This window comes from Arthrobacter gandavensis (genome assembly GCF_039528575.1).
Lineage (GTDB): Bacteria > Actinomycetota > Actinomycetes > Actinomycetales > Micrococcaceae > Arthrobacter_B > Arthrobacter_B citreus_B.
On record NZ_BAAALV010000002.1, the window covers coordinates 1287218 to 1336399 of the forward strand.

The following is a 49182-nucleotide window of genomic DNA, read 5'->3' on the forward strand; positions in this document are numbered from 1 at the left end:
TTCATGTGTGCCGGGCGGGGGTGCCCGGCTAAGTCTTGTTCTGTTTGAAGACCAGTCGGGCCTTCTGCTTCGCTAGGAAGCCCGGCGTGCCCTTGCGGCACGGCGCTTCAGCGCACGGCGCTCGTCTTCGCTCATGCCGCCCCAGACACCGGCGTCCTGACCGGTTTCGATAGCCCACTGAAGGCAGGTATCGATGACCGGGCACCGGCGGCAAACGCTCTTGGCCTCTTCAATCTGAAGAAGAGCCGGGCCGGTGTTCCCTACGGGGAAGAACAGCTCCGGATCCTTGTCCAGACATGCTGCGCGGCTCCGCCAATCCATGCTAATCACTATCTCCTCTGAAAAGTTGACTCCGCTTGTTTGTGAAAACATTCACGAGCAACCACAAACTAAAGGGGCCGGTTTCGGCCCCTGATCCCCTCTACTAGGGTGTCACGCGATGGAAACGCAAACAAGGGTTAACAAGCTGTTAATCTGCCGGAAATGATGAGTGATGCGTCACAAAGGCCCGTGGCCTCGGTCCTCTAGGATCCCTAACCGGTCGCTGCTCCTCGACTATGTCCGGTATGGTGCCAGTGTGTCAAGACCCCAAAATTCCCCGGCCCATGCACCGCGCCCGGGAGCAGTCGCACTCATTTCAGCTGTTCTGGTCTTTGAGGCACTTGCCCTTTTGGGCGTTGCGGGCTGGTACGTCTACAACCTCATCAACTCCACTCCCACCTCCATGGGCGGGGCAGTTTTCAGTCTTTTCCTGATCGTCCTCGTGGCTGTCTGGCTGCTGGTTGTGGGGCATTTCTTCTTCCGCGGCATGCGCTGGACGCGGGCCGCAGCCTTGGTGTGGCAGCTGTTCATGATCGTGATCGCGGTGCCCACCCTGCAGGGCGGCGTGGTGCTGGTGGGCCTGCTATTGCTGCTGCCGGCCGCCGCCGTGATCCTCCTGCTGTTCACCAAGCCCGTTATCGCCTGGACCTCCCAGACCAGCGGAGACGCGAAGACTTTCTAGTCCGGGCAGGCTCGGCCAGCCAGGTGAACCCTGGTCCCGCCAGCCAGCGGCAGGCACCATCGGTCAGCCAGCGGGAAGCTGTTCCCCGCCGGGGGCCGCGAACTGCACTTCCACCGCCGTACCGCCGGTAAAGAGGTACCCGCGTCCCGGCCTCGGCCTGCCCTCCGGCTCCAGCCGGACCCCAAAGAATTCGCTGTCCGACACCTGGGAAGGTGCCAGCAGCACACCGTTTCCCGGTATCCGGCTCCTGTGTGCCGACGGGAGCCGTGTGGGCAAGTTGTAAGCGGGAACGGCGGAGAGAACTACGCTGGCTCCCCGCGCCGCCAACTGGATTATGAGCTGGTGGTCTTCTGCGGGAAGCTGGTCCGCGTCATCGGCCAGGACCAGCCAGCCGTTCAGGCTGCCGGCCGGCGGGGGAGGACCGGTGTTGGTGTCAGGGGCTTTATTTCCAGCGCCGATCCGGCAGAGCTTAGGGGATGCAGCTGCCGCATCTGCTTCCCCGGAGGGAAGCCGGGCGGCCGCAGCGAAGGTCTTCAGGAGGGTTGTCTTCCCCGACCGTGGCGGCCCCAGGACCACAAAAACCGACCCCGGCGGCACCTGTGCCTCCACGGTTTTGAGTTCGTCCCCGCCCAGGCCCACCGGGAAGCTGCAGGGCCCGGATGCAGCTTCAAGATGGCTTCGCAGTACGGAAGGCGGGAGCCCGTCGATCCGGCGCGGACGGGGAGTTCCTTCCGGAAGGGGTGCCGGCCCAGCCGGCCAGCCGCGCTGATAGCACTGTGCAACGGTGTTTGATCCGTCCACTGCTCCCGGCGTAATGGGGCCTTGGACAAAGGCACGGCCGGGCACCGGCTGCAGGTCGGGCAGGCGAGGCCAGGAAAGCAATGCGTCTTCCGACAATCCGGCGGGAAACCACAGCCTGTTGGGCAGAAGCTGGAAGAACCGCGCGGTGGTCAGTTCACGGTTGCCGGAGACAAGCAGGCAGATATCCCCGGCAGCGCCGTCCCGGGCCAGCGTGTGCAGTAAATCCTCGGCGTTCGAGGATCGGAGCGAACGGAATGATTCCTGCCATCTTCCCCATCCGGAGACCAGGAGCGTGATGCCTGGATCGCTTTGCGGGGCCGCGAGTCGTTCAAGGAGAATTCCGGCCAGTATGGACAGGACCCGGGAAGCGCGTGCAGGATCTTGGGGCGGAACATAGGCTCCCGTCTGCGGGAGTCCGGTTGCCCACGCAAGCGAACCGTCGCCGTCGAGCACGTAAAGGTGCCGGCTGGGCAGGTGAGCCACGTGCTGGCGGCCAAGTACGGACGCGGCGGACACGGATCCAGCCTCGGCACGGCCCAGCAAAGCGAGATGTGAATGTGCCTTCGGTTCCCAGTCCAGCCACACCTGGGCTTGTTCTTCAGGCTGGTCTGCCAGCCCGATTCGAAGGCACCCCGTGGGCGGGACGGATATGGGGTGAAGGTCCGCGGGCAGGGGCGGCATAACTGGTGATTGGGCCTTCTCGGGGAATCCAGCAGACAGTGCGGCACCCTTGACCGCGTTTACGATCCGCTCCAGGCCTGGACCGAGAGGTGGTTTGGCTACCTGTGCAGGCGTGGACAGAAACTCCTCGAGGGTCTGCACCAGCGGGAGCTGCTGCGGGTCCGCCGTCGTGGAGGAAGCCTGAAATGTCAGGGGAGCCGCACCGGGCAGGCGAAGGACGGCCATTCCCGGGGAAGAAGCAGGAATGGCAGCCGCATCGTCACAGCCAACAACGTCCCGGGAATCCGTGGCGGACTGCACCCGCAGACAAATGCCCGCTGAGACGTTGGCTCTGATATCGGCAGTTACGGCACCCTGCGGCCGTTGGGTGGCCATCACCAGATGAAGTCCCAGAGACCGGCCAAGGGCCGCGATTTTCATCAGTTCCTGGATTGCGTTCGGCACCGCGTCCGCCAGCATCCGGAATTCATCGACTACGACGACGAGCCGGGGGAGTGCCGCCCCCGGTGCTGTCCTCTTGTTGAATTCATCCAGGTCCTCGGCAAGGACGCCGGCCAGCAGGCGCTCCCTGCGCCGGAGCTCAGCCCGGAGGGAGGTGAGGGCCCGTGAGACATTCTCCTGGGACAGGTCGGTCAGGAAGCCTGCCGTGTGGGGGAGATCCGCCAGGGACGCAAGCCCAGACCCGCCCTTGAAGTCAATCAGCAGGAAATGGAGGCCCGAGGGCGGAACATGGCAGGCCAGTGAGGACACGAAGGTGCGCAGCAGCTCGGACTTGCCGGAACCGGTGGTCCCGGCGATGAGGACGTGGGGTCCATCCTCCACCAGGTCGATCCCCACGAGGCGCCCGCCGGCATGACCAATGACTGCGCGATAGGGGTTGTTTTGGTCCCAGGCCTTTAGCATGTCAGCCGGTTCTACTGCCGTCCCAAGTTCGCCGGCAAGGGGTGTCTCCGCCGCAGGGAGCGCCAATCGGAGCGCTGCACGGTGAAAGGCCAGCGCTCCGAGCAGGTCCGGCAGGAACTGCTGTGACTGTCCCGCTACTGTCAGCATCCCTCCGTCCGCGCCCAGCGAAATATCGGCATCGCCAGGGTGGAGCGAGTCCGGCGGGGAAGTTTCGTTGCCGCTGAGCGTGTCCCTGCAGGCGATCAGGCAGGTGAGCCCGCGGGTTTCTTTCGGAAGGCCGTCCCGGATTCGCCGCCCGGTCTCCCACACCCCGGGTGGCGCAATCACCAGAAGGGGGGTGCCGGAACGTGCGCTCGCAAGACCCGCCAGAGCCGCCGCGGCTGCCTCCTCCTGTCTGGCAGGTAGGAGCTGTACGCCAGGCAGGAACCGGGCATCGCAGATGAGTTCGTCCGCACGGGTGCCGAGCAGCACAACTGCGGGCCCATCCGGTGTACGGATGCTTCCCAGCTGGAGCAGCAGGGAACGGCAGAGCCCCTGCACGTCTCCGGGATGACCCGTGAGGCAGACCGTACTGCCGGCCTGTGCCTCGAGGAGCACCGGGACGGCCGCGAGCATGGGCGGACGCCAGCCCTCATCCGGTTTTTGCAGTACCAGGTCTCCCGGACGGGACCCGGTGCCGAGCCGCAGGGCCACGAAAGGGCTGCGATCGCCGCTTTCTGCCATGGTGTTCGGTGAAGGCTCCCGCCGGAAGGATCCGCTGGGTACGGAAAACCGCAGTGATGAACCTGGCAGGGCAGGACCGAACAGTCCCGAACCGACCAGTGCCGAAAGGCAGCGCCTGCCCAAAGTGGGGTGCAGGGCATGACGCCGACGGCGGTCTGCCTCCATTGCTTTCCCTTCGGCACATCGGAAGGCGGTAAGGCGGCGTCGGTAGGATAGGAGTCCGGCGCCGGCAGTGAGCGCGCCAATGCCCGAGAAGGCCAGGAAGAACCACATCCCGGTGGATACTGCCAGTGCGATTCCGAGCCCTAGCGGGAGAAATGCTGCTGCCAGTGTGCCTGTGCCCGGCCGCTGCGGCGGAGTGCCCTGCACCTTAACGGGGCTATCCAGCGCGGAGGATATTTCCGCCGATCCGTTCGAGGGTGCAGGGTCCGTTCCCGGCGCGTGCAGCTGGAACATGGTGTTGCCGGCCCGCACCCGGGACGAGGTGGACAGCCGGGCCCTGCGGATGCGCCTGCCATCCACCCACAGGCCATTACTGGAGTTATGGTCGAAGATCACCACGCCCGTGGCGCTAACCTCCAGCCGGGCGTGGACGCGGGACATGGCGGGGTCGGACACCAGAATGCCGGCACCCTTCGGACCGGCGCATTGTTCCTCACCCGGGCGTCCCAGCCAGTAACTGCCAGGCTTCAGTTCCACGATGCGTCCGGCGTCGGGTCCCGTGTGGGTCACGAGGACCAACCCGGGGAGGGTGTGTCTGCTCCGTCCTGAGCGGCGGACACACCCTGAGACCAGAACCGATCCGGGCCGAAGGTCCGTCAGCCCGGGCTCCAGTTGTGCAATGTGCTGCTCTCCAAAGAACGCGTCCGGGCCCGCGTCGCGGAGGTGCGCAGCCAAATCCGCACCAATGGTGCCGATTGTGGGGTTGATCACGAGTGGATCAGGCAGTTGGCCAGTGGCCGCTGCGCCCCAGCGGGTCGTGGCGCGGGCCACCGCGACATGAATCAAGAGACGTCCACCTCCTTCCGGTCCCCGGCTGGCTGGGAAGGACCAGGTTAGTTCCCGGTTCGCGTATGCAGGGGCCGCAGGCAAACAACCTGTGGATATCCAGGCCACGCACGGACATCAGTGGAGCGGAGGAAGATGAACGAAAGAGTAGACTTCCCACCGGAAGGAGAAACGGCCCGGAATGACATCCGCTGCAGCTGTTTCTTCAGCCGGTTATTGACAACCTCTGCGTGTGTTCGAGAGGCAAGGGCATTCCCGGAAGACGCGGGAGCTCCGCCCACCCGGGCGCACTCTGCTTCCGTGCCCGATCCATATACACAGCGGGGCCGGCCAGCCGCCGGGCCCGCCCCGAGTGTGTGTGGATAAAAAATGTCCGATAACCTTGATCGTCGGGCGTATGCCGAAGGGCTGCGCCGAAACCTACAGGGAGTGACAAGTGAACGTTGACCTCGTCGTCGTCGGGTCAGGCTTCTTCGGCCTTACTGTTGCCGAACGCGCCGCCAAGGAACTGGGACTGAAGGTCGCAGTACTGGACCGACGTCATCACATTGGCGGAAACGCCTACAGCGAGAACGAGGCCCAGACGGGAATCGAGGTCCACCGCTACGGCGCCCACCTCTTCCACACCTCCAACGAGCGGGTCTGGAACTACGTGAACGAGTTCACCCAGTTCACCAAGTACGTCCACAAGGTCTACACCAGCCACAAGGGCGAGGTGTACCCGATGCCGATCAACCTCGGCACAATCAACCAGTTCTTCCGGTCCTCCATGGGGCCGGCCGAAGCCAAGGCACTGATTCAGGAACAGGCCGGAGAGCTGGCCGGTACTGATCCCCAGAACCTGAATGACAAGGGTATCCAGCTGATTGGCCGTCCGCTGTACGAAGCCTTCATCAAGTACTACACAGGCAAGCAGTGGCAGACGGACCCGAAGAACCTGCCGGCAGAAATCATCTCCCGCCTACCGGTCCGCTACACCTACGACAACCGGTACTTCAACGACAAGTACGAGGGCCTGCCCGTGGACGGCTACACGGCGTGGATCGAGCGTATGGCCGATCACCCCAACATCCAGGTGCACCTCAAGACTGACTTCTTCGACGACGGACACGAGTTCTCCCGCGCCACCACGCTTGGCCAGGTTCCGGTTGTCTACACCGGCCCGGTTGACCGTTACTTCGACTATGCCGAAGGCGATCTCTCCTGGCGCACGATCGACCTTGAGGAAGAAGTCCTGCCGATCGAGGACTTCCAGGGAACCTCGGTCATGAACTACCCGGACGAGGACGTTCCCTACACCCGCATCCATGAGTTCCGCCACTTCCACCCCGAGCGTGACTACACCAAGGACGCGACCGTCATCATGCGTGAGTTCTCGCGCTTCGCGGAAAAGGGCGACGAACCGTACTACCCCGTCAATACCGCCGAAGACCGCGCCAAGCTGCTTGCCTACCGCGACCTGGCGAAGGGGGAGAAGGATGTCCTGTTCGGCGGACGCCTTGGCACTTACAAGTACCTGGACATGCACATGGCCATCGGGTCGGCTTTGTCGATGTTTGACAATAAGATCAAGCCCCACTTCACCGGGGGAGCCAAGCTTGAAAGCGGAGGAGTGGACGCGTGAGCAAAGCGGATACAGTGATTGACCTGAACGCGGCACCTGCCGGCGAGACGGCGGACTCGGACAATGCCTGGCATACCGTCCAGCGCGTCATCTTCCCGGACCAGAGCCAGATGGACACCGTCCTGCTCTATGTCGATACCGGGACGGCGATGGGAGCGGCGTTCAACACGATGGACGGCTCCATGGCCAGCTCGTCGAAGAACGCACAGGTGACTGCGACTTCATCAGTCGCAGCTCCCCAGGGCGAAGTCCACGTTGAAGACTTCACCTCACGCACCTCCGGAACGGCCCGCCCCGGACAGAGGCTTTCTTTCGGTACTTACTTCAATGCCTTTGCGGCAAGCTACTGGCGCCGGTGGACAAACGTTGAGAACGTGCGACTCCGGGTTGCCACGGAGGGCGACGGAGTGGTCAGCGTCTACCGCTCGAACGCGCGCGGTTCGCTGCAGCATGTGGAGACCCGGCGGGTAGCCGGAGACGACGTCTCGACCTTCGAACTCCCGCTCAAGCCCTTCGGTGATGGGGGCTGGTACTGGTTCGACCTTATTGCCGGTTCCAAGCCGATGACGCTGCAGAGCGCAGAGTGGCAGGCTCCCGGCCCCGCCAAGGCCCCGGGATCTGTGACTCTCGAAATCACCACCCTCAACAAGAACGATTTCTGCCTCAACAATCTTCGGATCCTTGCTGACAACCCCGATGCGCTGGGATACCTCCAGGAGGTCCTGATCGTTGACCAGGGCACCAAGAAGGTGAAGGACGCGCCGGGCTTCGCGGAAATCGAGGCGCGGTTCAACGGCAAGCTGCGCATTATCCACCAGGGCAACCTTGGCGGTTCCGGTGGCTTTGCCCGCGGCATGTACGAGGCCGTCGAAAACGACAGCGACTACGCTCTGCTCCTTGACGACGACGTCGTCGTCGAGCCGGAGAGCATCGTCCGCATGGTCACGTTCGCTGACCACTGCAACAAACCGACCATCGTCGGCGGGCATATGTTCGACCTGTACAACCGGACGGTTCTCCATACGTTCGGCGAGACGGTCAACCCGTACCGGTTCCAGCCGGACCACCCCATCAAGGAACAGGTGCTGGGCCATGATTTCGCCCGCACCAACCTGCGCACGACCACCTGGATGCACAGGCGGGTCGACGTGGACTACAACGGCTGGTGGATGTGCCTGATCCCCACGAAGGTCATCCGAGACATCGGATTGTCCCTCCCCGTCTTCATCAAGTGGGACGATGCCGAGTACGGGCTTCGCGCGAAAGCGGCCGGCTACAACACAGTGTCGCTGCCGGGTTCCGCAGTCTGGCACATCACCTGGGCCGACAAGGACGACGCCGTTGACTGGCAGGCGTACTTCCACAGCCGGAACCGGATTATCACTGCCCTGCTGCACAGCCCCTATCCGCATGGTGGGCGTGTGGTCAGGGAAGGCAGCTTCATTGATGTGAAGCACCTGATCTCCATGCAGTACTTCACTGCCCAGACTCGGGTTATGGCACTCCAGGACCTCCTGGCTGGTCCGGATCAGCTGCACGGCATCCTGGCGGGCAAGCTTCCCGAGATCCAGTCAATGCGCCACGAATACTCCGAGGCACGGTTTGAGCCGGATCCGGACGCGTTCCCGACCCCCGGGGTAAGCAAGCCTCCGCGGCGCGGCCGGGGCTTCCAGGCTCCGTCGTACTTCACGCTTGTTCCGTGGGCTGCCAAGACCCTCGTTCGCCAGCTGACGAAGCCTGTCTCGGAGACGAGCATGGAACGTCCCGAGGCGCGCGTCGCCCACGTAGACAACAAGTGGTGGCGCATGTCGCAGTACGACAGTGCGGTTGTCACTAACGCCGACGGTACGGCTGCGTCCTGGTACCACCGGGATCCGCAGAAGCTGCGGGAGCTGCTGGCCGAAGGAATGCGCCTCAACGCCATTGTGCTCCGGGACTGGCAGAAGCTCAGCGAAGAATATCGGCAGGCTCTGCCCAGGATCACCTCATTGGAGTCCTGGAAAGAGACTTTCGAAAAGTATTCGGAAGAGAGTAAATAGGCTTGTCCACAAGCGGAGAACTGGAAACTCCGGGCAGGGGAGCAGGACTGGCGGATATTGTCCGGTCCCGCTTTCTGCTCAAACTGCTGGTTTCCAAAGAACTTAAGGTCCGTTACAGGGGGTCAGTCCTCGGGCTGCTGTGGTCCTATGTAAAACCCGGCGTGCAGTTCATTGTTTTTTACGTCGCGCTCGGCGTCTTTCTCGGCCAGGAGCAGAGCCCCCGTAACCCGAACGGACTGCCGAACTACGCCATATACCTGTTCTCAGGCATAGTGCTGATCAACTTCTTCACCGAAGCCCTCGGCAACGCATCCAGGTCGATCGTCGGAAACGGCGGGCTGATCAAGAAAATCTATCTTCCCCGGCAGCTTTTTCCGGTGGCGTCGGTCTGGGTTTCGGGAGTCCACTTCGTCCCGCAAATCCTGATCCTCCTAGTGGCCTGCCTGTTCAACGGCTGGAGGCCCAACGCACTTCAGCTGGCGGCAGCCGTCGGCGGGTTCTTGATAGTGGCCTTGCTGGCGACAGGCCTGGGACTGCTGTTCGGAGCGATCAACGTTTATTTCCGTGACGCTGAGAACCTGGTTGACATGCTGCTCATGATCGCAACGTGGGCCTCGCCGGTGCTTTACTCATGGGTGATGGTCCGCAACCAGCTGGGGGAGACAGGGTTCAACCTGTATCAACTGAACCCCATCACGGTTGGAGTCGAAACCTTCCACTATGCATTCTGGCTTCCGACTACGGACGGCGCAGAGGCTATCCCGCCGCATCTGCTGTCTCTGTGGCTGCCCGTTGGGCTGGCGATTTCAGCAGCGGTGCTGATTATCGGCCAGCTCGTTTTCCGCCGCCTTGAAGGCCGTTTCGCGCAGGAGCTCTGAACCGTGGCAAACGCCATCGAAGTACGCAACGTCAACAAGCAGTTCGTCCTGCGGCATACCCGCTCGATGAAAGAAGCCTTCGTCTGGCTCATTAAAGGACGTAAAGGTGATCTCTCCGAGAAGTTCCATGCACTCAAGGGCGTGTCGCTGGACATAGAGCAGGGCGAGACCGTCGCTCTGCTCGGTCTCAACGGTTCTGGCAAGTCCACTCTCCTCAAGCACATCTCCGGGGTCATGCGTCCGGACACCGGAACGGTGGGAACCAGGGGCAGGGTTGCGGGCCTGATTGAGGTGGGAGCGGGATTCCACCATGACCTGAGCGGCAGGGACAACGTCTACCTCAACGGTGCCATCCTTGGAATGACGGAGCAGGAAATCGACGAAAAATTCGACTCTATCGTCGAGTTTTCCGAGATCGGCCAATTCATCGACACTGAGGTGAAGTTCTATTCATCCGGCATGTATCTCCGGCTGGCGTTCTCGGTGGCTGTCCATACCGATCCTGAAGTCTTCCTTGTCGACGAGATTCTCGCCGTAGGCGATGAGCCTTTCCAGAAAAAGTGCATCGACAAAATCAAGGAACTTGCCGGAGAAGGCAAAACACTGGTTGTGGTCAGCCACGACCTGGACCTGGTGTCGCGGATATGTGAGCGGGGCGTGCTCCTGGAACACGGACAGATTGTGATGGACGCTCCTGTACGCGAAGTGGTGGACAGAATGCGCCGGTGACAGGGCAGGCACATAACCGGTGATTCAGTCGCAGCGAACTGCTGACGGTGCCCGGGAACCAATCCGATAGAATACAGATGCGCCTGGAAATAGGTGCAGTGGGGAGTTGAATTGTCTAGCAGCGTAGCTGAAAATGCTGACGTATCAGAGAACGCAGTATTAGGTGAGAACACCAAGGTTTGGCATCTCGCGCAGATTCGTGAAGGTGCAGTAATTGGTTCCGGCGGGATCATTGGCCGGGGCGTCTATGTCGGTTCAGGTGTTCAAATCGGCCAGAACTGCAAGATCCAGAACTATGCCCTGGTTTACGAGCCGGCTGCCCTTGGCAACGGTGTCTTCATCGGTCCCGGCGTGATTCTTACGAACGATACATACCCCCGAGCCATTAACCCGGACGGCAGCCTCAAGAGCGCCGACAACTGGGAAGCCGTGGGAGTAACCATCAAGGATGGCGCCTCCATTGGAGCGCGCGCCGTTTGCGTGGCTCCCGTGACAATTGGAAAATGGGCCACCGTGGCAGCCGGAGCCGTAGTGGTCAAGGACGTACCCGACTTTGCCCTGGTGGCTGGCGTCCCCGCCCGCCGGCTCGGATGGGTCGGCAAAGCAGGTGTTCCCCTGGTGCAGGACGGGGAGCACTGGAAATGCCCTGAAACGGGCGAGACATATATCCAAGAGAACGAGACTCTTCGAGAGGCACACGCATGAACCAGGATTTCATTCCCCCAGCCAAGCCGATTGTCGGCATGGAAGAGCGGGCGGCTGTCGATGCAGTCCTTGCTTCCGGCCAGCTGGCACAAGGGGCAGAAGTTGCGGCGTTCGAGAAGGAGTTCTCTGAGGTCCTCCTCGATGGACGGTCAGCTGTTGCCGTAAACTCCGGCACCTCGGGCCTGCACCTGGGACTGCTGGCAGCCGGTATCGGCCGTGGGGACGAAGTGATCGTCCCCTCCTTCACCTTTGCGGCGACCGCCAACTCGGTTGCCCTCACCGGTGCCACTCCTGTCTTCGCTGACATCGAGCCGGAACACTATGGTCTCGATCCGAAGTCCGTCGAAGCCCACATCACGGACAAGACCAAGGGCATCATGCCCGTTCACCTTTACGGGCACCCCTTCAACGTTCCTGCAATTTCCGCTATCGCCGAAGAAAAGGGCCTCCTGCTGTTCGAGGATGCAGCGCAGGCACACGGCGCGGCAGTCAACGGTCGCCGAGTTGGAACCTTCGGCACGTTCGCAACCTTCAGCCTTTACCCGACGAAGAACATGACTTCCGGCGAAGGCGGCATGGTCAGCACCAACGACCCCGAGGTGGAGCGCCGGCTGCGCCTGCTGCGCAACCAGGGGATGGAGCGCCAGTATGAAAACGAGCTGGTTGGCTTCAACTGCCGCATGACGAACATCCACGCGGCCATCGGCCGTGTCCAGCTGACAAAGGTAATGGGCTGGACCAAGCAGCGCCAGGCCAATGCAGCGTTCCTGGACGCGAACCTCGAAGGTGTTGTTACTCCCAAGGTCGCCGAGGGGTACGAGCACGTTTACCACCAGTACACGATCCGGGTAACAGAAGACCGCGACGGCTTCGCCCGCGCCCTGCGTGAGGAATACAACGTTGGCTCCGGGGTGTACTACCCGGTGCCTAACCACGAGCTTGCTCCGTACCGCGTAGCTGAGCACCTGCCCGAGACGGCTTCGGCTGCCAAGGAAGTCCTTTCGCTCCCGGTGCATCCGTCACTGAGCGCGAACGACCTCGAGCGCATTGTCGAAGCGGTTAACAAAATTGCCAAGGCAGGTGCGTAATGGCGAATCTCCGTGCGGGCCTTATTGGCCTGGGAATGATGGGCCGGCACCATGCACGTGTGATCCGCGAAGTCGACGGCGTGGATCTCGTGGCAGTGGCGGACTCGTTCGGCGATCCGCACGGCGTTGCCGACGGACTGAAAGTCTGCGCCGACGTTGACGAACTCATTGCACAGGGCGTCGATATGGCCGTTGTGGCCGTACCAACCGTCCTGCATGAGGAAATCGCCCTCAAGCTTGCGGATGCAGGGGTACATGCCCTGATCGAGAAGCCGATCGCGAACGACTCGGCAGCCGGTACCCGGATTGCCGATGCCTTCGAGGCCAAGGGACTCGTAGGCGCCGTCGGCCACATTGAACGGTTCAACCCGGCGCTGCAGAATCTGCGGGAACGGCTGGAAGCGGGGGAGCTGGGCGACGTCTACCAGATTTCCACCCGCCGACAGGGTCCGTTCCCGGCACGCATCGCGGACGTCGGCGTGGTTAAGGATCTGGCTACGCACGACATTGACCTGACTGCATGGCTGTCCCAGTCCGGGTACAAGGATGTTTTTGCGCGTACGACGTCCCGCAGCGGCCGCCAGCATGAAGACATGGTTTCTGCCATCGGACACCTCGCTGACGGCATCATCACGAATCACACGGTCAACTGGCTTTCACCGTTCAAGGAACGCACGACGGTGGTGCTGGGAGAACGCGGCGCCTTCGTTGCAGACACCATTTCCGCGGACCTCACCTTTATTGAGAACGGCACTTTCCAGACCGAGTGGGAGTCCATGGCGGCGTTCCGCGGCGTGGCAGAAGGATCGAGCACCCGGTTCGCGCTGGCCAAGCGTGAGCCGCTCAAAATGGAGCATGAAGCCTTCCGGGACGCTGTGCTCGGGAAGTCGCAGCGGATCGTGACGCTGGCGGAGGGCCTGGCCACGCTCCGTGTCGCCGAAGCAGTCCTCACCTCTGCCGCCACCGGCAAGGTCGTTCAGCTCTAGCTGCACCATCCGAGAAGTCACACCGGGTTCCTGGAACCTGGTGTGACTTTTTGTCTTAAGCATGGCTAGCGGCGGCCCGGTTCGAAAGAATGCTGCCATGGAGAGCCGAGCAGGTACCCCCACGGGGACAGTACGCCATCGGCAGACCAGGATGGACGCGGCAGCTGCGGGTATCTGGTGTTTCGGCGCCGCAGTCGTCTATTCCTGGGCTTTCTTTCTGAGCTATCAGGAAACAGCACCTGATCTGCCCACCCGCCAGGAGTTCGCAGCGCGGTTCAGCCGATTCGACTTTGTGCACTTTGATGAGATCGCCCGGCTCGGATACCTGCCGCCGCGTGAGGAGGTATCAACAGCCGCGCCGCTCTACGCGTTCTTCCCCGCGGTGCCTCTGCTGCTCCGGCTAGGCCTTGTGTTCTCCCTCTCCACGGTCACCACCGGGCTGGTGGTTTCCTTCGCTTCCGGCCTGATCGCGTGCCTCTGGCTGCGCCGTATCGCAGAGCGATACCAGCCGGGACTGGGCCTAAAGGCGGTGGCGGCCCTGGTCACCGCGCCACCTGCAGTGTTCCTTTACGTCCCGTATACCGAATCCCTGTTTCTCGCTCTGGGCCTTGGCGCGTGGTATTTCGGTATGTCCGGGCGGTGGGGAAAAGCCGGTCTACTGTGTGCTGCGGCCTGCACCGTGCGCATTTCCGGTGCCTTCCTGCTCGCGGGCCTTGTGACCATGTGGATGATGCAGGCGATCACGCGTAAAAGGGCCGGTGATGCCATGAGCGGCCGGAGCTGGTGGGTCTTCGCGATGCCCATAGCAGTGCTGGCCGGATGGATGGGCTACCTGGCCATTATCACCGGCGACCCCTTGGCGTATCAGACCGCGCAGCAGTACTGGCTTCGCCGCCTGGTGTGGCCCTGGGAAGCGTTCATGACCACACTGAAGGCGTATCCGCCAACCTGGGGGACAGGCTTCATGGGCGTCATCGAAATCATCGCCCTGGGATCCGGGGCCGTGGTCCTTGCCGTCCTTCTTATCCGGCATCTCTACCCGGAGAGCGTGTACATGGCGCTGAACGTCGTCACCCTGGGAGCCGGGTCCTTTTACGGCTCGGTCCCGCGCTCAGCGCTGCTGTGGTTTCCCATGTGGATCGGCATAGCGTACCTGATGGGACGATTCCGCATAGTGTTCGGTATCTACGTGCTGTTTTCGCTCTGCCTGATGGTGTGGTGGGCCAACCTGTTCCTTAGCGGACAGTGGGCCGGCTAGCAGGCCTGGCCTTCCTGGTCCGCCGGCGGATGTAGTACAGCACGGTCATTACCAGCGCAATGCCCCACCCAACGGCCATTGCAGCCAGGCCAAGGACCAGGCCCGGGGGAGTGAAGCTGATTTCCACGTCGGTGGCTCCGGCGGGAACGTCCACAGTAATGAGCCCCGCAGGGCCCTGCTGCAAGTCCTGCTCCACACCGTCAACGGTTACTGTGTATCCGGGCCAGGCAAGGCGGGCAAACGCGAGTGTCCCCGACTCAGACGCGGACACACGGACCGTCTCCGAATCGCCGTCCTGCTCCGAGGACTCGACAGTTATGCCGGGCGATGCCCACGAGACGGTTCCGGGGAAACCGATTGGGTCTTCGCGGGTGATGACCGTCCGGTGCTCGTCGGACTCAGCGACGCTCCAACCCTCGGGGAGCTCGGTTTCGGTAAGGTCCCGGACGGATTTCTGCACGACGATGGTTTCGAGGCGGAGAGCGTCCGCCAGCGGCTCATCGATTTCCTCCGAGGCGGGGTCCCAGATCACATCGTAGAGCCAGGGGCACGTCTCACCGCGGTAGTTCATACACAGGGCATTGGCGTACGTGACGAAGCTGATGCCGCTGTAACGGTTCAGGCTGTCTTCCACTCCGGCATTGAGGATCTGGTTCCCGTACAGCAGGGATCCGTCAACGAATGCTTCCGGGTCAAGGCCGGCCGTGGAAAAGACCTGCAGGGTATTGCCGGTGTAGCTCTTGGCGGACTCCTCCAGGACCTCAGCGTCTACCGGAGAGCCGATACCGGCCACAGGGTTGCTCGCAACGAACGCATAGCTCTGGAATGCCAGAACGCAGGCGGTGCCAAAGACCATGGCTGCAGCCAGCCCGGGGAATCCTGCGCGCTTCCAGAGGAACAGGGCCAGCACCAGAAGCAGGGCTACAAGGATAGAAGCGGCTGCCTGGCTCTGTACGCCTGCCGGATAGATGGCCCAGGCACGGTAGAGGCCGAACACGATGATTGTTCCGGACAGTACCAGCCGTGCCTTCAGTTTGGTGGAGCTGAGGCCTGCGGACAGGACCACCATGAACAGGACCAGGAAGCCAAGGTAGGTGTACTCGATCAGGCGGATGGGCCAGCGGAAAAGCAGAACGTTCGACGGCGCAAAGGTCAGGAGGAAGTAGATGCCAGTGACGATGTACAAGCTCGAGAGCTGCCGGCTGCGCCTGGCAATGGACTTGAAGTTGAGCCACGGGAGCAGGGGCAGGATGAACCAGGCGAGGTACGCCGACGGAACAACGTCAATGTTGCTCCAGAAATTCGAGGTCGGCGGACGGAAATTCGGCATGCTCATGGCAGTCAGGTCGCCGATTCCGGGAACGAGGAACATATCGTTCGCGATCGTTGAATCGGTCCGCACAGTAACTTCGGATGAAAGCGGCAGCGGGAAGAACACGAGCACGGCCGTGAGGCCAACTGCAAGTGCCAGGAAGAACAGCGGGACGATTCTTGACTTGTGCCGGGTCAGCAGGGCTTCGATGCCGACGGCGGCACAGACGACGATGACGCCAAGGGCTCCATAGGGATTGCCTGCCGTCATGGTGAGGAAACCCAGGACGAAGGGCAGCAGCGGGCTTCGGTTTCCCCGAAGCCAGCGACGCAGCCCCCACCAGAAGAGCGTGGTCCAGGCGAACGCCATAAGGCCGCCCGGCCAGCGTGCAGCCTCGTAGAAAAGCGTGAACCCGCTGAAGGGGATGGCCACGCCTGCAGCCGCAGCGAGCCAGCGGTTCGCGCCATAACTCCGGGTCAGGAGTGTGGCGCCCAGCGCCAGCAGGGCCATGAACTCGACCACTACGACGGCGCTGGCAAGCGCGAGGTCGTTCATGCCGGCTACCAGCATGAAGTTCAGCAGGTTCAGGGGGTTCCAGATGCCGTAGCCGACTTCGGCAATATAGTTGCCGCCTGCCCAGCCGCCGGGATCCATCATCTCGAAGTTGCCGTTGAGCAGATTCTCGCCCAGGCTCCGCCACACAGGAAGGAAGGACTGCATGGTGTCATCCCAGTAGAAGAACGTGCTGTTGAAGAACCGGGGAATGAAGCACAGCAGTACCGTGATGACCGGCGCCAGCATAACGACCTGCCAGTCTCTGATCCGGGAGGTCGCCGCGGTCTTCACGGGGGCGGTCTGGACGGAGTGAGACATGGTTTCCTCGGGCTGTGTGTATGCGGTCGGCAGGATGGAAGGGCTTTGCGCCGTGACTAGCCTGATTTATGCAGGATGAAGTTGTCCAATCCTGAGGTCGGTTCCAGGACCACGTCCCAGCCGAGCTCATCCAGTTCGGACAACCATTCGGCCTGCCCTGCCTCGACCACCATGTAGCTAACGCCGTACTTGTCTGCGACGCGGTCAATGCTGATAGGGGTCATGCTGTTGTAGAACCCCGCATTGGCCGGGATGCACTGCTTGGTGCCGCCCAGATCGGTAAGCCGTTCCTGCCACTGCTGCCAGGGCTCGCCGCCGTAGGGCACGTTCTTGCAGTCGGCAATCACCCCGCGGTAGGTCGCGGCCCGGACATAGGTTGCCAGCGGGGGAGCGAGCAGGCTCTCACCGGAGGGAACCACTGCTTCTACGGCTTCGCCCCATTCGCGAACGTCTGCATTCGGAATGTACGTGGGGTCGAGCGGGCGGGCGGTGAGGCCTCCGGTGGTGATGGCGCTGGCCAGGAAGAGGACGATGATCCCGGCAGCGCTGATCTGTGACACCCGTCCGCTTGGACCTTGCATGCGTGAACGAACAATGACCGCGGCGAGGGCGCCTAGGGCAAACACGATCATAAAAGGAACGATGAGGCTGCGTTCCAGTTGCCATTGCTTCCCGTCAAGGTAGACGAGGCTGAGGATAACCGTTAGCAGGGCCAAGGGGAGGTGCCCCCTTCCCAAGCGGAAGAACGGAAGCAGCATGCCCATAACGGCGAAGGGGAGCACGAGGGCACCGAGCCGGTAGACGTTCACCCCTTGCGCGAGTTCCCCGAAAACCGGAACGGAAAGCATGTTCGCCGTCATGCCCAGGGCCAGCCCTGCCATCGGCAGGAGCACCACGGCACCCCAGAGCATCCGGTCGCCGCGCGCCTGATACATGAAGGTGCACAGTGCCAGGCCGATCACTGCGAAGGACGCAAGTAAGGTGTTGATGCTCCAGGATTGTGCCGCGCAGTGGTACGGGATTACCTGGTTGCAGATTTCAATGAAGTCATCACTGTTGGCAGCCACCGGACGGGCAACCAAGGCTGCTACGACTATGCCGACGGTGGCGGCGAAAGTCACGGCGGTAGCTTTCGAGAGTTTCCTTTGCCGGACGAACTGGACGACGGCGATTGCAGCCAGCAACACTGCGACCACTGCGCCCTGCTGTACATGCACCACGGCAGTCAGGACGGCAGCTGCCAGCATCCAGCGGCTCCGCCCGCTGAGGGCAGAAGCTATGAAGAGGAAGACCAGGTTGGCAGAGACCACTGCGGGAATGGCCAGCGAGATCATGGACGAACCGGTGCCGACTATTGCCCAGGGCGTCAGGGAGGCTACGACGGTGGTCGCCAGCCCGAAGGCCCAGGGGGCGCCGGGCGCCCAGACGCGGCTGATGAACGCTGCAGCCAGCCCAAACGCGAAAAGACCGGCGAACCAGAACAGCAGGTAGACGAGCGAAAGAATGCCAAGCGAGGATCCGACGAAAGTCAGTGTGTCGAAGAACCAGTGCGGCTGCGGCGCCGACTGCATGAACCAGTCGCCTGCGTACCGGGACTCATCGGCCCAGTGCAGGCCAACCTGGGAAAGCACGTAGTGGTCGCCGGTACCCGCGCTGTACCCGGCTGGGAGCCCCGAGGAGGGGCCCTGGTCGCCGAAGTTCGTCAGCACGCCGAGTACGGCTGCAGTGACCAGGCCCTGGACGTATACGCCAGGGGAGGACCTTGGTTTACGTGGCCTCAGCAGCGGCTGGGCGGCGGAGGGATCCTCGACTGTTGGGACAGTGGAGAGCCCAGGCCCAGCGGCATTATTCACTCTTGGCCTCGGGACGTTTGACCTTCACCATGAGGAAAGCGACGCCGACGCACAGCAGGTCGGCCACCGTGAACAGCAGGCGCGAAAGAAGTGCCAGGGCTGTTGCCGCGCCTACGGTTGTCATCGAGGCGAGGGCGAGGCCAACTATGGCCTCGCGCGCTCCAATGCCGGCGGGCAGCAGGAAGGCCATGACACCAGTGGTCATGCCCAGTGCCAGTGCTCCGGTAAGGAAGAAGAGGTTGACGACGCCGAGGCCCGCTTCCTGGCTGGCAAGCAGCCACAGGTGCAGGCCGAAGAACGCGTACATTCCCACGCCGAGGACGAAGGACAGGATCATTGTCGACGCGCGGATCGGCGTCGGCAGCGGCTGGCGGCGGAACACCTTCAGGACGAGGTTCACCAGGTACGTGACGACGCGGGGATGCATCGCCAGCAGGACAACCGGCAGCAGCACATACAGCCACTGGAGCTCGGGTTCCTTCTCCGCCAGGGCAGGAAGCGCAAGGGCACCAACCACCAGGGAAGCACCTACCGTGATGCCGGTGCTGATCAAGGAAGCAACGAATACCTGGGCACGGCCAAGTCCGTGCTTGCGGCCAAGTTCCATCTGCAGGACAAACGCCCAGACGGAACCGGGTACATACTTCCCCAACTGCCCGATCAGGTAGATGTTGTTCAGGGCGCTGCGCTGCTTGACGGCAACGTGATCGCTGTCGAGGATGCCTATCAGCACCACGCGCCACATGAGCATGCCGAGCAGTACCCCCGGTACCAGAAGCAGGAGCGAGCCGCCGATCTGCCACCAGGTCATGGAGAATACGGTGCTCTTAACCTCCGGCCACTGCGTGAAGACGGCGTAGGCCGCAGCAGCGAAAACGAGCACCAGCAGCGCCCGCCGTGCAAAGTCGGTGATCTTCTGCCGCTTTGTAGGAGGCTCGGGCATCGATGCTTCCGGCACCGGACCTTGCAGGCTCACCGTGCCGCCGTCCCTGGCTGGGGTACGGAGGCGAAGTCCCGGCGCTGCCCGCGAAGCCTCCCGAGCCCCAGCCCCATCTTGAGGACATCCTTAGGCCGGACGCTGGTCTGCTTCTCTCCCTGCACCACCGTGAGAGTGACAGGTACTTCCACGATCGGAAGCTTCTGCATCTCTGCCGCAAGTACGATCTGCGTGCTGAACAGGAAGCCGGGATCGTCGAACTTTTTGTGCATTTTCCGGATCCAGTCCCCATCGACATTGATGGTCCCCTGGGAATCACCTACCCGGGAGCCCAGGATGAGCTTGCGGGCAAACTTGAAGCCGGCTGTGCTCAATCCCCGGACAGCGCCCCGGCCTGCCTGGGAGGCGGGGTGGTCCTTGGAACCGATGACGACTGTGGGGAGTTCCGGAAGGGAAGCTGCCGCCTCAAGGTCGGTGAAACCGAAGGGGAGGTCGTCAGCGGTCAGCAGCACGCGGCGGCCGGTACTCGCAGCGATCCCGTGGCGCAGGGCGTTGCCCATGCCTTTTTCGCTCTGCAGCACCCGGAAGCGGACGTTTGGGGTGTCCACTGCGTTTTCAAGGGCTGTCTTGTAGCTGTCGTCCGTGGAACCGTTTTCCACCACGATGATCTCGGTGAGTCCGTCTTTGAGGTAGCTCCGCCACTGCTGAAGTGCTGGCGCCAGCACCGGGCCGCTGTTATAGACCGGAATGACGACAGTCAGGTCCGGTGTCGTTTGCTCGAAAGTCAAGAATTCCCTCAATGTGTTCAGTGCTGTGATGCGTTGCCTGCCGGCAGGCGTTCACACGACCGTCTCGTCTGAATTTTCGTGGCGCGGGGCTGGCCCGCCGCTAGTTGCCGGCCAAAAGCAGGCCGTCCCAACCGGTACCCAGAATTTGTACGTCCGCCCACCAGCCGGTTCCAGTGACTCGGTAATTATACAGACTACCCCGTCGATCCACGCCCAAAACGCTGGCCGTGCCGGCGCCCGTGACATCGTGCCCGGCCCTGAGCGTTGCAAAATCCTGCCAGCCCGTACCGACAGTCGCCGGCGCGGCCTGCGCGAAGCTGCCGGAGGCCGTCCTTCGGTAGTACGCCATATTGCCGGACGGGTTCACTGCCAGAATGTCACTAATTCCATCCCCGTTCCAATCGAGGCTGACGAGCTTGAATCCGTTCCAGCCTTCACCGATGACTGTTCCTCCCTGCAGATAGGAGACCCCATCCGGATTGGTGTACCGGCGCAGCTTGCCAGTCGTATCCCGTGCCAGAAGGCCCGGGAGCCCGGACTGGGAAACCACAGGATCAGGGTAGACGGTCATCGTCTCCCACCCCGCCGTGCCGATGTTGCGGGCACCGCCGAACCCGCCTTGTGCGAGGCCGTGGTAGACATCGACTGTCCCCTTGCTCCACTGCACCACGATGTCCATGGTCCCGTCGCGGTTCCAGTCCATGGCATGGATCGACTTCACGCCGTGGAAGCCGACGCCGATTTTGGCCGGGCCCTGCAGGGCCCCGCCCAGCATGGCCCGGTAGACCAGGAGGTCTCCGTTCGGGTTCACCGCCACGATGTCAGAGGCTGAGGAAATTGAGGGCCCTGGCGGAGTCCCAAGCGCCTGGGTGTTGGCCAGGAGATAGGGTCCCCAGCCGCTTCCTGAGGTGATGGGCGAATACCAGTAGCCTGTTCCGCTGGCACCGTAATAGCGCAGGTCGCCGTTGGAGAATTCGGCAAGGATACCGATGCTTCCCGGACCGGCGAATCCGCTGATGCTTCTGAGTCCAACTGCATCCTGCCAGCCGGTGCCGATGGTCACGGGAGCGGCGGCCGCCCCGCTGGCTGTTCTCGCCCTGCTGACCAGGTCTCCGTTGGCCAGCCGCTGGATGACTTCCTGAACGCCGTCGCCGTTGAAGTCCATAAGGGTGGTCAGCGTGCCGTTGAACCCTGACCCGAGTGCCGCTGGCGGAGACGCCATGACGCCGCCGCTGGTGTTGGGGTAGAACCAGCCCCTGCCGCGTGAATCCGAGGCCACGATGCCGGGGAATCTCGACGAACTGCCCCAGGAACCTACGGAGATGCGCAGCTGGGACCACCCCTGGCCTACGGTGACGGGTCCGGCGAAGCCGCCGCCCGCCAGGCCGTAGTAGACATTGAGGTTGCCTGCGGGGGTCTGCGCCAGGATGTCCTGCACGCCGTCGGCGTTCCAGTCCGTGGAATGGACCGAGAGCATTCCGGACCATTGGGTGCCAATGGCCAGCGGCGGGTGGAGCCGAGCACCGCCGGCAGCCCTGTAGTTGAGCAGCGTGCCGTCCGGACCTACAGCCACGACGTCGGCGGCCGATGCAATGGACGGGGTCTGGGGCTGGCGGACGGCAAAGTCATACAGGGCTGCGTCGCTGCCGTTCCACACGTTCGAGTCGCCGACGAACGGACCGGTGCTGCTGTACTGCCAGACGTTGTAAGTGTTCCAGCCAGCCGGCATTTGCCCCGGGCCCGCGGTGCTGTAGTTGGCGATGTGCAGGGGATGGTCGTGGAAAGCCGCACTGTTGCCGGTACAGGTGCGCCACCAGTCGGTTGTCGTATAGATCATGGGCAGCCGCCCCGTGCGTGCCTTGATGGTCCTTGAGAAATCCGCGATCCAGGCAACCATCTGGGAAGCGGACATGTTGTAACAGGTGTTCCCAAGGGAGGAGTAGGGGTTGTACTCGATGTCCAGCAGCGGCGGCAGTGTGCGCCCGTCTGCAGACCAGCCTCCGCCGTTGTTCACGAAGTAGTTTGCCTGCTCCGCACCGGAGGAGACGTTCGGGATCGCGAAGTGGTACGCGCCCCGGTACATTCCGACAGTGTGGGATCCGTTGTACTGCTGCGGGTAATAGGGATTGATGTAGGACGTGGCCTCAGTCGCTTTGACGTAGGCGAATCGGGCGCCCTGGTTCCAGGCACCGAGCCAGTCGACGTTGAACTGGTGGCTGCTGACGTCGATGCCCTGAATCCCGGCCGGTCGCCAGGTTGACGCCAGCGTCACCACCGATGCCAGCGAGATGCCAGCGGTTTCGTACGCAGTCCGGGAGTCGTGCACCGCTCCGCGTGCCGAGGGTACGCCGGGATTTTCCGCGGCGGCTGCGGCGGGACCTGCGGGTGCTTCCCCGGCGGAAACCATTTCTTCGGCTTTGGCCTCAAGGACCTGTTCTTCGAGGGTAGGTACCTGGGGATTCCCTGTTTCCTCAAGCCGTTCCAGGCCCTGCCCCAGCTTCGCGCCCAGTGGGCCGATGAGTTCTGCGAGCCAGTCCTTCTCCGCGGAGCCGGTCTCCGGAATACTGTCGGCGGGAGTTGCCGGAGGGAGAGGGGTATCTGAACCGGACAGACCCTCTGCGCCCTCTCCAGGGCCTTCCTGGGGCAGCGGCGAGGGGGTGGGCGTCGGCACGTCGCCGGTTGCCGGGGCGGTATTTTCGTCGACCCGAAGTGACGGTGCCGAATCTTCCGTTACAGCAACCGCCGGGAGGGAACCTGCCGGGAGGGCGACGCTGAGGGCAATCCCGGAAAGGGTCAGCAGGAAGTTTGTGCGAGTCATTGGGTCTCCGGTGGTGCGCATGGTGAAGGAGTGAGAGCTGAGACCACACTAGCGAACGAGGGCCCCTTTCTTCCGGAGGCGGCTAACGGGATGCGAACGGGTCGGCGGAAACGGGTGGCCCGCATTGGGTGCAGGACGATGATGGCCCGCCAGACACGCGCGGGACCAGAGAAGCCTTCCTGTCTCAGGGTCGGGTGCCCAAATGGGTCTTCAGCGCATCCGGCATGGGGCGGGGAAAGAATCCGGCGGCCTTGATTTTGCGGAGGTCCAATGTGCTGTTCAGCGGCCGGGGTGCGGCGCCGGGTTTGGAGGCGAAGTAGTCTTCAGTGCTCACACCCGTCACGCCGGCAGGATCCGCGCCGGTCAAGGAAAACACATCTGCGGCAATCTCCGCCCAGGAAGCCTGGGGGCCGTCGTTGGTGAGGTTGTAGGTGCCGTAAGGCGCCCCGGAACCCAGCAGATGGCGTATGGCGCCCGCAATGTCCGAAGCAAACGAAAGGCGTCCACGTTGGTCCTCAACCACTGCCGGCGAGGCGCCCCTTGCCGCCAGGGCTGCCATGGTGTCTACAAAGTTGCTGCCTCCACCTACTACCCAGCTGGTTCGCACAATGTAGTGCTGCGGGACCACGGAGACGACGGCGTCGCCCGCGGCTTTGGTCTGGCCGTACACACCAAGTGGAGAGAAGGGCTCATCCTCCGTGTGCACTCCTTGCGTGCCGTCGAAGACGTAGTCGCTCGAAACATGGACCAGTGTCAGGCGGTTCTGCGATGCGACCCGGGCCAGCCGGGCCACGGCACGTACATTGATTTCCCAGGCACGACGGCGGCCTTCCGGCGTCTCCGCTGCGTCCACGGCAGTGAAGGCGGCGGCGTTGATGATGGCGGAGTAATTCCTCCAGTTCCGTTCATAGGCGGCAGGATTAACCAGGTCGAACTCGGCCCGGCCGGCGAACTCCACGCAGGCGTCGCCGTCGTACGCTTTGCGCAGCGCCTTACCCAGCTGGCCGTCGGCACCCAGCACGAGGACACGCCGCGGTTTCATCGGCGCCACGTCCGCCAGACGGGGATGTGCCTTGTCCTTCTCCGACAGCTCAGCCTGTTCCAGAGGGATCGGCCAGTCGATAGCGGCGGTCTCATCCGCAAGGTTCAGGAAGGTGTACTGGTCCTGCGCGTCTGCGCTCCAGTGGTCGTTCACCAGGTAGGTGTAAGCAGTGTTGTCTTCCAGCGTCTGGAAGGCGTTGCCCACCCCGCGGGGAATGAAGATCGCCTGGCCGGGATCCAGCTCGGCAGTAAACACGGTACCGAAACTTGGACCTTCGCGGAGGTCCACCCACGCGCCGAAGATCCGTCCGGTGGCAATTGAAATGTACTTGTCCCAGGGCTCGGCGTGGATGCCCCGCGTGGTTCCGGTCTTTTCATTAAAGGAGATGTTGTTCTGGACCGGGCCAAAGTCCGGGAGCCCCAGCTGGAGCATCTTTTCCCGCTGCCAGTTTTCCTTGAACCAGCCGCGGTTGTCCCCGTGGACGGGAAGGTCAAAGAGTACGACGCCGGGGATGGGGGTTTGGTGGGCGGTGAGCGTCTTCGAGAATTCAACCATCGCCGTTACTGGCCCTGGACCTTGTATCTGGCTTCGGTCCCGGCCTTTTGGGGCCGCCACCAGGCTTCGTTTTCGCGGTACCAGGCGATCGTGGCTTCAATGCCGGATTCAAAGTCCGAGAACCGCGGTTCCCAACCCAGCTCGGTGCGCAGCCGGGTGGAATCGATGGCGTAGCGCAGGTCGTGGCCGGGCCGGTCGATGACCTGGTCGTAAGCATCGGCAGGCTGGTCCATATGCTTGAGGATCAATTCAACAACTTCCTTGTTGTTCTTCTCGCCGTCGGCGCCGATCAGGTATGTCTCGCCGATTTCGCCCTTCTCGATAATCGTGAGGACGGCCGATGAGTGGTCGTTGGCATGGATCCAGTCGCGGACGTTTTCACCGGCGCCGTAGAGCTTGGGGCGGATGCCGTCGATTACGTTGGTGATCTGCCGCGGAATGAACTTCTCCACGTGCTGGTACGGTCCGTAGTTGTTGGAGCAGTTGCTGATGGTTGCCTGCAGTCCGAAGGAACGCACCCAGGCGCGCACCAGCAGGTCCGAGCCGGCTTTGGTGGAGGAATACGGGCTGGAGGGGTTGTACGGCGTCTTCTCCGTGAACCTCTCCGTGTCATCGAGTTCAAGGTCGCCGTAGACCTCGTCCGTGGAGACGTGATGGAAGCGCTTGCCATGCTTCCGGGCAGCTTCGATCAGCGTGTAGGTGCCGATGATGTTGGTATCCAGGAACGGACGCGGATCGTGGAGGGAGTTGTCATTGTGGGATTCCGCTGCGTAGTGGACCACTACGTCCGTCTCGCGGACGAGGCGGTCCACGAGTGCGGCGTCGCTGATGTCACCCTGAACGAAGGCAAAGCGGTCCTCAGGAAGGCCCTCGAGAGAGGCGAGGTTGCCGGCGTAGGTGAGCTTGTCGAGCACGCTGACATGGGCATTAGTTGTATCGAGCGCGTACCGGACGAAGTTTGAACCGATGAAGCCGGCCCCTCCGGTGATAAGAATTCGTTCCATAATTACCGTTGCCCCCGTCTATGTAAGTGTGCAGTATGCACCCATGCGCGGAATCATACTTGCCGGGGGGACCGGATCCAGGCTGCATCCAATTACTCAGGGCATCAGCAAACAGCTTGTGCCCGTGTATGACAAGCCAATGGTCTATTATCCGCTGACTACCCTGATCCTGGCTGGAATCCGGGACATCCTCATCATCACCACTCCGCACGACCACGATCAGTTCGTGCGGCTCCTGGGCGACGGGTCCCGCTTTGGCATCAACCTGACGTACACGGAACAGCCGGACCCTGACGGGCTGGCGCAGGCCTTTATTCTTGGGGCCAACCACATTGGAGACGACAGCGTTGCCCTGGTCCTAGGGGACAACATCTTCTACGGGCCCGGAATGGGCGCCCAGCTGGGCCGCTTCAGCGAGGTGTCCGGCGGGTCGATCTTCGGTTACTGGGTTGCGGACCCAACGTCCTACGGCGTCGTTGAATTCGATTCACTGGGACGGGTGATTTCCCTTGAAGAGAAGCCGGCAAAACCGAAAAGCAGCTACGCAGTTCCTGGACTGTATTTCTACGAGAACGACGTCATCGATATAGCCAAGAACCTGCAGCCCTCGCCGCGCGGAGAACTTGAAATCACCGACGTGAACCGCGTTTATCTCGAAGAAAACCGGCTGCATGTAGAGATCCTTCCCCGCGGCACGGCATGGCTGGATACCGGTACCTTTGACTCCCTGAACGATGCGTCCAACTTTGTCCGCACCGTTGAGAGCAGGCAGGGACTGAAAATCGGATCTCCGGAGGAGACCGCCTGGCGGCAGGGATTCCTCTCGGACCAGGAGCTGCGCGACCGTGCTGAACGCCTCGTCAAGAGCGGCTACGGACAGTACCTCCTCGGGCTGCTGGACGCTGCGGCCTAGGCTTTCTCCCTACCGCAAGCAGCCGAGTGGCGGGTTATCCACATTAGGTGCCCTTCACTCTCGTCAGCCGCGGGATATTCCCTTATCCTCGCCGGCATGGCCTCACTGGCCTGCAGGAACAGTCTCAGTCTCGATGCCGCGGCAGGAAGGCCGGGGCAGGATCCGGGGGAGCATGAATGGATGCGGTGCGAATTGTCGAAGACGAGGTGCGCGAGCTCATCCGTGTCCGCGGACTGGACCCGGTACGCCAGGTAGGTGAAGTCCGGCGCCTGGTCGACGCCGCTGTCCAGGACTATGACGACCGTTCCCTGCTCGGCTCACTTCCTGCCCTGGGCCATCTTGAGCGGGCGGCCAAGCAGGTCTTTGACTCAGTCGCCGGCTACGGAGCCCTCCAGCCATTGCTTGATGACCAGAGTGTGGAAGAGATTTGGATCAACTCGCCGGGGGAAGTGTACGTAGCCCGCGATGGCCGGTCGGAGCTGACCGCGCTCAACCTGACAGCGGAGCAGATCCGGGACCTGGTGGAGCGGATGCTGAAGTCTTCGGGACGTCGCCTGGACCTGTCTTCACCCTTCGTCGACGCCGCGCTTCCGGACGGATCGCGGCTGCACGTGGTCATTCCGGACGTGACGAGGCGGCACTGGGCGGTGAATATCAGGAAGTTCATAGTCCGGGCCAGCCGGCTGGAGCACCTCGTGGAACTCGGGACGTTGACGCCCCAGGCAGCGAGATTCCTGTCAGCAGCGGTAGCCGGAGGCCTCAACATCCTGGTCTCCGGGGCCACGCAGGCCGGCAAAACAACACTGCTGAACTGCCTGGCAGCCTCGATAGGTGCGCGGGAGAGGGTAGTCACGGTAGAGGAGATCTTCGAGCTGCAGCTGCCGCTGCGGGATGTTGTTGGCCTGCAGTGCAGGCAGCCAAACCTGGAAGGGTCGGGGGAGATTCCCCTGCGGCGACTGGTGAAGGAGGCCCTGCGGATGCGGCCGGACCGGCTGATTGTCGGCGAGGTCCGGGAAGCCGAAAGTCTGGACATGCTTATCGCCCTGAATTCAGGCTTGCCGGGCATGTGCACGGTCCACGCCAACAGTGCGCACGACGCCGTCACCAAGATCTCGACGCTGCCGCTGCTGGCCGGAGCCAACATTTCCAGCTCTTTCGTGGTGCCGACTGTTGCTTCCTGCATCGATCTGGTGGTGCACTGCGTCCGGACTCCTGCCGGCAAGCGGGAGGTCACGGAAATCCTGGCGCTGGGGCGAAGGGTTGAAAACGGAGTCATTGAATCGACGCTCGTGTTCCAGCGCGAGAACGGGAGACTGGCAGCCTCGCCGTCGTCGCTGCCCTCACCGGACAAGTTCGCACGTGCCGGAATGAACCTGGCCGAACTGCTGGAACCGGCAGCATGAGCGCCGTAGCTGGACTGGCCCTGGGGATGGGCCTGTTCCTGGTTTGGTGGTCCTGCTGGGCGGTTCCCGAGCGTGAGCCCAGGCTGCGTCGTCCCGGGCGGCTTGAGGAGTTGCTGCGAACATCCGGCGTCAGCCGAGTGAGCCCGGGAGGACTCGTTCTTAGCAGTGCCCTGCTGGGCGTCCTGGTTCTGCTTACCGCTTGGGTACTCACGGGCTCCCTGCCCATAGCGGGCTGTTTTGCTGTCTTTGCCTCAGCCCTCCCTGTTACGGCGGTACGTTGGCAGGCCGCCAGACGGAGTGCGTCCCTGCTGGAACTGTGGCCTGACGCCGTCGACCATCTGCGTTCTGCCATCAGGGCCGGCATGTCCCTGCCGGAGGCGCTCATTCAGCTTGGCGAAAACGGACCGGAAGAGCTTCGTGCCCCCTTCCGGGAATTCGGGGCCGACTACCGCTCCGGTGGCTCATTCGACGCTGCGCTGGACGCCCTCAAGGACCGCCTCGCTGATCCGGTGGGGGACCGGATCGTGGAATCCCTGCGCATTACCCGGCAGGTTGGCGGGTCCGATCTTGGCAGGCTGCTGGGGACACTGGCCGAGTTCCTGCGCGAGAATGCCCGGACGCGCAGCGAGTTGCTGGCCAGGCAATCATGGACCATCAATGCTGCTCGGCTCGCAGTAGCGGCGCCGTGGATAGTCCTTGTACTCATGGCTACTGCCCCCGAAGCTGTGGAGGCTTACAACACGGCGTCAGGGGCTGCTGTCCTGGCCGCGGGCATGGTCATCTCGGTGGGTTGCTATCGGCTGATGCTCCGTATTGGGGCGCTGCCTGCCGAAAGAAGGGTCCTGCGGTGAGCGGTGTCTGGCCATTGGCCATGCTGATGGGAGCGTGCCTTGGCACTGGCTTGTGGCTGGCCGTGGTGCGCCTGCCGTTCCTGCGCCCCACGTCTTTCGCCGACAGGATCGCACCCCAGCTGCGCTCCGTTTCGCCCGGGTCCCGGCTTCTCGCGCCCGCGGACATCACCCCATTCGGTCCCCTTGAGCGGGTTTTCCGCCCCCTCCTGGCTGAACTGGCGGGAAGGATGGAACGCCTTAATCCTGCAGCGTCCTCCCTGCAAAAGCGTCTGGACCGGGCGGGAAACCGCATGAGCGTCCTGGAGTTCCGCTCCGCACAGCTGCTGTTCGCAGGCACGGGCCTGCTTGCCGGCGGAACCGGCGGCATCTGGCTGGCGGCCAACGGGCAAATCTCGGTCCCTGCAGTGGCGGCAGTGTCCTTGGCCACGGGGCTGCTGGGGTACCTGCTCCGGGACTACCTGCTGACCAGGCAGGTACAGAAGCGGGAGGCCCTGATGCTCGCGGAGTTTCCGAGCCTGGCCGAGATGATGGCACTGGCGGTCGGGGCGGGGGAAAGCGCGGGCGGAGCCCTGGAGCGTGTGACCCGCACATCCGGCGGCGAGCTGTCCAGGGAATTTGGGCGGGCGCTCGCGGAGACCCGATCCGGAATACCGCTGCTGGCAGCGCTGGGCAACATTTCAAAACGTACACAGCTGGCCCCGCTCTCAAGATTCGTGGACGGTATGTCCGTGGCCATCGAGCGTGGAACGCCGCTGGCGGATGTTCTGCGGTCGCAGGCCCAGGACGTTCGGGACATGGCCAAACGCGAACTCATGGAGGAAGCCGGCAAGAAGGAAATTGCCATGATGGTTCCTTTGGTCTTTGGCGTCCTTCCCCTGACTGTCCTCTTCGCGGTATTTCCCGGCCTTTCCCTTCTCAGTATTGGACTGTGACTTCATGCGTAGACAACTCAACCCACCACAATCCGGAAACGCCAACGAAAGGACTCCCATGAGAACCAGAATCGCGCTGCGGATGCTGCCGGCGCTGCTGGCTGCCTGCCTCATGACCAGGCTGCAGGCAGCGTTTCAGCCCCAGGGCTCTGAACGGGAGCGTGGCGACGTCCCGGGATGGGTAAACATATTTAGCTGCCGCAGTCCATGCGTTCCATAGGTGACGATGTGCTTTCCATAACGGTCGGGCACCCGAAATGTAAGCGAGTTGGCTTGATAGATGCCGGAAACGCGAGGAGGGCTCGGCGGCGTGCCCGCGAGTAAGGTTTGCTACATGCTCACACACGGATCTCACACCGGTTTTCACCTTCAACAGTTCAGTATCCAAGGGTTCGAGTTCCCACCGCTCGGAGAATGGGCGTACGCCCCCGCTTTGCCCACGACATTTTGTATGGTCAACCATGACGAAGAGCTGGAGGTCGTGGGAGAAGGTAGGCATCTCGAAGGGATCAAACTCGTGCTAAAAGCTTTTCGCGACGGAGGCGAGGAGGACAACAGCATGTTTGCGGCGCTGGTTCACGAACCAAGGAATCCGTTCGACCGTTTCGCCGTCCGTGTCGATCTCTTCGCGGTCACCGGTGAGGGAGGACGGGCGTCCTACGAAAAAGCGGGGTACCTTCCTCGGGAACAGGCGCACCTACTGCACGAATACATCAAGAACCTAGCTGGCCAGGGTTTGTTTCCCATAATTTCAGTCCAAGTGTATGGCGGCACCGTGGACAAGCCGAACATAGGTCTGTGGCTAGGGAGAGGACAATATGAGCTGAGTGAAGGTCACAGACGTATCTAAGTCCTCATGGAAGATAACGCAGGGCGTAGCGTTGGGTCGCTCTGAATACCTGGGTCCCACGTCGCGAACCTGGCTGCCCTCAGGTTCCGGTGTGCTCCAAAGGCGCTTGCTACGAGCACGTAAACTGAATCCATATTCGCTAACTTACCGGTAACCCGCGATGGCTCCGGTGGGCGGTATACATCGCGCCACCCACGGGCGCATGTAGACTCTCGCGCCGAGTCTTTACAACCTGTGCCTGCCAGCGCCGCGGCTGACTGAATTCGTGACGCGGCTGCAGCTCGAGCTATGGGAGTTAGTCGTGTGGCCAAATAGATGATGACTCGTATGTGCCTCGGGGAGTGGATCCATCCTTTATCTATCCGATGAGCTTGCCGTTTGACGATTTGAAAATTCTTTCAGTCAGCTCCATGCCTGTCAGCCGCAGGCGACAGGTGATGCAAGAACAAGGTCAAGATCAAGATGAAGCCGCCGCACTCCTGTTAGGCTAACGGTCGATTAGTGGGGGGTAAGGATGACCGTAGAGTCTCGGAAGCATAACGCTGCAGTTCTAGTGGGGAATGGCCTAAGCATCGCCTTCAACCCGGAACTGAAACTGGATTCGATCACCAGGGAAATGATCGCCCGGATGCAAGGAGCCACAGACAACGGCGATAAGGTCATCCACGCCATGAACGAGATCGCCCGTCGTTCTGGCCCCCCTGAGGAAGTGACGGACGAAGACTTCGAAAAACTAGTCGGCGCGTTCGACTCAGAGGCAAGGACCCTTGAGGAACTTGGAAAACTGGCAGAGCTGGTCGAGGCTGAGGACACGGCTTTGCAGTCGGCCATTGCAGAAGTGTCGAAGTTTAGTGACCGCGTCCGAGACAGGGGGCTTAGCTACGTACTCGAAGTGGTGACGGATCGTTCTCGCGCCGACCACATCCTGCACAAGGAGGTCCACGACGTTCTTCGGGCGATTATTGATAGCTTTGACGGCGTTGTCACCTTCGGTAATTTGAATTACGACACATTGCTTCTGTCAGGTCTGTTGGCAGTAGATGCTCCGCTATCTGATCTAGGGCGGGGCGTAGTGCCAATTTCGATTCGCGTTGTTGACAGCGACGGGGAAACGACGTCATCCATTCCATACGACGCCAAGTACCTACGCACGTCGCTGGACTTTCCTCCCGGTGAACGTTATCGAGTTCGACTCCTTCAGCTGCATGGATCGTTGACGTTTTGGGGACAAGTCGAGGGGGACGTTCATATCAAAGTGCCCATCCAGTCGCTCCGTGATCACAATATTTGGTCGGGCCTGCGGGAAGCGGAACCGAGGTGGCGTCCTAGCGTTGTGCTGGCCAACCAACGGGAGAAGGCACGGCATGTCGAAAGATACCCCTACAGACTCGCATATGAAGGTTTTGCAGCGAGCCTAACCGAAGCTGATCATTGGTTGATTATCGGTTACTCGTTTCGTGATTCTTGCGTCAACGAGGTCCTGCGCCGAGAGTTCATAACTCGAAAGGACAAGCCCAACGTCCTTGTTTCCACCTACGGAGCACTGCCTACCGACGAAGAGATCGCAACGGCTATTGGGTGGGGCGCGGAGGACGGAGATGCAAAGTGGCTGACGGTCAATCGTGACGGGGTTCGCGGCCTGCAGAACGATTTCGACTGGTTTCTTTTCGCGCCTCGAAAATCAAGCTGAACGACTTTCCCGCCCCGCGATTTCCTGTCTGCTGGAGCAGCCTCGTTCCCTGCCACAGGAGGGCCACCGTTGCCGCTGGTCTAGCTCGGTCGGCTCTCTCCAGGGCCAGTAGGCATTTTGCAGCGCTACGAGACCTCTGGCCTTCCGACTGTGCCGTCTTCGCCGAGTAGATGTCTATACGCGGTGGGGATCAGAGTCGTGCGATCAGGGGACCAAGTACTCCAGTAACGCCAACGTCCACCTGAGCATTCAAGTGAAGAGTCCATACTGATCTGGTCGATGACGATCAGGATGGTGTCGCGTGCTTCAGCATGCCGTACCTCGCCCTCCGTGACGTCCACGGCACGACGGTCAGTCGTGCTGGCCTTTACCTCAACATGTGTTTCGCGTCCTCCCCGGGCTAGCGTGACATCCCACGGCTCTACAGCGCCGACGTCAGTCGCAATGAAGCCAAGTCGCTCGTAGTGGGCCATGACCAGGTCAACGGCATACCGTTCTACTGCCCTTCGTCGGGCTGGATCGGGCTGCCGACCATAGCCAGATCCCGACTGGCGGGATCTGGTTCCATCCGACGTCTGGTCCTCTTCAGGGCGATCAACAACCAACTGATTTAGCTGGTCCAGTCCCGGTAGTGCATGGACGAGTGCCGCCGGGAATTTCACTAGATAAGCCTGGGCGCCCCGTATAGGCCTTTTGTCTGACAGTGCGAAGGGGAAATATAGGCCCTTCTTCGCTCCATACTTTCTAGTGAGTTCGTCTCTGACATCACGGATTGGTCCCTCCAGGGTTCTGACAGTGTCGAGCGTCAAAGGACGTTCGAATTCTCTATATCCCTGAAGAAGTGCCTCCCAAGCGTCTTCTTCACCCTGCGGTGGGCGCAGCCTGCTAGAAGTGCCTCGGCTTTTCCATTGCAAGGACGATTCTCTAGCGCTCTCGAGGCAGTGGGAGTAGCCGGTCAACGCTGGCCCATGGTTCTTACGCCAATGCAGAATGACGTCGCCTGGCCGGACATAGCGAACTGTGTCGTAGGACCATTCCGACTGACCCTTGTCATTGACCTGTGGGGCAATCAGGTTTTCGCCGACTGGATCCCGGTCCGTGATCTCCATCCAGTAGCGCTCGCGATTGTCATGTTTCCACCAGTCGTTAAGAGCCATGGCTCAAAGCATAGGTCTTTTCGTCGTGAGCGGCGTGTACGTCGTTCGTGTGGATGTGCTGGATTACTTCTTCTCGTACCTAGTTACCGGGATAGCAGATTAGTCTTTTGCGTTGAGGTCCTGGCGAATCAGTTGTACGAGCCGAATATGACTCGCTGCCAGATCCTCTGTTGCGGTCTTTACCTGGACGGAGCGCCCAAGCGCCGGCGCCGTCTCAAACACATGGATGCACCTGAGTAAGGCAGCGTTGAAAGACTTTAGTTCTTGATTCACGTCCATGCTGCCAAGCACCATGATCGGGGTAAAGAATGCTGTCCCCTCGGAGACATCAAATGTGGTCCTTTGCCCTGACAGAAGCCCTTCGACTGCGGCAGCGGCGAACCTGTCGCTGTCGTTCACATGCTGTTGATCCATCTTTCGACAACAATATGTACATCATTGGGTACGTGCCTTCAGCGAAACCTTAGCGTACGATTTTTCTGTTTTCTGTGGAGAACCCAAAAGCCCGTGGGCTTGGGGACTTGCCGTTCTTCAAGTCGCCAGGCCCACGGGCCGGTCTGTGGTTTGGGCGAACCCAGCGTTAGCTGCTCAGTGCCGCCGTGGGGGAGGTCTTGGCTGCCCGCATGGCAGGCAGGACACCGGCAATGGCGCCGACCAAGATCGTAACCGTGATGCCGGCAAACAGGACCGCCGGCGGGATGGATACTGGCCAGCCGTTGCCGGCTGCGACCATCGCAGTAATCAGCCAGCCCAGTAGCGTTCCGGCAATGCCGCCGTAAGCCGAGAGCAGCATCGCCTCAAAGAGGAACTGCAGGCGCACGTGCCGGCGGGTAGCGCCGAGTGATCGCCGCAAACCGATCTCTCGTTGGCGTTCCAGCACCGAAATGACCATGGTGTTGGCCACGCCGATGCCTCCCACCAGGAGCGCGATGGAGCCAACGCCCACCAGCAGTCCGGTGAATGCGGAATCGATCGTGTTCTTCGCGGCCAACGCATCAGAAGGCCGGCTGACCTGGATCTCGTTGGGCGACTGCGGGTTGACCGTGGGCGGCAGCAACTTCCGCACATCCGCCACCATCGCCTCGTCCGACCGCTGGTAAATCGTGGTGGGGAAGGACTCGTGCCCAAACAGCTTCGCAGCGATCGGCTGCCCGATCAGCGCCTGGTTGTTCAGCTCCGGTGCAAGCGGGGACGTGTCAAGAATGCCGGCCACGGAGAAGTGCTGCCCGCCCAGCCACACCAGTGAGCCCGGCGACTGGATGCCCAGGCGTTCAGCCGTCCCCTTGCCGAGTACGACGACGGGGAGTTCCGCGGTTGCTCCGTTGAGCCACACGCCGTGCAACAGTTCGGCGCCAGTGGCTTCCAGCAGTTCCAGGTCCACGGATGCGACACTCAGGCCGCCGGTGCGGGAGGACTCAATCTCTGAGTTGCGGTACACGGGCATCTTGTCGATGACGCTGGTGGAGCCTGCACTGATCACCCCTGGGAGGCGCCGGACCTGTGGAACGGACTCCAATGGGAGCTTTGCTTCTTCGCCCACCAGATTAGTTCCAGCCGTGATGGTCAGCAGGTTTGTGCCAAGCGAAGCCAGCTTGTCTTTGACCAGTGCCTGGCTTGAGGTTGATATGCCGATGACGGAAATCATGGCGGCAATGCCAATGGCAATGCCCAGCGACGATAACACCGCACGGCCGGGCCGTGCCCGTGAGCCGTGGAAGCCCAGCGAGAAGAGGTCGCTGACCCGCAGTCGCGACCGTTTGTCCAAACTCATGAATCCGTCCTTGCCTCAGCCAGCGTCGTCGCTGCGCTTGAGGTATCTGCGATGATGCGGCCATCACGAATGCGCACCTGGCGCGGCAGTCCGTCAGCAAGTTCCTGATCGTGCGTGATCACGACAACTGTGGTGCCGCTGCGGTTCAATTCCTTCAAGATATCCAGGACCACTACGCCGGACTTGCTGTCCAGGGAACCGGTGGGCTCATCAGCCAGCAGCAGCGTGGGCTCACCCACCACTGCACGGGCAATGGCAACACGCTGGCGCTCCCCTCCGGAAAGCTGGCGGGGGTCATGATCCAGGCGGTGCGCCAGACCAACCCGTTCCAACGCAATGGCTGCCCGGCGGCGCCGTTCCTTTTGTGGTGTGCCCGTATAAAGAAGGCCGGTGGCCACATTGTCCAGCGTGCTGACGCCGTCGGAGAGGTGGAACTGCTGGAAGATGAAGCCAATGGTGTAGGCGCGCAGGGCGGAGAGTTCAGTGTCACTGAGCTCAGCAATGCTGTTCCCGGCAATGCGGGTTTCCCCGCTGGAGGCACGATCCAGCGACCCCACAATGTTCAACATGGTGGACTTGCCGGAGCCGGAAGGGCCCACAATGGCGATCAATTCGCCTTCGTCGATGCGAAGGTCCACGTTGTCCAAAGCCACTGTGGGAGGCGAACCGTAAACGCGGCTCACACCTTTGAGTTCAACGATGGGGGCACTCATTTGGCCACCACCACGGTATCGCCCTCGGCGAGCTCTCCGCCCGTCACAATGACCAAGCCATCAGCGAAGGTGCCGAGTTCCACGGGGGTGAGCTTCGTCGTCGAGCCTGTGGCAACCTCCACGGCGAAGCCGCCGCCGGGCTGGGCCAGCAGGGCTACCACGGGGACCAGCAGCGCATCCTCGCTGAGGACTCGGCTAAACATGGCTGTGACGGCAACGTTCTCCATTGTTCCGCCGGCCTCGGCGTCGTCCAGGGTCAGGGTCACGGGAACCTTAACCTGCTTGCCTTCGCCGCCCTCGGTCTCGGTGGGGGCGCCAACATCGGTCACGGTGGCAACTGTTTCCTTACCTCCCGGCAGCACAATGGTCACCTTCGCATCACGCTGCGCGAGCGTCTGCTGTCTGGTGTCCAGCTCTACCGCAACAACCTTGTTGGTCCCGGTCATGGACAGAATCTCAGCACTTGCCGCATCACCGGCCTTGGCCTTGTGGCCGGACACCCGCTGGTCGGCGGGGGCAAAGATGACCCGGCCCAGCGTGAGTTCACCCGTGGTTTCCACTCCCATGGCATTTTGCCAGTTCCAGATGGCCCATTTGGTGTAGGCATCGAAGTGCTCGTCGGCGACTCCGCCCAGGTAGCCGAGGTTCCCTAGCGCGGTTTCCAGCTGCAGGACGTCGGCGCCGTCGGACATCCCCGGGGCAAAGTCGCGCCATGCGGGAAGTGCTCCGTGCAGCAGCAGGACGGGGACGTCGTTAATGCGAAAGAGCTCACCGCCGTTGCCCACCACTGTGCCCGGGGCCGGCATCGAGGTGACGGTGCCCCCGGGCGTGGTGCCCACGGTGCGCGGCTGCGAAAAGCCCAAGGTGCCCTGCAGGCGCAACTGCTCCTTCAGCGGACCGCGGGCCACAGTCTTGGTCTCCAGAGACAGCGGCTTCTTGGTGTCCGAGTCGTTGCCGGACTGCGGCGTCAGGGCCAGGACGCCCACGACCGCGGCCACAACGGCCACGACCACGGCGGACAGGATGATGGTGCGGCGTTTTTTAGGCCGTTGCCTGGCCGCGGGCTCGGCCCGGTTCGGAACGTCAGTGGTGTTTACGTCAGTGCTCACTTTTCGGGCCCGGTTTCGTTGGCTTTTGCGGTGCAGGCGTCAACATCGTCGGGGTTGATTTCGGGGCCGAAGGATCCGACCATCCCGCCCTCGACGGGATCCGGGTAGTCGTAGCCGGAATCACGCATGCATTTGGCGAAGGCCAGCTGCACGTCAAACATTTCATCCGCGCTGAGCTGGTTGGGATCCACCGGGGCATCACCAATCTTCTTGATACAGGTGGTGTACTCCTTGTCGAAGGCATCCATGTCGAACTGGGAGGTGTCCACGGATTCGTTGCCGTTTTCGCCGCCTGTAATGTCAAAGCCGGCAGCCAACATGCAGCTGTCCACGTCTGAGCGCCACTGTTCCACGGTCATGGTGGATTCTTCCTTCAGCTCTCCGGTGCCTGACTTGTCGGCGCCGCAGGCCCCAAGGCCAAAGAGCAGGGCGGACCCTGCGATCACGGTGACGGAGGTGCGCAGCGTACGGCGGTGTTTTGAGGCGTTCAAGGCTTCAGTCCTTCTGGTTTGCTTCCCCTCGGTGGATGACCGAGGAACTCCAGTCCATCAAGGGCGAGGTTATGAGAAGGTAAAGCGTCAGCCTTACCTTTCCTTAACCCGTAGCCTGATTAACTTGGAGTTGTTGATCGAGCGGCTTTGAGGGAAGGCACAACGTGCGGGTTTTGATTGTGGAGGACGAGGAATTCCTCGCAGAGGCCGTTCGTGCACGGCTGGCGATGGACTCCATAGCGGCCGACATTGCCGGTAGTGGTGACGCCGCGCTGGAGGCAGTTTCCATCAACGAATACGACGTGGTGCTGCTGGACCGTGACATCCCGGGAATGCACGGCGACGACGTCTGCCGGCGACTGGCGGCTGAGCCCGGCAGTCCCGCGGTCCTGATGCTCACGGCGTCCGGTTCGCTCAACGACAAGGTGGGTGGCCTGGAACTGGGCGCCGACGATTATCTGGCCAAGCCCTTTGAATTCCCCGAACTCATCGCCCGCCTGCGTGCCCTGAACCGGCGGCAGTTCACCACACACCCGCCGGTTCTTGAAAGTGGCGCTCTTCGGCTGGATACGTTCCGGCACGAGGTGTATCTTTCCGGGCGTCTTGTACCGCTGACTAAGAAGGAATTTGCGGTCCTGGAGTTGCTCATGAAGGCTAAAGGCGGTGCCGTCAGCGCCGAAACCATCCTCGAAAAAGCCTGGGATGAGAACGCCAACCCCTTCACCAATTCCGTCAAGGTGACCATCAGCAACCTCCGCCGCAAGCTGGGCGAGCCGTCCGTTATCAGCACCGTTCCCGGGGTGGGCTATGCCGTCGCGGGCGATTGACGGGGCCGGTATCCGTCGTTACCGCATGACGGTCCGGGCCAGGCTGGCGCTGACGTACTCGGCGCTGCTCACCGGCGCCGGAGTGGTCATGATGGGCATTGTCTACCTCGTCATGCGCTTTATACCCACTTATGATTTTGCGTCGACTGCCGCAGAGCCGGCCCCAGGTGACAGCATGGTTCCGCCGACGGACCTTGCCTCGCCGCCCGCCACCAGCTTGGAGCCGGCCGTACCGGCCACGCCGCTGGAGCCCGCCAACGAGATTTTAATCAACTCTCCCGAGCAATTGTTCAACCTCCTGCTCTGGATCTCCGCGGCGGTACTGGTCCTGCTGGCCGTTGCGGGAATTGCCGCGGGCTGGATTGTGGCCGGCCGGATGCTCAAGCCGCTGCAATACATCAACACCGCCGTGCACCGCGCCGCAGCAGGGGATCTGGGCCACCGGATCGACCTGGTGGGACCCAAGGATGAGATCTCCGAGCTTGCGGGGAACTTCGACGGCATGCTCGAGCAGTTGGAGCGTTCCTTCACTGCATCGCAACGCTTTGCCCAGAACGCCTCCCATGAACTGCGCACCCCGCTGGCCACCACCCGCGCCATGCTCGACGTTGCCCTGGCCGCACCACAATCCCCGGAGCAGCAAAAGTTGCAGGAGCGTCTGCGCATCATGAATGAGCGCAGCATTGACATTGTCTCCGCGCTGCTTGACCTGGCCAGCATCGAATCTTCCACAGTGGAACCCCAAGCGGTCGATCTTGCCACGGTGGGGCGGGAGGTCCTGGCTTCCTGCGAGGCCGAGGCGGCCGGGCGGAACATTGGAGTGGAGTCACGGTTTGATCCGTCTGTGGTCACCGGCGATCCCGTGCTGCTGCATCAACTGGTGGCCAATCTGATCCACAACGCCATCCGGCACAATATCGACGGCGGATTCCTCACCATTGGCACCCGCAAGGACCGGGTGGGTGCGGCTGTCATTGAAGTAACCAACAGCGGCCCTGTCCTGGACACAAGAACCGTCGCTGAGCTGACCGAACCATTCCGTAGGGGTTCCGGCCGGACCGCGCACTCCGTTTCGGGTCCGCGTGGGCATGGCTTGGGGTTATCTATAGTGCAGGCCATTGTGGAACGGCACCACGGGACGCTGGCCCTGGAACCGCGTGCCGAGGGCGGGCTCAAGGTCAAGGTCGTTATCCCCGCCTAAAGCAGTTCCCGGGCCAGCGCTAACCAACCCTCATCGCTACAACACCAGCGCAAAGCCTCACTGACCGACTACTAAAGGACGGATACACGCCGGCACCCACCCGGCCGATTACCTACCTATGTCCGAGCACAAACAACCGGTTGGGCGGTACGGCGAATGACGGGTGGCAAATCCACGAGGTCTCTAAGGAGGATACGAGCCTCTTTCTGGACCTTCTTGACGCCGGGTATGCCGCGCCAAGGGAGATAGGGGACTTGATCCGGGCGGAGCACGCCCACTTGATGGTCCGTGGTTTCATTGCGTCCCGCAACGACAAGCCCCTCGCCGCAGCTGCCATGTCAGTGCACCCCACAGGGGTGGTTTTTGGCGGTGCGTCCACCCTTTCAGCTGCTCGAGGTACGGGGGCCCAAGCCGCCCTCCTGGCACACCGGCTTCAACAGGCAAGAACTCTCGGCGTCCCCTTGGCGACTGCTACCGCAGCTCCTGGAGCGGCAAGTATCCGAAACCTTTCCATGCTGGGATTCACCATTGTTGAACGAACAGCCTGGCATCTCACTCTTGCGAACCTCTGAGAACAATCGTCACAATTCGCCGAAAAGATTTTCTTGTAAGCCGTAGCAGCGAAGGATCCCCCTGTGGACGCTGGTTGGGGGTCGTTGCAGGCAAGAATGGCGATATGAAACAGTTCATGCGATCACTGGCAACTGACATTCTCAGCACCATCGGCGCAGGGCGCCGGCTAATGGCGGTCGACGGCGTGGATGGCAGTGGCAAGACATCCTTCGCCGCAAATCTGGTATCCGAGATCCGAAATCGGCCCGTAATCGTCATCCACGCCGACGACTTCCTGAACCCTTCGCACCTGAGACATGCCAAGGGACGTTCTTCACCCGAAGGGTTCTGGGAGGATACGTACAACTACGAGGCTCTGCAGGATAAGTTGCTCGCGCCGCTCGGCCCGAAGGGGGACGGCTGGTATTCGCCAGCTTCCTATGACTCAGGGACCGACCAAATGGTAGAAGTGGAGGTCGTTCATGCTCCATCAGATGCACTGGTTGTTGTCGAAGGCATGTTCCTGCACCGCGATGAACTCAACTCCTACTGGGATGCTTCAGTATTCCTGGATGTTCCGTTCACCGAGACCGCGGCACGAATGGCGGTTCGAAACGGTAGCAACCCCGACCCTGAGCACCCAACGATGAGCCGGTACGTCGGCGGACAGCGTCTCTACTTCGACGCTGCACGGCCCTGGGAACGTGCCTCATTCGTCGTGGATAACTCGGTTTTCACTTCACCGAAACTCATCCATCCCGACGAGGTCTCAACTCTCCGGTGAGGGATCCCCAAAGGGCTGGCTGTGCAGACGACTTTGGACATCCTGTGCAGTCGACTTCGGAAACTGACATTAGCGTCCACTGATTTAGTCGAGCAGGGCCTGTCGTGACAGGGCGGATTTCATCTGTCTCATAAACGATCGTTTCTTGAGACGTCTGAGCAGTAGCCCTTCAGATGCGGATTTGGACATGGATTCTTTGAATTAGTGTCTTGTAATCCCGTCTCAATACTAGTAGTCTCATAACTAGTGAATCGAACGAGATTATGAGACAGGTGGAAAATGGCAATCATAGGATACGCGAGAGTCTCGACGGTCGAACAGAATATGGATATGCAGTTAAGTTCCCTAAGGGACGCCGGTGCTGTTCGGACTTTTGCTGACCGGGGAGTCAGCGGCAGTGCCACCAACCGTCCCGAACTTGCTAGGGCACTCGACCGTCTGGAGCCTGGTGACGTCCTGACCGTCTGGAAGCTGGATCGTCTCGGGCGAAACACGCGTCACGTCTTAGAAGTCATCGAGGATTTGCGACTGCGAGGGGTGGGATTTTGCTCGCTGACCGAGGGGCTGGATACCAACGGCCCAATGGGCACGGCCATGCTCACAATCATGGCAGCATTTGCTCAGCTCGAGCGAGACACGATAATCGAACGAACTCGAGCAGGACTGGCTGCGGCAGCGGAGAATAATCGTCGTGGAGGGAGGCCCAAGAAAATCGATGAGGCAGCCGTTGCGCGCGCTGTCTCTCTGAAAGCCAAGGGCCTGAACGCTGATGAGATCGCCCGGATGCTGGGCGTGTCGCGGGCTACCATCTATCGACACCTGGCAAATTCCCAAGCCTGATATTGCTAGTCGGCTGAACCCTCGTGCAAAGTCAGGGAACTTGATTCGCGAGAATCGTGGGCGGCATTATTAGAGTGCGGTGCATCCCTCGAAATTATATGCCCTTGTCATTTCAGCCCAGGGTATGCAGTCTCGCCGGATTAAACGGAATAATTCTTAATATGCCGCCCACTAGTAAAGTTCCCACCCCTCATGGAAGTTCACCTCTTGGTACTTCAGCTCCTGGAACCTACTAACAAGGAACCTTCGCTTAACTGTGGATAAGCCCTCCGTCTTCAGGACCAGTGCAAGCGGTAGATGGTGTTGAGGCGATGAACACGTGTGCACTCCTCATCCATCTCGTCCGCCGACCGCCAACGGTGCTGAATTCGATCCCGCTCCTGGAGACGTTGGAGTTCGGCCTTCGTCTCCTCGCAGTCCAATGGAATCGGATAGCCGTCGTCCCGGAACCCTCCGATGAGCGGCAGTGTCTCGCCGTCCCAGTAGTTGGGAGCCGGGTTGACTTCGATATTTTGTTCCATATTTTCTTCCTTAAGAAGGTTGTTGTGATTTTTGCAAAGCCCGCTAGATCTAGCGGATTGGACGTTTGGACGTTTTGTTCAGACAACTTGAGTTCATACAGAAATATAGTAGTAAATAGGCTCTGAAAGCTATATTTCTCTAGTAGTACTGCTATCTTCTAAATAAAAGTCCAAACGTCCAATCCCTTATGAACAAAGGGAAGTAATCCCCTCAGGGGCGTCCAAGAGAAGTCCAAGGAAAGTCCGATTGGACGTTTCTCGGTCAGAGGTCTTTGGCAAGGGCGAAGTGCGATACGCCCGTCTGGACTTTGTTGGACAGTTCCGGACTAAGTGAAAGTCCAATGAACCGGACGCCGTCCGAACGTCCCTTCCCGTAGTAGTAGTCCGCCACGTCAGAGGAGAAGGTCTGCTTGCCAGGTACATTCCGGATGCCCTGAGATTCGGACCAATGGCGGAACATCTCGTAAGCAGCCGTAAGGCCTAGGCAACCTGACAACGGAGCCCCCGGGTCTTGGATTACATTCCCGGATTCGATCAGGGCTTCCATAAACTGGAGTGCGTGGCTGTTTGCCGTCTTGTTTCCGTCCATAGCAGCCATGACTGCGGCCGTCGGAGCAAGTCCTTCATCCCAGAAGGACAGCATTCCCTCCAAGATCCAGTTCAGAATGCCGGACCGCTCCTCCAGGACCTTATTCTCAAGCTCCCTGTCCATCTGGTGTTCCGGGTCCGTCTCCGTGAAGGAGTGTGGAAACGAAATGGGAAGGATCTTGATGAAGGTTGCTTCGTCACGGGTGTCGAATTTCAAGGCCATGTTCGAGGCGATGAATAGTACACATTGAGGCTTCCACGGAGATTCCATCTGCCGCATTTGGCGGGTGTTCTGCTCGTCGCCTCCGAGGATGCCCTTCAGGAATCCATCATCGAGCGGCTTCTTGCCCTGAACTTCCGAGAATCCAACAAAGCGTTTGTTGCGGAGAGCATCCTGATAGAAGTTCGTATCTCCGTTGTTGAGCTGGATGGCCTGATTGTTTGGCATCACGGAGTAGGCCTGTCCGAGTCTATTGAAGACGGAGAGGAAGACCGATTTTCCGGACGCTGGAGCGCCTTGCAGATTGAAGAGCGCACGAGGCTTCTCTTCTGCACTGAAGGCGGCTCCTACTGCCTTCTGGAGGAGCCTGACGGTGTCTCCGCAGTCATCCACGATGGAGGAGGACAGGAAGGCTTTCCATATCGCGGCGTCAGCCGAAGGATCATAGTCCGCGTCGAAGAACCGAGTGACAGGACGCGAGGCATCATGCGCATGCAGCGTCACGGAATCGGTACGGCGGAACTCTTGAAGGTCGATGACTCCGTTGCGGACAACGAGCCACTGCCTGTCGTTCTCGAAGTAGCCAGGGCCCTTGGCAACCCGGCGCTCCAGCTTGCTCAGGACGTCATTAACGCCCTTGTTCGAGTTCAGAGAATAAGCGAACGCTTCCCAGTGCTTGCGTGCAGCAACGATTGAAACTTTGAGTTCGGAGATTGCCTTCTTGGCATCATCTTCGGAGAGATTTCCGGCTTCGATGATCTGCACTTGGGTCGTCAGCTGTTCGTCGATGAAAAGCCCAAGTTCCTTGTACGCGTATCCCAGAATGTCAATGAGCTGCATAGGGACTACCGCTGTCTGCAAAGGAGTGTGGACCGTGCCGTTCCAGACATACCAAGTCTTGGATTCAGCGTTGAAGCTGAGAGCGTTAGGGGCATGCTCAGCAATGAAGTCTGCGCCGTCTGTGGCGTCTTTCGGGACCTTCTTCGATAGGTCCCGCAGATCAAGCTCAGAGAGCTGTTGCCCGCCCGTCATTATGAGCATCCATGCGTTGCTGGAGATGCTGTGAGCGGACATGAGGTACTGGGTTTCCGGCAGATAGGACAAATGAATTCTTTCGATTGTGTGAGTCCATGGGACTCCTTTCGGTAGTTTGTAAATTGATCTTGTTTTGTTTTGGCGCTATCGCACTGGGGCGTCAGGTAACCGGTTGTTACTGTTCTACAGGTTGGTTAGATGGAAGCATCGAATGATGCAAGCTCATTCTTGAGTCGGTCGATCTTTGCCTGATAGGCGGCACGCGATAGGATTTGCTTGGCGAGCATTCGCGCGTAGAGGGTTTGTGCAAGGCTCAACTTGCGCTGAGCTTCAGCTCTTGGCGTTCGGTTCATGTCTTTCCTTAGGCGAGATTTGACTAAATTGATTCATGTATCAGTTTATCACTTTAAAGATGGGGTGTGTGCAAAAGGAGTTTTCCAAGCAGTGTCTCTGTAGTCATAAAAACCCCGGAATCCCGGGCATTTTGAAACCTTTTTCTGAGTTTAGATAATCGGACCTAAGTGCTAGTAACTCTGTAACAAGTCAGAGGATCACTGACCATGCATCAGGCGTTCTGCCAGCTCCGGTTCTATCTCGAACTCGTTAGAGGCGTTCAGATCCGCGAGCTCCAACATGAGGTTTGTAGGGCGAAGCGTGATGAACTCCGGTCTGAAGCGGGCCCCCTGCGGACCGGGATGAACCACTATTTCCTCGTATAGGGAACGAATTATGGATCGCTTCCTACCCATTGGAATATCTTCCCAGCGCTTCCACAGGGCCTCTGACCCCTCAGCCATCTCCGGAAGCAAACCTGCAAAGGACGTCTGCTTAGTTAATTCCAGGATCTGCGAATCCAGTTCTGAAAGCTTGGCGGCGTTGGCCCTCTCCGCCTTGCCGATGATGTTTGGCGAGAGGCCCTCCTCCGCTGCTTCGTCCAACCAGACATCATGTTTCTTTACCAATTGCATGCGGCTCAAACGGAGATCGTGAACGCTGTCAGCACCTTCAGGATTCACGACCCTATCGGCACCCTGATGCATTAGGAGGTAGAGGAATTTATCGACGACAAACTTTTCTAACGGTAGTCCTACGCGGGAGACGTGTCCGGGTGTGGTGCATCGATAGGCCTTAGCGGAACCAGCCCCTCCACGATAGGAGATGTTCAAGCCTTTTCCACACTTACTGCACGTCGCTATACCGGTCAGCAAGTGAGGCGAGTGCCGAGACCCCTGTACCCCTCGTTTCCCGGTCTTGTTGGCCTCGATGTTCTGCTGGATGGCCTCGAAAGTTTCCTCGTCTAACAGCGCCTCCCACCCCTGCATGGTGTAAGCGGTGCCGTTGTAAACGCGTTTACCTATAAGCCGGGGCGCAGTAAAGAAGTTCTTAACTGTCCCAGGCTCCCAATTCTTACCTCCGGCGCCCTTGCTCGCAGGTGTAAGGAAGCCCGCTGCGTTCCATGCCTTGGCAACCTGAAAGAATGTCGTTTCGCCCTTCGCCAACGCTTGTGCGGCCTCACGGATCGCCTTAGCTTCAGCAGGAACCAACCGACCCGTTAATCGGTCGTTCCCAAACACTGGCCGGGCGTAGTGCCATTTGCCCGCTTTAGCGTCCGAGAGGTTCCGCAATTTCTGATATTCGGCCTTCTTCTCGCCGTCTGCCGCGTCAATCACTGAACGGATGAGGGTGAGCATAGTCGAGTCACCACTGGAGAAGTCCAGCATCCCTCCGTCTTGGAGATAGCCCGTAATGCCTGCAGCCTTGAGACGAAGGGTATCCATCACGTCGCGAGATAGTCGGGAGGCGCGGTAGGCGACTACCACTGGAGGAGCGTCTGTTAGCAACTGCTCGAAGGCGGGGCGCACGCCGCCGTCTGTGGCGCTTTTATCGTTGTCCCGATATATCTTGCCTACAGTCCAACCCTTCCCTGCAATGAAGGCCGTGCATGCGGTTACCTGCTCCGCGACCGTCTTGCCCTCGTCGCTAGTGCCCCGACGCTTATCGGCACTGAGGCGGGCGTAGATCGCTGCTGTCGTCATGCCTGCACGGTACAGAGGCCTGAGGGTGTAGCCAAATGTTACCGCCTGGGTCATGATCACACTCATGTCCGCCGTATTAGTTGCCGCAATCCTCACGGTGGCGCGGCCTGCCTTGGTTTCCCTCTTTGAATCAGCAATCGCCCAAGTCCAGAAGTAGGGACGTCTCCAGAAGCACGGACACCGCTGTCCAGGGCCGGGATTCCGGAACCGCCGTCGTGGACTTCGTCCTGGTGGGCGCCCTGCTGACAGTCATCGTGGTGGCAGTGATACAGCTGGCACTGGTGCTGCACGTGCGCAACACGCTCACGGATGCTGCTGCGTCCGGTGCACGCTACGGGACCCTGGCCGACCGGCATCCGCAGGACGGCGTGGAACGGACCAGGCAGTTGATCTCCGGTGCCCTGAGCCCCGGGTTCGCGCAGGACATCAGTTATCTGCGCTCGGAGGATTCAGGACACACGATGCTCAAGGTCACGGTGCGGGCTCCGCTGCCGGTCATCGGTTTGATCGGCCCGCAAGGAGGAATCGAGGTGGCCGGGCATGCTTACTGGCCGGACTGATCCGCCGGGACCGGTTCCGGGTAAAGACTCCCCGGACGCGAACGAGGACGGAAGCGCTGCGGTTGAGTTCGTTTTCCTCGGAGTCCTGCTGCTGATTCCACTGGTCTACCTGATCCTCACTGCCGGACAGGTCCAGGGAGCTGCCTACGCGATGGTTGGTGCTGCAGAGCATGCGGCGAAGGTCTACGCCGCAGCTTCTCCTGGAGACGGGCCGGAGAGCCAGGCACGCGCGGCAGCGGAACTTGCGCTTACGGATTTCGGATTCGACGCGGATGCCCTTGAGCTGCAGATTACGTGCAGCCCGGAATGCGGGGCTCCCGGATCGACCGTAACCGTCACGGCCGCCATGAGCGTTCCACTCCCGTTCGCCGGCGCGCTGGGGGTGGACCTGGCACCGGTACGGGTCGATTCGACGTCTATGCAAACAGTCGAGAGGTACGGATGACCAGGGCGCGAACGACGGCGGACGACGGCGAGTCAGGACAAGTGGGCGTGCTGATCATCGGATACGTGGTGCTGGCTTTGCTGGTGATTACCGTCATCGCAGGGGCTTCGTCGGTTTACCTGGGCCACAAGAAACTCCTGTCCGCGGCAGACGGGGCAGCCTTGGCTGCAGCCGACACGTTCACGCTGGCCCAGGTGCAGGGCCCGGACGGGGCTGCCCCGGTTGCACTACTGGATTCGGGGCGCGTTACCGCACAAGTCCAGCGCTACCTGCAGGAGAGCCGGGCAGGGGAGCAAACGGCATCTCTGCGGATCGAGCCAGGCACCGGGACCCCGGACGGGCGCACCGCGCGCGTGGTGCTCTCCGGCGTCGTACATCCGCCGATCGTGAACTTCCTCGTCCCGGACGGTATCCGCGTCACCGCTGAAAGCGATGCGCGCGCCCGGCTGACACGGTAGGGCCTGGCGGCCGGCTGGCGAGGGAAACCTAGGAAGCTTTCGCCTGTTCCTGCGGCGGGTAGTGGCTCCACCCACCGTGGTCCACCTCCAGCAGTGTGCCGTCGTCGGCGTAACAGAGGGTGACGCGCTCGCCGTACAAGTCGCAGGCCGGGTCCGGGCAGCGGTCACGGAGGGATCCTGCGTAGTCGGCCGCATCGTACTGGTCCCAGTCGTCCAGTTTGCCAATGGCCCAGGCATCGCCCTGCTCGGCCAGTTCCTCAAGCTCGTCCCGGCCGTAGCTGTGTCCACGCTCAGGGTGGCGGACGGGGGAGGGGGAAGCGTTCATCGAATCTCGAAGCTCCTTTCCGGATCGGACAGCACCAATGTACTCCCGGGCACTGACACCCCCGCGTCCATTCGCCGGTGCGTCCCGGATCCCTTGTGCCACCCTTCGGGCGCAGCTCCGGCCGGGAATCCGGGGCATGGCGTAGTCTGTAATCACCATGGCTGAAATTGATTTTCCCGCAGAAATCCGCGCCCTCCGCTCCACGTTTGCCTCCATCGAGGACGTTTCAAACGTTGCCGCGATGAAGGAAGACATCGCTGAGCTCAGCGAAATGGCGGGGGAACCCAATTTGTGGGACGACCCGGACGCTGCGCAGAAGATCACGTCCAAGCTCTCGCACAAGCAGAGCGCCCTGGAACGGCTGCAGAAACTCGAGGCACGCATTGATGACCTTGAGGTCCTCGTGGAGCTGGCCCAGGACGAATCGGACGCCGACAGCAAGGCTGAGGCGGTGTCCGAGCTGGAGTCGCTGCGCAAGGCGCTCTCCGAGCTTGAAGTGGTGACCCTGCTCTCCGGTGAGTACGACGAGCGCGAAGCGGTAGTAACTATCCGCGCCGGTGCCGGTGGGGTGGACGCCGCGGATTTCGCGGACATGCTGCTGCGCATGTACCTTCGCTGGGCAGAACGCCACGGTTATCCGACCCAGGTCCTGGATACCTCCTATGCCGAAGAAGCCGGGCTGAAGTCCGCCACCTTCGAGGTGAAGGCCCCCTATGCCTTCGGCACGCTGGTGGTGGAGGCCGGGACGCACCGCCTGGTGCGCATCAGCCCGTTCGACAACCAGGGCCGCCGCCAGACCTCCTTCGCCGCCGTCGAGGTGATCCCGCTGATCGAAGCCACCGACCACATCGACATTCCGGACAACGAGATCCGCGTGGACGTCTTCCGCTCCTCCGGCCCCGGCGGACAGTCCGTGAACACCACGGACTCCGCTGTCCGGCTGACCCACATCCCCACCGGGACCGTGGTTTCAATGCAGAACGAGAAGTCCCAGCTGCAGAACCGCGCTGCCGCCATGCGCGTGCTCCAATCCCGCCTCCTGCTGCTGAAAAAGGAACAGGAAGACGCTGAGAAGAAGGCATTCGCCGGCGATGTGAAGGCGTCCTGGGGCGACCAGATGCGCTCTTATGTGCTCAACCCGTACCAGATGGTCAAGGACCTGCGAACCGAACATGAAGTGGGCAATACGTCCGCGGTGTTCGACGGCGAGATCGACGACTTCATCGACGCCGGCATCCGATGGCGGGCCAACGGCAGCGTCTCCGCCCGCAACTAAGGCTCCGCAGGCCCGGCAGCCGAAAA

43 protein-coding genes are annotated in these 49182 nt (G+C 61.3%); 23 read left to right on the forward strand and 20 right to left on the reverse strand.

The genetic code is table 11. The features are described 5' to 3' along the window. Positions 1-72: 72 nt before the first annotated feature. Positions 73-321, reverse strand: coding sequence for a WhiB family transcriptional regulator (locus tag ABFX29_RS09305; protein WP_055239553.1), 249 nt, complete (start codon positions 319-321; stop codon positions 73-75). Between the two features lie 256 nt (positions 322-577). Between ABFX29_RS09305 and ABFX29_RS09310 the strand changes: the two genes are divergently transcribed. Further along, complete coding sequence (locus ABFX29_RS09310) at positions 578-1003, forward strand: hypothetical protein (protein ID WP_246167301.1); 426 nt, start codon at positions 578-580, stop codon at positions 1001-1003. A gap of 63 nt (positions 1004-1066) precedes the next feature. On the opposite strand, the gene ABFX29_RS09315 is transcribed toward ABFX29_RS09310, so the two are convergent. Continuing rightward, positions 1067-5119, reverse strand: coding sequence for an FtsK/SpoIIIE domain-containing protein (locus tag ABFX29_RS09315; protein WP_170287730.1), 4053 nt, complete (start codon positions 5117-5119; stop codon positions 1067-1069). A 436-nt stretch (positions 5120-5555) separates the two neighbouring features. Here ABFX29_RS09315 and glf point away from each other — a divergent pair, with 436 nt between their 5' ends. The 8 genes from glf to ABFX29_RS09355 all read left to right on the forward strand — a co-directional run bounded on the left by glf (position 5556) and on the right by ABFX29_RS09355 (position 14426). Continuing rightward, positions 5556-6743, forward strand: a complete 1188-nt coding sequence (gene glf / locus ABFX29_RS09320) for a UDP-galactopyranose mutase (protein ID WP_152226809.1) — start codon at positions 5556-5558, stop codon at positions 6741-6743. 110 nt (positions 6744-6853) lie between these two features. Further along, positions 6854-8782 (forward strand): glycosyltransferase, encoded by a 1929-nt coding sequence (locus ABFX29_RS09325; RefSeq protein WP_152227358.1) that lies wholly within the window; start codon positions 6854-6856, stop codon positions 8780-8782. A 2-nt stretch (positions 8783-8784) separates the two neighbouring features. Next, positions 8785-9660: an ABC transporter permease gene (locus ABFX29_RS09330; protein ID WP_387012246.1), complete on the forward strand. Its 876-nt coding sequence runs from the start codon at positions 8785-8787 to the stop codon at positions 9658-9660. A gap of 3 nt (positions 9661-9663) precedes the next feature. Beyond that, complete coding sequence (locus ABFX29_RS09335; RefSeq protein ID WP_152226813.1) at positions 9664-10389, forward strand: ABC transporter ATP-binding protein; 726 nt, start codon at positions 9664-9666, stop codon at positions 10387-10389. Positions 10390-10500: 111 nt separating this feature from the next. Then, positions 10501-11094, forward strand: coding sequence for an acyltransferase (locus ABFX29_RS09340; RefSeq protein ID WP_152226815.1), 594 nt, complete (start codon positions 10501-10503; stop codon positions 11092-11094). After that, positions 11091-12182: a DegT/DnrJ/EryC1/StrS family aminotransferase gene (locus ABFX29_RS09345; RefSeq protein WP_152226817.1), complete on the forward strand. Its 1092-nt coding sequence runs from the start codon at positions 11091-11093 to the stop codon at positions 12180-12182. Before ABFX29_RS09340 ends, ABFX29_RS09345 begins: the two co-directional genes overlap by 4 nt. Continuing rightward, positions 12182-13168: a Gfo/Idh/MocA family protein gene (locus tag ABFX29_RS09350; protein WP_152226819.1), complete on the forward strand. Its 987-nt coding sequence runs from the start codon at positions 12182-12184 to the stop codon at positions 13166-13168. The genes ABFX29_RS09345 and ABFX29_RS09350 overlap by 1 nt, the downstream gene beginning before the upstream one ends. A 97-nt stretch (positions 13169-13265) precedes the next feature. Continuing rightward, complete coding sequence (locus ABFX29_RS09355) at positions 13266-14426, forward strand: hypothetical protein (protein WP_152226821.1); 1161 nt, start codon at positions 13266-13268, stop codon at positions 14424-14426. Here the strand turns inward: ABFX29_RS09355 and ABFX29_RS09360 are convergent. The 7 genes from ABFX29_RS09360 to rfbB all read right to left on the reverse strand — a co-directional run bounded on the left by ABFX29_RS09360 (position 14404) and on the right by rfbB (position 25608). After that, positions 14404-16611, reverse strand: coding sequence for a glycosyltransferase family protein (locus ABFX29_RS09360; protein ID WP_152226823.1), 2208 nt, complete (start codon positions 16609-16611; stop codon positions 14404-14406). The two genes, ABFX29_RS09355 and ABFX29_RS09360, sit on opposite strands and share 23 nt — an antisense overlap. 56 nt (positions 16612-16667) lie before the next feature. Then, a complete protein-coding gene (locus ABFX29_RS09365) occupies positions 16668-18464 on the reverse strand; it encodes a hypothetical protein (RefSeq protein ID WP_152226825.1) in 1797 nt (598 codons plus the stop codon). Continuing rightward, entirely contained in the window at positions 18457-19407 is a 951-nt protein-coding gene (locus ABFX29_RS09370; RefSeq protein ID WP_152226827.1) for a lysylphosphatidylglycerol synthase domain-containing protein, read from the reverse strand. Before ABFX29_RS09370 ends, ABFX29_RS09365 begins: the two co-directional genes overlap by 8 nt. A gap of 29 nt (positions 19408-19436) precedes the next feature. Continuing rightward, the gene (locus tag ABFX29_RS09375) at positions 19437-20189 is read right to left on the reverse strand and encodes a glycosyltransferase (protein WP_152226829.1); all 753 of its coding nucleotides are present in this window, start codon (positions 20187-20189) and stop codon (positions 19437-19439) included. A gap of 100 nt (positions 20190-20289) precedes the next feature. Further along, positions 20290-23007, reverse strand: a complete 2718-nt coding sequence (locus ABFX29_RS09380) for a GH25 family lysozyme (protein ID WP_246167303.1) — start codon at positions 23005-23007, stop codon at positions 20290-20292. Positions 23008-23191: 184 nt separating this feature from the next. Beyond that, entirely contained in the window at positions 23192-24604 is a 1413-nt protein-coding gene (locus ABFX29_RS09385) for a sugar nucleotide-binding protein (protein WP_152226831.1), read from the reverse strand. Positions 24605-24609: 5 nt separating this feature from the next. Beyond that, positions 24610-25608, reverse strand: coding sequence for a dTDP-glucose 4,6-dehydratase (gene rfbB, locus ABFX29_RS09390; protein ID WP_152226833.1), 999 nt, complete (start codon positions 25606-25608; stop codon positions 24610-24612). 43 nt (positions 25609-25651) lie between these two features. On the opposite strand from rfbB, the gene rfbA reads away from it, so the two are divergent. The 6 genes from rfbA to ABFX29_RS09420 all read left to right on the forward strand — a co-directional run bounded on the left by rfbA (position 25652) and on the right by ABFX29_RS09420 (position 32247). Further along, positions 25652-26521: a glucose-1-phosphate thymidylyltransferase RfbA gene (gene rfbA, locus ABFX29_RS09395; protein WP_152226834.1), complete on the forward strand. Its 870-nt coding sequence runs from the start codon at positions 25652-25654 to the stop codon at positions 26519-26521. A gap of 176 nt (positions 26522-26697) precedes the next feature. Then, positions 26698-27924, forward strand: a complete 1227-nt coding sequence (locus ABFX29_RS09400; RefSeq protein WP_152226836.1) for a TadA family conjugal transfer-associated ATPase — start codon at positions 26698-26700, stop codon at positions 27922-27924. Then, positions 27921-28775: a type II secretion system F family protein gene (locus ABFX29_RS09405; RefSeq protein WP_152226838.1), complete on the forward strand. Its 855-nt coding sequence runs from the start codon at positions 27921-27923 to the stop codon at positions 28773-28775. Before ABFX29_RS09400 ends, ABFX29_RS09405 begins: the two co-directional genes overlap by 4 nt. Then, a complete protein-coding gene (locus ABFX29_RS09410; protein WP_246167305.1) occupies positions 28772-29707 on the forward strand; it encodes a type II secretion system F family protein in 936 nt (311 codons plus the stop codon). The genes ABFX29_RS09405 and ABFX29_RS09410 overlap by 4 nt, the downstream gene beginning before the upstream one ends. Positions 29708-30158: 451 nt before the next feature. Beyond that, entirely contained in the window at positions 30159-30557 is a 399-nt protein-coding gene (locus tag ABFX29_RS09415) for a hypothetical protein (protein WP_170287731.1), read from the forward strand. A 514-nt stretch (positions 30558-31071) separates the two neighbouring features. Further along, positions 31072-32247 (forward strand): SIR2 family protein, encoded by a 1176-nt coding sequence (locus ABFX29_RS09420; RefSeq protein ID WP_152226843.1) that lies wholly within the window; start codon positions 31072-31074, stop codon positions 32245-32247. 125 nt (positions 32248-32372) lie between these two features. Here ABFX29_RS09420 and ABFX29_RS16645 read toward each other — a convergent pair whose 3' ends face one another. From ABFX29_RS16645 to ABFX29_RS09445, 6 genes are all read right to left on the reverse strand, one after another. Beyond that, positions 32373-33404, reverse strand: coding sequence for a protein NO VEIN domain-containing protein (locus tag ABFX29_RS16645; RefSeq protein ID WP_152226845.1), 1032 nt, complete (start codon positions 33402-33404; stop codon positions 32373-32375). Positions 33405-33503: 99 nt separating this feature from the next. Then, positions 33504-33803, reverse strand: coding sequence for a hypothetical protein (locus ABFX29_RS09425; RefSeq protein ID WP_152226847.1), 300 nt, complete (start codon positions 33801-33803; stop codon positions 33504-33506). Between the two features lie 181 nt (positions 33804-33984). Continuing rightward, complete coding sequence (locus ABFX29_RS09430) at positions 33985-35175, reverse strand: ABC transporter permease (RefSeq protein WP_152226849.1); 1191 nt, start codon at positions 35173-35175, stop codon at positions 33985-33987. Continuing rightward, positions 35172-35888 carry an ABC transporter ATP-binding protein gene (locus ABFX29_RS09435; RefSeq protein ID WP_152226851.1) on the reverse strand — a complete coding sequence of 239 codons (717 nt, stop codon included), beginning with the start codon at positions 35886-35888 and terminating at the stop codon, positions 35172-35174. The genes ABFX29_RS09430 and ABFX29_RS09435 overlap by 4 nt, the downstream gene beginning before the upstream one ends. Continuing rightward, positions 35885-36997 carry a peptidoglycan-binding protein gene (locus ABFX29_RS09440; protein ID WP_152226853.1) on the reverse strand — a complete coding sequence of 371 codons (1113 nt, stop codon included), beginning with the start codon at positions 36995-36997 and terminating at the stop codon, positions 35885-35887. Before ABFX29_RS09440 ends, ABFX29_RS09435 begins: the two co-directional genes overlap by 4 nt. Beyond that, a complete protein-coding gene (locus ABFX29_RS09445; protein ID WP_152226855.1) occupies positions 36994-37488 on the reverse strand; it encodes a hypothetical protein in 495 nt (164 codons plus the stop codon). Before ABFX29_RS09445 ends, ABFX29_RS09440 begins: the two co-directional genes overlap by 4 nt. A 164-nt stretch (positions 37489-37652) precedes the next feature. On the opposite strand from ABFX29_RS09445, the gene ABFX29_RS09450 reads away from it, so the two are divergent. The 4 genes from ABFX29_RS09450 (at position 37653) to ABFX29_RS09465 (ending at position 41692) form a co-directional block, all read left to right on the forward strand. Further along, positions 37653-38315: a response regulator transcription factor gene (locus ABFX29_RS09450; protein WP_152226857.1), complete on the forward strand. Its 663-nt coding sequence runs from the start codon at positions 37653-37655 to the stop codon at positions 38313-38315. Next, positions 38296-39516, forward strand: a complete 1221-nt coding sequence (locus ABFX29_RS09455; RefSeq protein WP_152226859.1) for a sensor histidine kinase — start codon at positions 38296-38298, stop codon at positions 39514-39516. Before ABFX29_RS09450 ends, ABFX29_RS09455 begins: the two co-directional genes overlap by 20 nt. A 676-nt stretch (positions 39517-40192) precedes the next feature. After that, entirely contained in the window at positions 40193-40852 is a 660-nt protein-coding gene (locus ABFX29_RS09460; RefSeq protein ID WP_152226861.1) for a nucleoside/nucleotide kinase family protein, read from the forward strand. A 279-nt stretch (positions 40853-41131) separates the two neighbouring features. Beyond that, positions 41132-41692, forward strand: coding sequence for a recombinase family protein (locus ABFX29_RS09465; RefSeq protein ID WP_152226863.1), 561 nt, complete (start codon positions 41132-41134; stop codon positions 41690-41692). A 275-nt stretch (positions 41693-41967) separates the two neighbouring features. Here ABFX29_RS09465 and ABFX29_RS09470 read toward each other — a convergent pair whose 3' ends face one another. From ABFX29_RS09470 to ABFX29_RS09485, 4 genes are all read right to left on the reverse strand, one after another. Beyond that, positions 41968-42213, reverse strand: a complete 246-nt coding sequence (locus tag ABFX29_RS09470) for a hypothetical protein (protein WP_152226865.1) — start codon at positions 42211-42213, stop codon at positions 41968-41970. A 262-nt stretch (positions 42214-42475) separates the two neighbouring features. Continuing rightward, positions 42476-44125, reverse strand: a complete 1650-nt coding sequence (locus ABFX29_RS09475) for a DNA primase family protein (protein ID WP_152226867.1) — start codon at positions 44123-44125, stop codon at positions 42476-42478. A 125-nt stretch (positions 44126-44250) separates the two neighbouring features. Beyond that, positions 44251-44409, reverse strand: coding sequence for a hypothetical protein (locus tag ABFX29_RS09480; RefSeq protein ID WP_170287732.1), 159 nt, complete (start codon positions 44407-44409; stop codon positions 44251-44253). Positions 44410-44607: 198 nt separating this feature from the next. Continuing rightward, complete coding sequence (locus ABFX29_RS09485; protein WP_170287733.1) at positions 44608-46092, reverse strand: recombinase family protein; 1485 nt, start codon at positions 46090-46092, stop codon at positions 44608-44610. Positions 46093-46217: 125 nt separating this feature from the next. On the opposite strand from ABFX29_RS09485, the gene ABFX29_RS09490 reads away from it, so the two are divergent. The 3 genes from ABFX29_RS09490 to ABFX29_RS09500 are packed head-to-tail and all read left to right on the forward strand — an operon-like array spanning position 46218 to position 47555. Further along, a complete protein-coding gene (locus ABFX29_RS09490) occupies positions 46218-46652 on the forward strand; it encodes a TadE family protein (RefSeq protein WP_152226870.1) in 435 nt (144 codons plus the stop codon). Beyond that, positions 46633-47097: a hypothetical protein gene (locus ABFX29_RS09495; RefSeq protein ID WP_152226872.1), complete on the forward strand. Its 465-nt coding sequence runs from the start codon at positions 46633-46635 to the stop codon at positions 47095-47097. Before ABFX29_RS09490 ends, ABFX29_RS09495 begins: the two co-directional genes overlap by 20 nt. Next, positions 47094-47555, forward strand: a complete 462-nt coding sequence (locus tag ABFX29_RS09500) for a pilus assembly protein TadG-related protein (RefSeq protein WP_152226874.1) — start codon at positions 47094-47096, stop codon at positions 47553-47555. The genes ABFX29_RS09495 and ABFX29_RS09500 overlap by 4 nt, the downstream gene beginning before the upstream one ends. Before the next feature lie 28 nt (positions 47556-47583). Here ABFX29_RS09500 and ABFX29_RS09505 read toward each other — a convergent pair whose 3' ends face one another. Continuing rightward, positions 47584-47880 (reverse strand): hypothetical protein, encoded by a 297-nt coding sequence (locus ABFX29_RS09505; protein ID WP_152226876.1) that lies wholly within the window; start codon positions 47878-47880, stop codon positions 47584-47586. A 157-nt stretch (positions 47881-48037) separates the two neighbouring features. On the opposite strand from ABFX29_RS09505, the gene prfB reads away from it, so the two are divergent. Next, positions 48038-49156, forward strand: coding sequence for a peptide chain release factor 2 (gene prfB / locus ABFX29_RS09510; protein ID WP_091603268.1), 1119 nt, complete (start codon positions 48038-48040; stop codon positions 49154-49156). Positions 49157-49182 lie beyond the last annotated feature (26 nt).

Coding starts and splice junctions, on each gene's coding strand:
- ABFX29_RS09305 (WP_055239553.1), bottom strand. CDS start 321: ATGGATTGGCGGAGCCGCGCAGCATGTCTGGACAAGGATCCGGAGCTG.
- ABFX29_RS09325 (WP_152227358.1), top strand. CDS start 6,854: ATGGACACCGTCCTGCTCTATGTCGATACCGGGACGGCGATGGGAGCG.
- ABFX29_RS09345 (WP_152226817.1), top strand. CDS start 11,091: ATGAACCAGGATTTCATTCCCCCAGCCAAGCCGATTGTCGGCATGGAA.
- ABFX29_RS09350 (WP_152226819.1), top strand. CDS start 12,182: ATGGCGAATCTCCGTGCGGGCCTTATTGGCCTGGGAATGATGGGCCGG.
- ABFX29_RS09355 (WP_152226821.1), top strand. CDS start 13,266: ATGGAGAGCCGAGCAGGTACCCCCACGGGGACAGTACGCCATCGGCAG.
- ABFX29_RS09360 (WP_152226823.1), bottom strand. CDS start 16,611: ATGTCTCACTCCGTCCAGACCGCCCCCGTGAAGACCGCGGCGACCTCC.
- ABFX29_RS09370 (WP_152226827.1), bottom strand. CDS start 19,407: ATGCCCGAGCCTCCTACAAAGCGGCAGAAGATCACCGACTTTGCACGG.
- ABFX29_RS09380 (WP_246167303.1), bottom strand. CDS start 23,007: ATGACTCGCACAAACTTCCTGCTGACCCTTTCCGGGATTGCCCTCAGC.
- ABFX29_RS09385 (WP_152226831.1), bottom strand. CDS start 24,604: ATGGTTGAATTCTCGAAGACGCTCACCGCCCACCAAACCCCCATCCCC.
- rfbB (WP_152226833.1), bottom strand. CDS start 25,608: ATGGAACGAATTCTTATCACCGGAGGGGCCGGCTTCATCGGTTCAAAC.
- rfbA (WP_152226834.1), top strand. CDS start 25,652: ATGCGCGGAATCATACTTGCCGGGGGGACCGGATCCAGGCTGCATCCA.
- ABFX29_RS09400 (WP_152226836.1), top strand. CDS start 26,698: ATGGATGCGGTGCGAATTGTCGAAGACGAGGTGCGCGAGCTCATCCGT.
- ABFX29_RS09405 (WP_152226838.1), top strand. CDS start 27,921: ATGAGCGCCGTAGCTGGACTGGCCCTGGGGATGGGCCTGTTCCTGGTT.
- ABFX29_RS09415 (WP_170287731.1), top strand. CDS start 30,159: ATGGTCAACCATGACGAAGAGCTGGAGGTCGTGGGAGAAGGTAGGCAT.
- ABFX29_RS09420 (WP_152226843.1), top strand. CDS start 31,072: ATGACCGTAGAGTCTCGGAAGCATAACGCTGCAGTTCTAGTGGGGAAT.
- ABFX29_RS16645 (WP_152226845.1), bottom strand. CDS start 33,404: ATGGCTCTTAACGACTGGTGGAAACATGACAATCGCGAGCGCTACTGG.
- ABFX29_RS09430 (WP_152226849.1), bottom strand. CDS start 35,175: ATGAGTTTGGACAAACGGTCGCGACTGCGGGTCAGCGACCTCTTCTCG.
- ABFX29_RS09435 (WP_152226851.1), bottom strand. CDS start 35,888: ATGAGTGCCCCCATCGTTGAACTCAAAGGTGTGAGCCGCGTTTACGGT.
- ABFX29_RS09455 (WP_152226859.1), top strand. CDS start 38,296: ATGCCGTCGCGGGCGATTGACGGGGCCGGTATCCGTCGTTACCGCATG.
- ABFX29_RS09460 (WP_152226861.1), top strand. CDS start 40,193: ATGAAACAGTTCATGCGATCACTGGCAACTGACATTCTCAGCACCATC.
- ABFX29_RS09465 (WP_152226863.1), top strand. CDS start 41,132: ATGGCAATCATAGGATACGCGAGAGTCTCGACGGTCGAACAGAATATG.
- ABFX29_RS09470 (WP_152226865.1), bottom strand. CDS start 42,213: ATGGAACAAAATATCGAAGTCAACCCGGCTCCCAACTACTGGGACGGC.
- ABFX29_RS09480 (WP_170287732.1), bottom strand. CDS start 44,409: ATGAACCGAACGCCAAGAGCTGAAGCTCAGCGCAAGTTGAGCCTTGCA.
- ABFX29_RS09485 (WP_170287733.1), bottom strand. CDS start 46,092: ATGACGACAGCAGCGATCTACGCCCGCCTCAGTGCCGATAAGCGTCGG.
- ABFX29_RS09495 (WP_152226872.1), top strand. CDS start 46,633: ATGCTTACTGGCCGGACTGATCCGCCGGGACCGGTTCCGGGTAAAGAC.
- ABFX29_RS09500 (WP_152226874.1), top strand. CDS start 47,094: ATGACCAGGGCGCGAACGACGGCGGACGACGGCGAGTCAGGACAAGTG.
- ABFX29_RS09505 (WP_152226876.1), bottom strand. CDS start 47,880: ATGAACGCTTCCCCCTCCCCCGTCCGCCACCCTGAGCGTGGACACAGC.
- prfB (WP_091603268.1), top strand. CDS start 48,038: ATGGCTGAAATTGATTTTCCCGCAGAAATCCGCGCCCTCCGCTCCACG.